Genomic DNA, 56,805 nt, shown 5'->3' with positions numbered 1-56,805 from the left:
GCGAGATGTCGCCGCCGTAGCACTTGGCGAGGACGTCCTTACGGATCGCGCGGATGTTCTCGCGGGCGATGACGCGGGCACCGATGGCGGCCTGGATGGGCACCTCGAACTGCTGCCGCGGGATGAGCTCCTTGAGCTTGCCGGCCATCATCACGCCGTAGTTGTAGGCGGCGTCGCGGTGGACGATCGCGGAGAAGGCGTCGACGGGCTCGCCCTGGAGGAGGATGTCGACCTTGACCAGGTCGGCGGCCTGGTCGCCGGAGAACTCGTAGTTGAGCGAGGCGTACCCCTTGGTCTTCGACTTGAGTTGGTCGAAGAAGTCGAAGGCGATCTCGCCCATCGGCAGGACGTAGCGCATCTCGACGCGGTCCTCGGAGAGGTAGTCCATCCCCTGCAGGGTGCCGCGCTTGTTCTGGCACAGCTCCATGATGGTGCCGATGTAGTCCGACGGCGCCAGGATCGTGGCGTTGACGACGGGCTCGCGGACCTCGTTGATCTTGCCCTCGGGGAACTCCGAGGGGTTGGTCACGATGTGCTCTGTGCCGTCCTCCATGACCACGTCGTAGACCACGTTGGGCGCGGTCGAGATCAGGTCGAGGTTGAACTCGCGCTCGAGCCGGTCGCGGGTGATCTCCATGTGGAGCAGGCCGAGGAAGCCGCAGCGGAAGCCGAACCCGAGGGCGCCGGAGGTCTCCGGCTCGTACGTCAGCGCAGCGTCGTTGAGCTGGAGCTTGTCGAGCGCCTCGCGCAGGTCGGGGTACTGGTCGCCGTCGATCGGGTAGAGCCCGGCGAAGACCATCGGGTTGGGGTGGGAGTAGCCACCGAGCATCTCCTCGGCAGGTTTGGCGTTGGTGGTCACGGTGTCACCCACCCGCGACTGGCGCACGTCCTTCACACCCGTGATCAGGTAGCCGGTCTCGCCCACGCCGATGTGGTCGGCCTTCACCGGCTCCGGCGAGATCACGCCGAGCTCGAGCATCTCGTGGACGGCGCCGGTCGACATCATCTTGATCTTGTCGCGGTGCTTCAGCGAGCCGTCGAAGACCCGGACGTACGTCACGACGCCGCGGTAGGTGTCGTAGACCGAGTCGAAGATCAGTGCCCGCGCGGGCGCGTCCGGGTCGCCCACCGGGGGCGGGGTCTCGGAGACGATGTGGTTGAGCAGGTCCTCGACGCCGAGGCCCGTCTTGGCCGAGACCTTCAGCACGTCCTCCGGCTCGCAGCCGACGAGGTTGGCGAGCTCCAAGGAGTACTTCTCGACGTTCGCCGAGGGCAGGTCGATCTTGTTGAGCACCGGGATGATGTGCAGGTCGGCACCCATCGCGAGGTAGAGGTTGGCCAGGGTCTGCGCCTCGATGCCCTGGGCCGCGTCGACGAGCAGGATCGCCGCCTCGCATGCCTGCAGGGACCGGGAGACCTCGTAGGTGAAGTCGACGTGGCCGGGGGTGTCGATCATGTTCAGCACGAAGGTCTGACCCTCGTCTTCCCCGGACGTGACCGTCCACGGCATCCGCACGGCCTGGGACTTGATCGTGATCCCGCGCTCGCGCTCGATGTCCATGCGGTCGAGGTACTGCGCCCGCGCGGCACGCTCGTCGACCACTCCGGTCAGCTGCAGCATCCGGTCGGCCAACGTCGACTTGCCGTGGTCGATGTGGGCGATGATGCAGAAGTTGCGGATGATCGCCGGGGGCGTGGAGCCGGGCTTCGGGGCAGCACTCATGATGAGAGCCATCCTCCCACGCTCAGTACTGATGGAACCAAAGCGGCAGCTGCACCGACTCGCCCGGGCAGGTCACGTTGCGGTCGCGGCCGTTCTCGAGCCACTGCACGATCACCGCGGCGCCACCCTGGAACATCCACTCACCACCGCAGCGCTCCAGCGCCGCGGCCCGCGACGTCTCCCCCGCCGGGCGCCACTCGGGCAGCTGCAGCTGCAGGTCGCCGACGATCGGCGTCCACAGCCCCTCGATCGAGTAGACCCCGACCCGCTTCCCGGCATCCTGATAGCCGGCCAGCGCACCCTTGACGACCGCCTGGTTGGCCGCGATGTCATCGGACCACTCCCAGTCGGGGACCGGCTCGACGTCCATCCAGACCGAGGGCGACTCGAGCCCGGCGCGGGCCATCGTCTCGAGGTTCCACTTCGCCTGCTGGTAGCCGACGTTGGTCAGCCGGCCGATCTCGGTCTCCGGGTCCCCCGGCCCCTCGCCGCCGCGCTCACGGAGCGTGGCGGCGTCGGGGTAGGAGACGACCGCGTACGCCGAGGTCATCAGCTTGTTCTTCGTGGCCCACTCGACCTGCGAGGCCAGGCACGGGTTGGGGGTGAAGGCCGGACCGTTGGTGAGCCCGATGACGACGTACTCCGCCGTGCCGAGCGGCATCGGCAGCCCCAGCGTCCGGCGCTCCTTGATGCCCATCCCCTCGGGGCACTGCGGCCAGCTCAGGTCGCTGCCCTCGACGATCCCGCGGTCCTTGACGGGTGGGACGGATGGGATCTCGAGCGACTCCGGCGCGCGTGGCGCCGGGCTGGCGCTCTTTGCGGGCTCCGGCTTTGCGGTCTCCGGCTCCGCAGACGTCGATGGGGATGCCGACTCCGCCTCGGCCCTGGGCTGGGCGGCGCAGCCGAACAACGCCGGCGCCGCCAGGAGCAGCAGCACAGCGGCGTACGTCTTCTTCCTTGCCCACATCACCCGCAGATACTGCCATCCGCGACCCAGCGGGTCACGCCGCTGACGTGTTCACCGAGACGACCCGCGGAACTCACCGGTAGTTCCGCCGGAATCGGCAGGTTTGGCTCATGACCCCACTCAACCGCCGCTCCGTCCTCGGCCTCGGTGCCGCCGCCGGTGCCGGACTCGTCATCCCCACGACCGCAGCAGCCGCCCACGCCGCGCCCGCCTTTGTCCGCGGCAACCGACCGACCCTCACCCACGGCGTCCAGTCCGGCGACGTCGGCGCCCGCGGCGGCGTCCTGTGGAGCCGCGCGGACAAGACCTCCCGATTGGTCGCGGAGATCTCGGCCGACGAGTCGTTCCGCCGGGCGCGGCCGGTCAACGGGCCGGTGGTGACCGCGCGCAGCGACTTCACCGGGGAGCTGAAGGTCGACGGTCTCGAGGCGGGGCGCGACTACTTCTACCGGGTCCGTGCCGTCGACCCCGACGACCCGCGACGCGGCAGCGCCTGGGAGCAGGGCCGGCTCCGCACCGCCCCGGCACGCCACCAGGACGTCCGGTTCCTGTGGTCCGGCGACATCGCCGGCCAGGGCTGGGGCGCCAACCCCGACTTCGGCGGCTTCCGGATCGCACCCGCGATGGCGGCGCGCGAGGCCGACTTCTTCCTGAGCTCCGGCGACAACGTCTACGCCGACGGCCCGCTCACCGCGACCGTGACCCTCCCCGACGGACGGGTCTGGAAGAACATCGTCACCGAGGAGAAGCACAAGGTCGCCGAGACGCTGACCGAGTTCCGCGGCCAGTTCGCCTACAACCTGCTCGCCGACAACTGGCGCGCCTTCCTCGCCCAGACGCCGATCGTGGCGCAGTGGGACGACCACGAGGTCACCAACAACTGGTACCCGGGCGAGATCCTCCCCGACGACGGTCGCTACACCGAGCGCCGCGTGGACGTCCTCGCGGCTCGCGCGAAGCAGGCCTTCCACGAGTACATCCCGGTCGGAGACGCCTCTCCCGACCCCGACGGCCGGATCTACCGCAAGCTCTCCTACGGCCCGCTGATGGACCTCTTCGTCCTCGACATGCGCACCCACAAGGACGCCAACACGGCCAACACGGAGACGACGGCCGACGGTGGCGTACTCGGTGAGCGTCAGACGGCCTGGCTGCTGCGCGAGCTGGCCGCCTCCCGCGCCACTTGGAAGGTCATCGCCGCCGACCTGCCAATCGGCCTGGTCGTCCCCGACGGCCCCCTGCAGGAGGGCCTCGCCCAGGGCGACGGCGGTGCCCCGCTCGGCCGCGAGCTCGACATCGCGAAGGTGCTCACCGGGCTCAAGCGCCTCGGCATCCGCAACCACGTCTGGCTGACCGCCGACGTCCACTACACGGCGGCGCACTCCTACTCGCCGGACCGAGCGTCCTACCAGGACTTCGACCCGTTCTGGGAGTTCGTCTCCGGCCCGCTCAACGCCGGCGCCTTCGGCCCCAACAAGCTGGACGCCACCTTCGGCCCGGCCGCCGAGTTCGTGGCCGCGCCCCCGGCCGCCAACACCTCACCCGCCGACGGCTTCCAGTTCTTCGGCGAGGTCGAGATCGACGGACGTACGCAGCAGCTCACCGTCACGCTGCGCGACATCGACGGCGGGGCGCTTTTTACGAAGACGCTGGACCCGAGTTTCCGTTAGGGTCTCCGGGCTGGGGCGTGTCGCTGTGAAGACACGCCTCAGCCGTCTCCCGTTCGGGCCCAGGAGGACCAGCAGACCATGACCGAAATTCATGTCGTCCCCAAGGACATGAAGACATCCATCGGCATCGCCACGGACGCCGAGAGCGCCGTACGCAAAGCCGACTCCGCCGGCTATCTGAGCAAGGCGGGCGCTGCGGTCCCAGGGGCGGAGTCGGTCACCTACATGTCCGATCTCGGCACCCGCTGGACCGATGAGACGAAGGCCGCCGCCGACAGCTCCCAGAAGCTCGCCGCGGAGATGCAGAAGGCGCTCGACGAGTTCGAGGCCGCCGACAAGGCCGCCGGCGAGAAGGGCGGAAAGGTCATGGGCCCGAACTGATGGCGATCACGTTCGGCCAGGTCAAGACCTGGAAAGCAGCACCCCTGAGCGATGCCGGCGACGGGCTCAAGGCCGACCTCCGCCTGCTGGAGACCAGCCGCGACGAGCTCGAGGCCAACGGCGTGGCCAAGTCCTGGACCGGGGTGGCCGCCGACGCCGCCCGAGGGCATCGCGACAGCCTCGTCAAGAACCTGAGCAGCCACATCACCGGCAAGCAGCAGATGCAGAAGGCCCTCTACGCCGCCGAGCCCGAGGTCGAGGCCATCGAGCGCCTCGTCGCCGGCATCCTCGACCGGGCCAAGACCCAGGAGTTCACCGTCGGCGACGACGGCTCGGTCACCAGCACCGCCACGCCGCCCACCTTCCACAACCGCTACGAGGCCGAGGAATGGGGCAACAGCCGCCAGACCATCGCCCAGGAGCTCGCCGACGACATCACCGACGCCCTCGCCAAGGCGGCCGGCGTGGACCAGCTCCTCACCGACGGCATCCCGACCGGCACCGACGCGGATCTCGATCACACCCGCGACGAGCGCGGCATGGCCTCCCCCGAGGTGGCCGAGCGATGGGCCCAGCTCACCGATGCCGAGCGCAAGGCGATCATCGACCAGAAGATCGAGGAGCTCGCCGAGGAGTACGGCGTCGAGGTCGAGGACATCGTCTGGGACGCGCAGGGCAGCACCAACGGCTACTGGAGCGAGGACGACCACACCGTGCACCTCAATCCGGGCAACGTCGGCAATCCCGACATCCTGCACACCGTGGCTCATGAGATGCGCCATGCCCGGCAGTACGAGGCGATCGAGGACAACAACGACTTCCAGTTCTGGTGGGAGGACGACCCCTTCGCCATGCACGAGGAGGACGGCATCACCGAGGAGCAGGCCGAGGAGTGGGAGGAGAACTTCGATGACTACAAGAGCACCGAGAACGGCGACAGCTACGACGACTACTACAACCAGCCCGTCGAGGCCGATGCCCGCAAGTCCGGCCGCGGATATCTCGACAACCTGACCACCGAAGAGCTCGACCGTCTCCTGAAGGAGTCGAAATGACGACGTACGCCGACCTGGTCACCGCCTACCTCGACGACCCCGGCCCCGAGACGCTCGCGCCGTTGCGCCGGGCGGTCCGCAACTCCGCCAACTTCACCGTCGACCTCGACCTGGCCGCGATCGACAAGCTGCTCGCCGACGGCGCGTACGCCGACGCCGCGACCGCACTGCGGGCGCTCATGCCCGGAGCGATCTTCAGCCCGTCGACCCACCTGCGCCTGGCAACAGCCCTGGAGCGATCCGGCGAGGGACGCGCCGCGGCCCGCGAGCGCCAGGTGGCCAGCGCAGCGCTGCGGAGCATCCGGGCGACCGGCGACGGCACCGCGGAGCACCCCTGGACGGTGCTGCGGATCAACGACGAGTACGACCTGCTCCGCGCGCTCAACAAGGTGCCCGGCCGCCAGGATCTCCTCGAGGCCGGCGGGCGGCGGATCGACCGCCACACCTGCACAGACGGGACCCTCGCTCACTTCGACGCGACCGCGCTCGTCTGATGGCGATCACCTTCGGCCAGGTCAAGACCTGGAAGGCGGCGCCGCTCGGCGATGCCGGCGACGGGCTCAAGGCCGACCTCCGCCTGCTGGAGACCAGCCGCGACGAGCTCGAGGCCAACGGCGTGGCCAAGTCCTGGACCGGGGTGGCCGCCGACGCCGCCCGAGGGCATCGCGACAGCCTCGTCAAGAACCTGAGCAGCCACATCACCGGCAAGCAGCAGATGCAGAAGGCCCTCTACGCCGCCGAGCCCGAGGTCGAGGCCATCGAGCGCCTCGTCGCCGGCATCCTCGACCGGGCCAAGACCCAGGAGTTCACCGTCGGCGACGACGGCTCGGTGACCAGCACCGCGACGCCGCCCACCTTCCACAACCGCTACGAGGCCGAGGAATGGGGCAACAGCCGCCAGACCATCGCCCAGGAGCTCGCCGACGACATCGAGAAGGCCCTGGCCAAGGCCGTCGGCGTCGACGCCATCCTCACCCGCGGCCTGCCGACCGGCATCAACGAGCAGGGCGACGAGTACGGCAACATCGACCCGGCCATCGCCGAGGAGTGGGAGACGCTCACCGTCGAGCAGCGCAAGGCGGTGCTCGAGGAGATGGTCAAGAAGATCGCCGCCGACAGCGGCGTCGACATGCCCACCATCGACTGGACCGCCCTGGAGAACGACACCTGGGACGACAACAGCATCACCTACGGCTACTGGAACGACGAAGAGCCCACGATGGCGCTCAACCCCAACGTCCTCGACGACCCCGGCCAGCTGATCAACACCGTCGCCCACGAGGTCCGGCACGGTCGCCAGCACGAGGCCATCGACGACATGAACGACTGGCAGTTCTGGTGGGAGGACGACCCCTTCGACGAGCACAAGGCGGACGGGATCACCGAGCAGCAGGCCGAGGAGTGGGAGGACAACTTCGACAACTACAAGAGCACCGACGACGGCGCCACCTTCGACGAGTACTACAACCAGCCCGTCGAGGTCGACGCCCGCAACTCCGGCCGTGACTACCTGAACAACCTCACCAAGGAGGAGTTCGACCGGATCCTGGCGGAGTCGCGATGACGACGTACGCCGACCTGGTCAGCGCCTACCTCGACAGTCCCGGTCCCGAGACCCTCGGGCCGCTGCGCCGCGCCGTCCGCGGCTCGGCCAACTTCACCCCCGATCTCGACCTCGACGAGGCCGACCGGCTGCTCGCTGCCGGCGCCTACGCCGAGGCCGCGGCCGAGCTGCAGCGGGTCATGCCGGGGGCCGTCTTCAGTCCCTCGGCGCACCTGCGCATGGCCACGGCGCTGGCGGGATCCGGCGACGAGCGGGCCGCTGCCCGCGAGCAGCAGGTCGCCCGGGCCGCACTGCGCAGCATCCGCTCCACCGGCGACGGCAGCGAGCAACATCCGTGGTCGGTGCTGCGTATCACCGACGAGTACGACATGCTCCGCGCCCTCGACAAGGTCCGCGACCGCCAGGACCTCGTCGAGACCGGAGGCCGTCGTCTCGACCGCCTCACCTGCTCCGACGGCACCGTCGCCCACTTCGACGTGACCCCGTTCGCCTGACTGATGCTCGCCCCAGATATCGCGAAGGACCGATGAAACCCCGAACGTACGCCCTCAGTGTCCCGATCGTCGGCGTGCTCGCCGCCGCGCTCCTGGCCGGGTGCGCCAGCGACCCCGACCGGGATGGCTGCGACATCTCCGCGACGGGGACGGCCTCGTTCAGCCTGGCCGCCGCGGTGGCGCCCTCGCGGCTGGTCGCCGGCTCGCTGACCGCCGGCTCCGACGGGAAGTACGTCGTGGCCAGCTGCACCGACGGCACCTGTCGGTGGAACGCCGGGGGTGGTGCGTACGAGACGATCTCCGAGGCCGGCTATCTCGCCATCAGCCCCGACCTCACCCTCGTGGCGCGGAAGGTCGGCTGCTCGGACGTCGCGCTGGTCGAGGTCGACGGCGACAAGGAGGTCCAGCGGCTCGAGGGCCTGCCGAACCCGAAGGTCACCGACGCGAGCCCGGTCGGCGAGATCGCGTTCAGCCCCGACGGTCGGTTCGTGGCCGGCGCCGGGCTCGAGGGCGACCTGATCATCTGGTCGGTCGAGGACGGCGAGGAGGTCGCGAACGACGACCTCGGCAACGGTGTCGGATCGATCTCGTTCAGCCCGGACGGTTCCCTGGTGGCGGTGGCCTCCGGCGACAGTGTCTCGGTCCTCGAGGCCGAGTCGGGCGACGAGGTCGGCACCGTCGCCGCAGCTCGCGGCGTCGACCCGGTGTGGAGCCCGGACGGCCGCTGGCTCGCCGGTGTCACCACCGAGGGCCACCCCACGATCTGGGATGCCACGACGTTCGAGTCCGTCGAGTCGCTTCCGGGTCAGTCGGCCACCGCGGTCGCGTTCTCGCCAGACTCCCGGTCGTTGGCCGTGACAGCCGACCCCAGCAGCATCCGGCTGATGCTGTGGGCACCCGCCGAGTTGGGCGGCTCGGGCGAGGCCCGTGACCTCACCCAAGCTCCTGCGCTGACGTCGAACGTGATCTTCAGCCCCGACGGCAAGACGCTCTACACCGCGTCTGCCAGGGAGGGCCTCGCCGCCTGGGACGTCGCCACCGGGAAGCCCGCGGGGAGCTTCGACCAGCCGCCGATGCCCGAGTAGCTCTCCGCTGGCGCATCCTGGGCGGCGTACACAAGGATGTTCGTCGTGACCGCGATCCCGACGAACATCCCGCACGGGCAGACCGCTCGCCGCCTGGAGTGGCCCCACCTTCCGCCGTTCCTGCGAGCCTCGATCGAGAAGCGGCTCGGCGGCGGACCGGTGGTCTCGGCGCAGTCGCACGGGGCCGGTTTCACGCCGGGCTTCGCCTCGGCACTGACCTGCCAGGACGGCTCCCGGCACTTCGTGAAGGCGGCCTCCGCCAAGGCGCAGCGCGACTCCGCGGCGCTCTTCCGGGAGGAGGCGGCGAAGCTGAAGAAGCTCGCCGGCTGGGTCCCCAGCCCGAAGCTGAAGTGGTTCGACGACGGCGAGTGGGTGGTCCTGGCTTTCGAGCACGTCGAGTCGCGGCTGCCGGCGCGGCCGTGGACCGTCGCCGATCTCGAGGTCGTCTCGCAGGCGCTGGTCGAGACCGCCGCAGCACTCACCCCCGCGCCGGGCATCGGCTGGCCGACCTTCGCCGAGGAGCACGCCTCGTACCCGGAGCTGTGGGATCGGGTCGCCGGTTACCCGCACGCCGACCAAGCGGCCTCGCTCGCCGCCGGGTTCGCGGAGCACACCGCCGGCGAGACGCTGGTCCACCTGGACGTACGCGACGACACCGTCCTCATCCGCCCCGACGGTGGTGTGCTGCTGGTCGAGTGGACCTGGCCGGTCCTGGGTGCCGACTGGATCGACTCGCTCCTGCTGCTGGTGGGGCCGCGTGGCGACGGCCTCGACGCCGAGTCGTTCCTGGCCACTCACCCGCTGCTGTCGAAGGCCGCGCCGGAGGCCATCGACTCGGTCCTGGCCCTCTTCGCCGGCTACTTCCTGGCCGCCGCCGACCAGCCGGTGAAAACGACCTCGCCCCACCTCCGCAGGATGCAGCGGTGGCAGGGCGAGGTGTGTCTGGACTGGCTGGCGGAGCGCCGGGGGTGGGGTCAGGAGCCGGCGTAGAAGGCGTCGATGCGCGCCTGCTCCCGCTCCTCGACGACGTTGCGCTTCACCTTCAGCGACGGGGTCAGCTCACCGCGCTCGACGGTCAGGTCGTGCTCGAGGATCTCCCACTTCTTGATGGTCTCCCAGCGGTTGAGGCCCGCGTTGAGCTCGTCGACATAGCCGCCGATCAGCTCGCGCACCTGCGGCGAGGTGACGATCTCCTCGTAGGACTTCCCCTCCAGCCCGTGCGAGGCACCCCAGGCGGTGATCGACTCGGGGTCGAGGGTGATCAGGGCGGTGACGAAGTTGCGGTTGGCGCCGAAGACCAGGAACTGGCTGGCGTAGGGGCACAGCGCGGCGAACTTCGACTCGATCGCCGGCGGCGCGACGTACTTTCCGCCGGAGGTCTTGAACAGCTCCTTGATCCGGCCGGTGATGGTGATGTAGCCCTCGTCGCCGATCGAGGCCTTGTCGCCGGTGTGGTACCAGCCCTCGGCGTCGAGCGCCTTCGCGGTCTCCTCGGGCAGGTTGTGGTAGCCCGGCATCACGTGCGGGCCGCGGATGAGCAGCTCGTCGTTGTCGCCGATCTTCACCTCGCTGCCCGGGAACGCCTTGCCGACGGTGCCGAGCTTGTTCTCCTGCAGGGTGTTGACGGCCGCGCCGGCGGCGTTCTCGGTGGAGCCGTAGCCCTCCATGATCATGATCCCCGCGGCCCAGAACCACTCGGCGATGTCGCGGTTGAGCGGCGCGGAGCCGGAGATGAAGAAACGTACGCGGCCACCGAACCGGTCCCGGACCTTGCTGAGCACCAGCTTGTCGAGCACGGCGTGCTTGAGCGCCATCGTGGTCGGCACCGGCTTGCCCTCGCGCAGCAGCCGGTCGCGGGCGATGCCGTTGGCGAAGGCGGCGTCGAAGAGCTTCTTCTTGATGCCGCCGTCGGCCTCGGTCATCATCACGATCTTGGAGTGGACCTTCTCGAAGATGCGCGGCGCCGCCCCCATGAAGGTCGGCTTCACGATGCCGAGGTTGTCGACGATCTTGTCCATCCGGCCGTCGATCGCGGTCGGGAAACCGCAGGCGATCTGGACCGAGAGCAGCACCTTGCCGAAGACGTGCGACATCGGCAGCCACAGGAACTGCACGTCGTCGGGGCCCAGGAGACCGGGCTGGACCCGGATGGCCTCGCCCTCGTAGACCCAGGCCCGGTGGAGCAGGCGCACGCCCTTGGGCCGGCCGGTGGTGCCCGAGGTGTAGACCAGGGTGGCCAGGTGGTCAGGGGTGATCTTGGCGACCGTGTTCTCGATCACGTCCGGGTGGTCGGCGAGGTACTTGTCGCCGATTGCCGCCAGGTCGTCGAGGCCGATGACCCGCTCGCCGTCGGTCTCGCCGTCGAAGGTGATGACCTTGACGATCTCCGGCAGGTCGGCGGCCTTCTCGGCGATCTTGGCGAGCTGGACGTCGTCCTCTGCGAAGACGAAGCGGCAATCGGCGTCACCCAGGATGTAGGCGGTGTCCTCGACGTTGGTCGTCGGGTAGACCGTCGTGGTGGCGCCGCCGGCGAGCATCACCGCCAGATCGGCGAGGATCCACTCGTAACGCGTGGTCGAGGCGATGCCCACCCGCTGCTCCAGCTCGAGGCCGAGCGAGACCAGGCCCGCGGCGAGCCGGCTGGCCTGGGCGCCGGCCTCCTTCCAGGTCAGCGACTTCCACTCCTCCCCACCGTCCGGGGCCGTCGAGCCGACCACCGGATAGCGGAACGCCTCGGCATCCGGGGTCGCCTTGACCCGGTTGAGGAAGTGAAGGGCGAAGTTCGCCGGCATCTCGTCGAGGAATGCGAGATCGATCGCGGACTGGGTCGGCATGATTCTCCTGGCCTGCAGTATGTGCGTGGGGGTGAACGGTGGGCGGTGAGCACGAGAGAGACCGCGCGGGGGACCCTAGACGCTCGAGCTGCGCCACAACAGGGGGTTCCGCCGGAAATCTCGTGACCGAGATCACCAAAGCCTACCCCGGAGTAGCTACTCGGGGTACGGCGATTTGAGGCCGAACGACGCGAGTCTGTAATCTTGACCGCAAGCGTGTTCGCGTAGGCCTCTCCCCTCTCACTTTCCCCGAGGGGCCGGATTGAGAGCTCGCACCACCACACGTCGAAGCACTGGAGATCATTCACCCATGGCGAACATCAAGTCGCAGATCAAGCGCAACAAGCAGAACGAGAAGGCGCACGAGCGCAACAAGGCCGTCAAGAGCGAGCTCAAGACCGTCATCCGCAAGTTCCAGGCCGCCGCCGCGGCCGGCGAGAAGGACGCTGCGGTCGAGACCGCCAAGGTCGCCGCCAAGAAGCTCGACAAGGCCGTCTCCAAGGGCGTCATCCACAAGAACCAGGCCGCCAACCGCAAGTCGGCGATCGCCAAGAAGGCCGCCTCCCTCTGAGGTTTCCTTCTCTGACAAGCCCCGTCCTCTTGGACGGGGCTTTCGTCATTCCTGCCGAGCCGTCCCCCGCGTCGGCCGAGTGGGCAGTTCTGGCGGCCGAGATTGCAGTTGTGGCGGACGAAAGTGGAGTTTCGTCCGCCACAACTGCAGATTCGCGCGCCAGAACTACAGAGTCGGCTTGCTTGTGTCAGCGCTGGCGAAGGGCGGCGATGGTGAGGACGAGGCGCTCGAGCGTGTACGCAGGGTCGCTGGCGGCGCCCTTGAGGTCGGCGTCGGCCCGGGCGACCGAGCGGAGGGCCTCGCCGATGGCTTCACGGGACCAGCCGCGGGCGAGACCGGCGATGGACTTCTGCTTCCAGGGCGGGGTGCCGCTGTCTCGGATGCCGGCGACGTGGTTGGCGACGGTGCGCAACTGGCCGGCCACGGCGGAGAGGACGTAGACCGGGGAGGAGCCGGTGTCGAGGGCCCAGCGGATCTCCTCGAGGGCCTTGACCCGGTCGCCGGAGATGATCGCATCGGCGATCACGTAGTTCTTCACCTCGGCGCGGCCTCCGAAGTATTGCTTCACGTGCTCCAGGCCGAGTCGCTTGGCGTCGTTGTCGCCAGCGAGCTGGCTCGCCGCGGCTGCCAGGGCACGGAGGTCCTGGCCGACCGCCTGGATCAGGAAGTCGGCGCCCTCCTCGTCGATGGTCGCCCCGTGCAGCCGCAGCTCGGCCTTGACGAAGCTGCCGAACTCGCGCGCCTTCAGCTCGACCGACTTGTGCTCGGTCACCTTCGGCAGCTTGCGGAGCTTGGCCAGCGTACCGCTGCCCTTCTGCCCTCCGCCGTGGACGAGGACGAGCGCGACCTCCTCCGACGGCATCCCGGCGTAGTCCAGCAGACCTGCCACCGACTCGTCCGGCAGGTTCTCCAGGTTGCGTACCACGACGCAGCGGATGCTCGAGAAGAGCGAGGGCGCACTCAGCTCGCCGAGCGTGGCCAGCGTCAGGTCGGCGGCGGTCGCCTCGGAGACCTCCGCCTCGGCGTCGTAGGCCTTCACCGCGGCCTTCGCTGCCGCGACCGTACGCTCCCCCAGGAACTCCTCCTTGCCGGTCACCAGCGTCACCCGACCCAGGACGTCGGAGGCCGAGAGGTTGCCGGTGGGGCTCGGTGCGGAGGCGGTGCGTGCCATGTTCAAACCCTCCCACACGGCACCGACATTCGAACCTGCGGCGCCGCGAGGAACGAGCGGCGGCGCAACGCGAGAAGGTCGAGCGAGCGCAGCGGCTGAGCTTGCGAAGCCGCGAAGCGGGTCGAGACCTATCGCGTCACCACGGCCACCTCGCCTCCCGACTCGACGACAGCAACCGACCCGTCGCGGTCGGTCCGATAAACCTTGGTGCCGCTCTCCTCGAGCCCCTGGATCGTGGCCGCAGCCGGATGGCCGTAGTCGTTGCGGGCTCCGACCGAGGTGAGCGCGACCTGCGCCCGCAGCGCACGCAGCCAGTCGAGGTCCTGGTAGCGCGAGCCGTGATGAGGCACCTTGAGCACGTCGATGTCGAGCCCGGCCAGGTCATCGGCAAGCTGGTCCTGCCCTTCCGGCTCGATGTCGCCGGTCAGCAGCAGGCGCAGGCCGTGGGACTCCACGAGGAGGACGACGCTCGCCTCGTTGGCAGTGGAGCCGTCACCGGGTCCCCGGGTATCGGAGTCGGCCGTGGGCCAGAGCACCTGGATCCGCACCTCGCCGATGGTGATGGTGGCTCCATAGGGAGCCGGGACCGGCACCACCCCGGCCGCACCAGCGGTCTCGCCGAGGACCCGGACGCCCTCGGGCGGGTCCTGGAGGCGTGAGGTCCACACCTCACCGACCCGTCGCCCCGCGAAGAGGCCTTCGACGCCGTTGACATGGTCGGCGTGGAAATGGGTGATCACCGCGAGCGGCACGTCCTCGACATCGAGCCGATCGAGACAGTCGTCGACAAGATCCGGGTCGGGGCCGGCATCCACGACGACGCCACTCCCCGCCCCCGTACGCACCACCAGCGCGTCTCCTTGCCCCACGTCGCACATCACCAGCACCCACTCCGCCGGGGGCCAGCCCGGGCTCGGCAGTCGCACCAGCGCGACCGCGAGCAGCACGAGGCATCCGGCGACTCCGGCGACCGGATGCCGCAGGACCCGTGGCGCCAGGAACGCGATCGCGGCGCAGAAGACCACCAACACCGCCAGCGCGAGCGGCCCGGTCGCCCAGCCGACCTCAGCGGTCGGCAGACCTGCACCGAAGCGGGCCACCGCGATGATCCAGGCGACGCACCAGGTCGCGATCGTGCCGGCGACCATCCCGAGTGGATCCCACACCAGGCCGAGCAGTCCGCCCAGGAGACCGAGCACCGTCGCCGGTGCGACGGCCGGCTCGACCAACAGGTTGGCGAGCACCGCGACCAAGCTGACCTGGCCCGAGATCGCGGCCACCACCGGAGTGCACGCCAGCTGGGCCGCGGCCGGGACCGCGATCGCCTCCGCGCACCACTGCGGCATCCAGCGCCGCAACGCGTCACGCCATGACGGCCCGAAGAGCAGGATCCCGGCCGTGGCCAGCACCGAGAGGGTGAACCCGATCGAGGTCGCCAGCCCCGGGTCGATCAGCAGGAGGCCGATCACCGCCGCGCCGAGCCCACGCAGCGCTCGTTGGCGTCCGTTCTGCGTCATCGCCAGGAGCCCGACCGCACCCATGGCCGCGGCCCGCACCACGCTCGGCTCGGTGCGGGCGAGCACGACGAACCCGACGATGCCGAGCACGCCGACGGCGTACAGCCCCCTCCCCCGCACCCCGGCCCAGCGCGCGACGATGAGCAGGAACCCCACCACGAGTGTCAGGTTGGTGCCAGAGACGGCGAGCAGGTGGGTGAGCCCGGTGGTGCGGAAGTCGTCGGCGAGGTCGTCGGAGAGCCCGGTGTCGTCACCGTCGACGAGAGCGGGCACGAGCGCGGCCTGATCCGGCGGTCGGTGAGCCACCGCGTCCCGGATCGAGCCACGCAGCGAATCGGAGGCTCGCCACCAGATCCCGGGGTCGGCGAGGATCCGTGGCTCACCAGCGATGAGCACCGCGGACTCCTCGTACGAGTCGCTCGTCGCCAGCCGGCCTGAGGTCGACACGGTTGCCCCCAGCGGCACGTCTGCCCACGCATCGTCACCGAGCACGACCACCGGCGTACGCAGCCGATAGACGACCCCACGGCCCCTGATCTCCCGCACACCGGCACGCCGGAGCTGGTAGGTCGTGTGCTGACCCCGCACCTCTTTCGGATCGGTCGTGACCGTGGCGATCACTCGCACCTGCGCCTCTCGCGCGGCCAGGTCCGCGACCGGGTTGTCACTGACCCGAGCGGCGTGCAGACCCGCGATGACCGCCGCTCCGGCGATCATCAGCACCAACGCCAGCGCCGTCGAGCGGCGCTTCCGGATCGCCCAGCCGCCACCGATGCCCACGATGACGGCGAGCAGCACGAGCAGAACCACGCCGAGCCGTCCGCCTGCCACGACAACGGGCCCGGCCAAGGCTCCCGCCCACGCACCGGCCCCGAGAAGCGGCAGCCGCAGGTCGTTCACAACGTGACCAGCGGCTCGAGGGAGTCGAAGGTCTTCGGCCCGATCCCGTCGACCTCGAGGAGCTCGTCGACGGAGGTGAAGGCGCCGTTGGTGGTTCGCCAGTCGATGATCGCCTGCGCCGTCACCGGCCCGACCCCCGGCAGCGTCTCCAGCTCCTCGAGAGAGGCGGCGTTGAGGCTCACCCCGGCCCCGGGCGCCCCCGCGGCCGGACCGCCGGAGCCGGGCGCCGCGGCGGCCCCTCCCCCATTGGGCGCGCCGACCACGATCTGCTGCCCGTCACTGAGGAGGGCGGCGAGGTTGAGCCCAGCGAGGTGCTTGTGCGACGCCCCGCCGGCGGCCTCGACGGCGTCCACCACCCGCGATCCCACCGGCAGCACGACGATGCCCGGCTTGGGCACCTTGCCCTCCACGTCGACCGTCACCGTCCCGGCCGACGCCCCCTCCGACGGCACCGCAGCGACGCCACCGGACGCCGCCGAGCCGGTCGGCAGAGACACCAGCGGGGAAGCCGACGGCGAGGCCCGGGCGGCGGGCGCCACCTCCGGGTCGGCCCGGATCATCCACCAGCACGCCGCCGCCAGCCCGGCGACCAGCACCAGCGAGACCACCACGAGATGCCACGGACCAAGGCGCACCCGTCCACGCAGCGGCTCGGGTAGCACCGCGTCGGGCGAGATCACGACCTGCCGCCGAGACGCGTGCCGCCCCGGGACCGGCACCACCGGATCCAGCTCCGCAGTGTCGGACGCACCGGGCCCGTCCCACCACGGTGGCTGCCAGTCCTCCTCGTCCTCGTCCTCCTCCCTCGGCGGCTCGAGCTCGGCGCGCAGCTGCTCCAGCCGCCGGCCTACGGCGTCGGCATGATCGGGGCTCGGTCGGGTCCGCATGACGCCGAAGCTATGCGCCTGCGCCGACAGTTCCGAGCGTGATTCCAGCGCCTGTGGAGAACCCGATCCTCAACCGCCCCTGTGGACGGCAACCGGCCCGAAATCAGGCCCAGAATCAGACCCAGGAGTCAGACCCGAGGCCCCACGACGACCGCCACGCACCCCGGCCCGACGTGCGCACCGAGCACCGCACCCAGCTCCCCGACGCGTACGTCACCGTCGATCTTGCCGTCCAGCGCCGAGGAGAGTCCCTCGGCCATCGCGGTCGCCCGGTCCGGGCTGCCCAGGTGCGCGACGACGACCTCGACGGCGTCGGCGTCCTCGCAGGCCTCGACCCCGAGGGCCTGCAGCCGGGCGATCGCCCGCTCAGCCGTACGCACCCGCTCGTGCGGCACGACCCGCCCCTCCTCGATGGTGAGCAGCGGCTTGACCGCCAACGCCGTCCCGAGGAGCGCGGCGGCAGCGCCGATCCGACCACCTCGGCGCAGATACTCGAGGGTGTCGACGTAGAAGTAGGAACGCGTCGCGGCGACCTGCGACAACGCGGCCTCTCGCGCCTCGGCAGCACTCCCGCCCCGCGCGGCCACCGCAGCGGCGGCCATCACCGCGAACCCGACCCCCGGCCCGACCAGCCGCGTGTCCACGGTGACCACCGGGATCGGAGCCTCCCGCGCCGCGAGCATCGAGGACTCGCAGGTCGCGCTCAGCTCCGCGGACAGGTGGATGGAGACGACCTCGTCGAAGCCCTCGGCCGCGAGCTTCGCGTAGACCTCCCCCAGAAGCGCCGGCGAGGGCCGTGAGGTCGTCACCGGCTTGTGCGCGGCCAGCGCCGTCAGCAGCGCTTCCGGCGACGTCTCCTCCACCCCGTCGTCGTACGACGTCCCATCCACGATCACCTGCAACGGCACCGATGTGATCAGCTCCGCGGCATCCCCGAGATCGGATGGAAGCATCGCGGTCGAGTCGGTCACGATCGCTACCCGGGCCATGCCTGTAGCCTATCGGGCCGCCCTACCTGACCAGAACCGCACGTTCAGCGTCATGAACCCGGTCCCCTCCCGTTCCACCGGACGTACCAGGTTGCCGCTGCAACGAAGTCGCGGCCAGGTCCCAGCAACGCAAGGAGTCCGACCATGACCGCCGAAAGCATCGAGAGCCAGCGTCGCACGGCTCCGGAAACCGGCTCCTGAGGTGAACCGGACCGACCGCCTGTACGCCCTGGCCGAGGAGCTCCGCGCCGCAGGGGCCGCGGGCCGCACCTCTCAGCGGCTCGCCGAGATCTTCGAGGTCAGCACCCGCACGATCGAGCGCGACATCTCGGCGCTGCAGCAGGCCGGCGTACCGATCCTCAGCCAGCAGGGCCGGCGAGGCGGCTACCGGCTGGACCGGAACACCTCGCTGCCGCCGCTGAACTTCACCCCCGCCGAGACAGCCGCCCTCGCGGTGGCCCTCTCAGCCGCCAAGGACACCCCGTTCGCCCGCGACCTGCGCAGCGCGCTGCGCAAGATCGTCGCAGGGTTGCCCGAGCACACCACCAGCCGGGCGCGCGACATGATCGACAGCGTACGCACCCTCGACGCTGCCGAGACCACCCACGACCAGGCCATCGCCGACACGGTCTGGCGGGGCGTACAACGTCATGAGCAACTGCACCTGACCTATCTCGACGTCGACGGCGCCCACAGCGAGCGCAACGTCGATCCGGGCCACCTGGTCGTCGGCCCCAAGGGCTGGTATCTCCTCGGCTGGTGCCACCTGCGGCAAGCGCAGCGGGTCTTCCGGCTCGACCGGGTCACGGCCGCCGATCTCACCGGGCTGCCCGCGCGTACGTCCGTGACCGAGCCCGACGACGTCGTCCTCTCCGCCATCTCAGGTTGGTGAGGAAACCCCGACATAGGGCTGTCGCCGAGGGTGACGACCCTGGTCGCAGGGACCGCGCTCGCCGTCCCGTTTCCCGACTCAGGAGAGACCATGTCTGCAACTCTTGGCTGGTTCCAGATCGCGACCAGCGACCCCGACCGCACCCAGCGTTTCTACGCCGACCTCTTCGGCTGGAACTTCGCACCGCACCCCGGCTCCGTCGCGGCCGGCAACGACTATCGGGTCATCCAGACCCCTGACGACACCGCCCCGATGGGCGGCCTCGCCGCCATCGCCGGCGACCAGCCACCGCACATGGTGGCCAGCTTCCTCGTCGAGGACGTCGACGCGGTGTGCACGAAGATCACCGACCTGGGCGGAAAGGTGGAGGCACAGCAGAAGAGCGTCCCCGGGGTGCCTGCCTTCGCCAACCTGCTCGACCTCGACGGCAACCGCTTCCAGGTCTTCACCCCACCGGCCTGATCCGGGAAACACGGCACCGCGGTACGGGGCGCGACGTCGAAGAACCCTAGGAGCGCCAGTCACGCATAGCGTGCCTGGCGCTCCTAGGGTCGGGAGCAGATCGGTCGTCAGACGACGATGTTGACCAGCTTCGGCGCGCGGACGATGACCTTGCGTACGGTCTGACCCTCGATCGCCGCGGCGATCGTCGGGTCGGCCAGCGCGGCGGCCTCCAGGTCGGCCTCGGAGATCGAGGGCGAGACCTCCAGGCGCGCACGCACCTTGCCCTTGATCTGCACGACGGCGGTCACGGAGTCCTCCACGAGCAGCTCGGGCAGAGGCGTCGGCCACGCGACGCGCGCGACCGTCGGCTCGTGCCCCAGACGCTCCCACATCTCCTCGGCGGTGTACGGAGCGACCAGCGAGAGCAGGATCGCGACCGTCTCCGCGGCCTCACGTACGGCGGGATCGGCAGCCCCACAACCCGAGTCGATCGCCTTCCGAGTGGCGTTGACCAGCTCCATCACCCGAGCCACGACCACGTTGAACCGGTAGGAGTCGATCAGCTGCTCGGCCTCGGCGACGGTCTTGTGAGTCGTACGCCGCAGCGCGACGTCCCCACCGGAGAAGTCGACACCCGGGGACGACGTCACGTCCCCGGCCAGGCGCCAGGCGCGCTGCAGGAACTTCACCGAACCCGCCGGCGAGACGTCGGCCCAGTCGATGTTGTCCTCCGGCGGGGAGGCGAAGACCAGCGTCAGCCGGGTCGCGTCGACGCCGAACTCTTCCAGCACATCCGACAGGTTCACACCGTTGCCCAGCGACTTCGACATCTTCTTGCCGCCGTTGATGACCTTGCCCTGCGACAGGTAGGCCGAGAACGGCTCGTCCCAGTCGATCAGGCCGATGTCACGCAGCGCCTTGGTGAAGAAGCGGGCGTACAGCAGGTGCAGCACCGCATGTTCGTCGCCACCCAGGTAGAAGTCGACCGGACCCCACTCGCGGGCCAGCTCGGAGGAGAACGCCTGGGTCTCGTCGGTCGGCGACAGGTAGCGCAGGAAGTACCACGACGAGTCGACGAAGGTGTCCATCGTGTCCGAGTCACGCGTGGCCGGACCGCCACACGTCGGGCAGGAGACGTTGACCCACTCCGTGGCCGCGGCCAGCGGCGAGACGCCCTTCGGCTTCAGGTCGGCGCCCTTCAGCTCGGGCAGCTGCACCGGCAGCTCGGCCTCGGGCACCGGCACCTCGCCGTCGACCGGGCAGTGGATGATCGGGATCGGCGCGCCCCAGTAGCGCTGCCGCGACAGCAGCCAGTCGCGCAGCCGGTAGTTGATCGTGCCCTTGCCGTGGCCCTCGGCCTCCAGCTTCTCGATGATCTTGTGGATGCCGCTCGCCTTGTCGGCGACGCCCTCCAGCTCCGGCGAGTTCACGTACGCACCGTCACCGGCGGTCGCGACGTACGTCTCCTCGGGGTTGTCCGCGCCCGGCACGTCCACGACGCGGCGCACCGGCAGCGAGAACGCCTTGGCGAAGTCCAGGTCGCGCTGGTCGTGGGCCGGGACGGCCATGACCGCGCCGGTGCCGTAGTCGGCCAGGACGTAGTCGGCGGCCCACACCGGGATCTGCTCGCCGTTGACCGGGTTGGTCGCGGTGACCCCCAGGTCGACACCGGTCTTGGGACGGTCGGTCGCCAGCCGGTCGATGTCGGAGGCCTTGCGTACGTCCTCCAGGTAGGCCTCCAGCGCAGCCGCCCGCTCCGGCGCCACGATCTCGGCAGCCAGTTCCGCATCGGCGGCCACGACCATGAAGGTCGCGCCGTACAGCGTGTCGGGGCGGGTGGTGAACACGGTCACCTTGCGCGTCTCACCCGAGGTCAGCGAGATCTCGAAGTCGACGTGCGCACCCTCGGACCGGCCGATCCAGTTGCGCTGCATGTTGACGACCTTGCCGATCCAGGTGTCCTGCAGCTTGTCCAGGCCGTTGTACAGCTCCTCGGCATAGGCAGTCGTGCGGAAGTACCACTGCGTCAGGTCACGCTTGGTGACCGTCGCGCCGCAGCGCTCGCACTCGCCGTTGACGACCTGCTCGTTGGCCAGCACGGTCTGGTCGTTGGGGCACCAGTTGACCGGGGACTTCTTGCGGTAGGCCAGGCCCGCCTCGTACAGCTTCAGGAAGATCCACTGCGTCCACTTGTAGTACTCCGGGTCGGAGGTGTGCAGCCGCCGCGACCAGTCGAAGGAGATGCCGTAGCGCTTGAACGACTCCGCCTGGGTCTCGATGTTGGCGTAGGTCCAGCCGGCGGGGTTCTCGTTGCGCTTGATCGCGGCGTTCTCGGCGGGCAGGCCGAAGGAGTCCCAGCCGATCGGGTTCAGGACGTCATAGCCCTTCAGCCACCAGTAACGAGCCAGCACGTCGTGCAGCGCGGTGACCTCGGCGTGGCCCATGTGCAGGTCGCCCGAGGGGTAGGGGAACATCGTGAGCGCGTAGCGCTTCTCGGCGCCCTCGCGCTGGCCCGCCTTGAACGGCTCCAGCTTCTCCCAGATGGGGCGCCACTTGTCCTGCAGCTCCACGACGTCGTACGTCGCCTGCTCGGTCTGCTCCTGCGTCATTGGTCTTTCGTCCTTGTCGATGTTCGTGCGTCAAGACTGCTTCTGGAACAAAGCTCTACAAATGAGAACGGCCCCTCACATGGAGGGGTAGCCGCGTGACCGGGGTGTGTCCCTCAGGGTCAGCGCGGCTGCCTAAGAAGCAGGACAGACATCTGCATGTGTCCAGGGTAGCCGACCACCGCCGCCATCGTCATTCGCAGCCCCGCTCATACTCCCGCGCCAGGCCCCGGTGACAGGGTCGAAGGCCTCTAGAAAGGCACTTTCGATACTCCATGAGTTCTGCCCTGCGGATCGACCGACAGAAAATATGGCCAGAGGGGCCTTCACCTATTGCGACGGCAAGTTCGAGCGTGCCAAACTGGCGACGCTCCGCTGCTCGTGATGTCGGTCGTGAATGAGGACCCCCCCATCTCATCCAAGGAACGCTCCGAGCAGCGGAGTCCAAATCTTTGAGGCCCGGCGACGAAGTCGCCGGGCCTCAAACCGATTTGGAGATCGAGCGAGCGCAGCGGCTGAGCGGCGAAGCCGCGAGGGCGCGAAGCGGGTCGAGATCCAGTCGCGTACACGGAGCCAGCACCACACCTACGGCACCCTGGTGACCCATTCCCGCGTGCCGTGCTTGCTCCCGACCAGCGCTGCCGCCTCGTCGATCGTGGCCTGATCGAGGCCGGCGTACGCCGCTCCGAAGCTCTGCTCGAACTCGGCCAGCAGCGCGGCGATGACCTTGTCGCGGCCCAGCCCGGTCTGCGAACGGATCGGGTCGACGCGCTTGGCAGCACTGCTGGTGCCCTTGTCGGACATCTTCTCCCGGCCGATCCGGAGCACCTCGAGCATCTTGTCGGCGTCGATGTCGTAGGCCATCGTGACGTGGTGCAGGACGCCGCCCGGGATCCGCTTCTGGGCGGCCCCGGCGATCTTGCCGACCGGCGAGGCGATGTCGTTCAGGCCGGCGTAGGCGGCCTCGATGCCGACGCTGCGCAGGCCGCGCAGCACCCACTCGTCGAGGAAGGCATAGGACTCCTGGAAGGACATCCCGGCCACGAGCGTGTCGGGCACGGCGAGGCTGTAGGTGATCGTGTTGCCCGGCTCGATGAACATCGCGCCGCCACCGGAGATGCGGCGTACGACCTCGATGCCGTGACGCTCGGCGGCGACCGCGTCGACCTCGTTGGAAAGCGACTGGTAGCTGCCGATCACGACCGCGCTGCTGGCCCAGTCCCAGAACCTCAGGTTCGGGGCACGGCGGCCCTCGGCGACCTGACGGACGATGACCTCGTCGAGGGCCATCTGCATCGTCGGCGACAGCGGCCCGGTCTCGACGATCTCGAGGTCGAGGTCGTCCCACGTCGTGGCCCGGCCGAGCGCCCGCAGCACCGTCAGGGCGATGTCGCGGGTGCCGAAGCCGACCAGCTCGGCGTCACGGGCGGCGGCGTCGAGGGACGCGGTCAGCTCGTCGAGGGACGCGTCGGCCGGCTGTCCCTCCAGCGCCGCGGTCAGCCACCCCAGCGCCTCGTCGGGTTCCAGGAAGAAGTCGCCCGAGAGGACGACATCGATGATCGTGTCGGCGGAGACCGTCGCGTCGACGACGACCAGCTTGCCGCCGCGTACCTTCCGCTCGCCATGCACTCGTTCACTCACAGTCTCTCAACACCGCGAACGCGGCGATTCATCCCGCCGAGGCGTCACCCGCGTCGGCCGAGACGTCTCTCCCGTCGGCCGACACGTCACTCCGGTCGGCCGACACGTCAACCTCTGCCAAGTCGGCCGACCTAGCTGACGTCTCGGCCGACCTAGCTGACGCCTCGGCAGGGTTTCTTCAGACGGCGGCGCAGGAGCCGGCGGTGTCGGCCAGGCGGGTGAGACCGGCCGGCCCGACCAGGGGCCGGGGGTCCTCGGCGAGCGTCCAGGCACCGTCGACGAGGACGTAGTCGCCCCGGACGTCACCCGCGAGAAGAGCCCGTACGCCGGCCACCAGCCGGTCCACGTCGGCGACCGAGGTCCCGATGCCGATGCTCGCGCGGACCGCGCCGCCGGACAGCCCGAGACGCTTGAGGAGCGGCTGGGCGCAGAAGCGGCCGTCGCGTACGCCCAGGCCGTGCTCGGCCGAGAGGTAGGCCGCGACCCGGCCGGGGTCGATGCCGTCGACGGTGAAGGTGACCACGCCGACGGGCTCGTCGGAGTCGGGCCACAACCGGATGACCTCGACCCCGTCGAGCGTGGACAGGCCGGCCACGAGGCGCCCCCTCAGCGACGCCTCGTGGCGGTCCAGCTCGGCGGCCGGAAGGCCGCCGAGAGTCGTGCACGCCGCGGCCAGGGCGGCGGCGCCGATGACGTTGGGCGAGCCGCCCTCGTGACGTGCGGGGGCGGGCTGCCAAGTCGCCTCGCCCACCTCGACGTCATCGACCGCCCCTCCCCCGGCGAGATAGGGGGTGCCGACGTCGAGCCAGTCGCGTCGCCCGACTAGGGCGCCGGCGCCGTAGGGCGCGTAGAGCTTGTGGCCGGAGAAGGCGACGTAGTCGGCGCCGGTCGCGGCCAGCGAGAAGTGCCGGTGGGCGAGCAGCTGGGCGCCGTCGACGAGGACCCGGGCGCCGTGGGCGTGGGCCAGGGTGACGATCTCGCCGATCGGCAGCGCCTCGCCGGTGACGTTGGAGGCTCCGGTGACGGCCACCAGCGCAAACCCGCCGCGGGCCAGCTCGGCGGCGAGGGCCTCGATGGTGCCGGCCAGGGTGTCGCGGCCGGCGATCGCGGTGACGCCCGCCTCGACGCGGTGCCACGGGAGCAGGTTGGCGTGGTGCTCGATGTCGAGGACGAGCACGCGCCCGGGTACGCAGCCGGCCAGCAGGTTCACCGCGTCGGTGGTGTTGCGGGTGATGACGGTGACGTCGTCCTCGCGCGCCCCCACATACGCACCGATCGTCGCCCGCGACTCCTCGTAGAGGGCGGTCGAGACCCGGGACAGGTAGCCGGCGCCGCGGTGCACCGAGGCGTACCAGGGCAGGACCTCGGCCACCCGGTCGGCCACGCTCTGCAGCGCCGGCGCCGACGCGGCGACATCGAGGTTGGCGTACGTCGTGGTCGTGCCGTCCAGCAGCGGGACCTGGGTGTTCGAGCCGACGAGCGGAAGCAGGGACATGGGGGCATCCTTCACAGGATCATGGCTCCCCAGGGCCGCACCACGGCTGCCCGGCGAAGCACGCGCTTGCCCGCGCCACCTCGGCGAGGGCCTGGTCGTCACCCGGAGCACCCCACCGCGTGGGAGGGTTGCCCGCCAGCAAGCCGGGGCTTCGCGCTGGCAGTCGTGACCTTCGCCGAACGATGCTGCCCGAGGCCGTCCGCGCTCACCAACTCGTCGTCTCAATAGGTGGGCGACGATCTCAGATCACGGACGCCCTTCCCAGGGATTGCCGCCACCGTTGCCCTTGTCGTCACAGGCACCGAAAAACTCCGCGATGGGGTCGCACTTCTCGCCCTTGTCCTCCGGCGGTGCGGGCGGCGCGATCAGCTGCTTCTCGTGACCGGGCTCCGGGTCCTGGCCGTCGACGTAGACCGGCTCCGGGAAGTTCTCGACCTCCTTGCCCTCCATGGCCTTGGCCATGATGGCCGCCCAGGTCTCGGTGGGATAGTCGGCGCCGAAGTAGGACGGCATCCAGCCGCCGTCGAGCCTCCCCTCGCCGTTGCCGCGCGAGTAGCGGACCGCGGTGGCGATCTGCGGGGTGAACCCGACGAACCAGGACGAGCAGACGTACTGCTCGTTGGTGCACGTGCCGGTGCCGGTCTTGCCGGCCACCGGCCGGCCGATGCTCTGGGCCTTCTGGCCCGAGCCGCTCTGCACCACACCCTGCATCGCGTACGTCACGTCGGCGGCGATGTCCTCGGAGATCGCGTGCCGGGCGTGCTTGCGGCCGTTCCAGCTGTAGAGGACGTTGCCGGCACGGTCGCGGACCTTCTTCACCACGTGCACGTCGTGGCGGTAGCCGCCGTCGGCAATCGTGGCGTAGGCGTTGGCCATGTTGATCGGGCTGACGTTGGCGCCACCCAGGGCGATCCGGTCGTCCTGGTCGGTGAGGTAGCCGGACGTGCTCGGAATGCCCGGATACTTCGGGGTGGCCTTGTCCGGCGTCAAGCCCGCCTCGAGCGCGGTCTCGTAGATCGCCTTGCGGCCCTCCTCGGGGCCGCCCATCGACTCGGTCATGTCGATGTAGGCCGTGTTCACGGACTGCTCCAGTGCCTTGAGCATGGTGATGTGCTCGCCGTAGTCGGTCCCGTCGGCGACGCCGGCCTGCTCCCCCTCGTTGACGACCTGGGACCCGGTGTAGGTCGTGAACGGCGAGTCGCCCGCCCACGTCGACTCGAGCGAGTAGCCCTTCGCGATCGCCGCCGCAGTGGCGAAGACCTTCATCGTCGACCCGGCGTGGCCACCGGTCGCGGCCCAGTTGTGCTGGCTGTCGAGATAGTCCTGGCCGCCGTAGAAACCGAGCAGGGCGCCGGACGCGACGTCGACCGAGGCGGTCGCGACGTGCAGGGCGTTCTTCTGGTCGGGGTCGTCCTTGACGTACGCCTTCCGGTTCTTCGGCTTCACCGTCTTGGCGGCCGTGGCCGACGCCGTCATCACCTTCGGCGAGAGCGTCGCGGTGATCCGGAGGCCACCGCTGTCGATCTTCTCCTCGGTGAACAGCGGCTTGCCGTCGGCGCCCTTCAGGCCGAGCAGCTCGGCCTTGATCATGGTGAGCGCGTGGCCGCGCTGACCGCCGAGCCGGCTCGGCACCGTCTTCGCGGGGAACTTCGGCAGCGCGTCCTTCACCTTGTCGGCGTCGGCCTGCTTCAGGTAGCCGAGGTCGACCATGCCGGAGAGGACGTACTGGTAGCGGCCGAGCAGCTCCTTCTCACCCCGGAAGGTCGAGCTGGCCGGGTCGAAGCCGCTCGGGTTGTTGAGGATCGCGGCGAGCGCCGCGGCCTGCTGGAGCGAGAGATCCTTGGCGGGCTTGGCGAAGTAGGCCTTCGCGGCCGCCTCGATGCCATAGGCACCGCGATGGAAGTAGATCGTGTTGAGGTAGTCGGTGAGGATCTGGTCCTTGCTCTTCTGCCGGGTCAGCTTCAGGGCGATGACCGCTTCCTTCAGCTTGCGCGAGTAGGACCGCTCGGAGTTGAGGTAGTAGTTCTTGACGTACTGCTGGGTGATCGTGGATGCGCCCCCGGCGGTGCCCTCGGTGGTGTTGGAGAACGCGGCCCGCACGATGCCCTTGAGGTCGACGCCGCTGTTCTCGTAGAAGGTGCGGTCCTCGGCTGCGACCACGGCGTGCTTGACCAGCTCCGGGATCTCGTCGGCGTCCAGCTTGATCCGGTTCTGGTCGCCCTCCTGGTAGCGGCCGAGCTCGGTCTTGCCGTTGCCGTAGTAGACGAACGAGGTCTCGACCTCGAACTCGGCGTTGGGGTCCGGGACGTTGATCCGGTGGTAGGTCACGATCGCCGCGACCGACCCGATCAGGGCGATCGCCAGGAACCCGACCAGCGTCACCTTCGCGGTGAGCCTCCCCCAGCGTCGCCAGCTCGGCGGGCCCGAGGTGCCGGAGCCCGTCCCCTTGGATGCCCTGGCCGCCGTCCACCTCTCGGCGGCCCAGACCTTGGCCGGCTCGACCTTGGCCAGCAGGTCCCGCGCCACCGACGGCTTGGGTGCCGCGCGCCGCGCACCCGGCCGGCTGGGAGTGGCTCGGGGCGGCTCGGCCGCGATCCGAGGGACCCGGGGTGGAGGCGGCGGGGGTGGGCGCCACGACGGCGGCGGACCGGTAGGACCCTTCGGAGGCTCGGCGCTCCGGTGTTCCATTGCTCCACCTGACCTAGGCGACTGATTGCGGCGGCCGATGATCCTACCCCGGCGGGTATGGAAACGGAGGCCGACCCCGTCAGGGGCCGGCCTCCGTCGTCAGGCGGTACGCCGCGGCGTACCGCCTCAGCAGATCACTTCTTCAGGTCGAAGCGGTCGTTCTCCATGACCTTGACCCATGCCTTGACGAAGTCGTTGACGAACTTCTCCTTGGCGTCGTCGGCACCGTAGACCTCCGCGAGGGCGCGGAGCTCGGAGTTGGCACCGAAGACCAGGTCGACGCGGGAACCGGTCCAGCCGTTGGAGCTGGTGTAGGTCGCCTCGTCGGCGGACGGGGTCCACTGCTGGTCGTAGTCGAGCAGGTTGACGAAGAAGTCGTTCGTCAGCACGCCCGGGGTCTTGGTGAAGACACCGAGGTCGGAGCCGTCCCAGTTGTTGCCGAGCACACGCAGACCGCCGACCAGAACGGTCGCCTCGGGGGCCGAGAGGCCGAGGAGGCTCGCGCGGTCGAGGAACAGGAACTCGGTCGGCAGGTTGAGGAATCCGGAGTCGTAGTTGCGGAAGCCGTCGGCGACCGGCTCGAGCCAGGCGAAGTTCTCGACGTCGGTCTGCTCCTGGGTCGCGTCGACACGGCCGGCGGAGAACGGGACCGTCACGTCCTGCCCCGCGGCCTTGGCGGCGAGCTCGATGCCCACGCCACCGGCGAGGACGAGCACGTCGGCGAAGGAGACACCGGTCGCGGCCGCGATCTCCTCGTACTTGGCGAGGACCGGCTCGAGCTCCTCGGGCTGGTTGACCTTCCACGAGATCTGCGGCTCGAGGCGGATGCGACCGCCGTTGGCGCCACCGCGGTGGTCGGACGTACGGTGCGTGGCCGCCGCCTTCCACGCGGTGGAGACCAGCTGCTGCACGCTCAGACCGGACGCGGCGATCGCGGCCTTGGCCGCGGAGATCGCGGCGTCGTCGGTCGCGCCGCCCTCGGCGGGGAGCGGGTCCTGCCAGAGCAGGTCCTCGGCCGGGACCTCGGAGCCGACGTAGCGGCTCTTCGGACCCATGTCGCGGTGGGTCAGCTTGAACCAGGCACGGGCGTACGCGTCGGAGAAGGCCTCCTGGTCGTCCCTGAACCGGCGGGAGATCTCGTCGAACTCCGGGTCCACGCGCAGCGCCAGGTCGGAGGTGAGCATGCGCGGCTCGCGCTTGCCCTCACCGTGCGCCTCGGGGACCATGTCGGAGCCCGCACCGTTCTTCGGGCGCCACTGCTTGGCGCCGGCCGGCGACTCGAACAGCTCCCACTCGTAGGCGTAGAGGATGTGGAAGAACTCGTTGTCCCAGCGGGTCGGGTGGTAGGTCCAGGTGACCTCGAGGCCCGAGGTGAGCGCGTCCGCGCCGGCACCGGTGCCGTGGCCGTTCTTCCAGCCCAGACCCTGCTGCTCGAGCGGGGCGCCCTCGGGGTCGGCACCGAGCATGTCGTCCGGGTGCGCTCCGTGGGTCTTGCCGAAGGTGTGACCACCGGCGATCAGGGCGACGGTCTCCTCGGAGTTCATCCCCATCCGGCGGAAGGTCTCCTTGATGTCGACCGCGGAGGACATCGGGTCGCTGTTGCCGTTCGGGCCCTCGGGGTTGACGTAGATCAGGCCCATCTGGACCGCGGCGAGCGGGGCCTGGAGGTCACGGTCACCGGTGTAGCGCTCGTCGTCGAGCCAGACCTTCTCCGGACCCCAGTAGATGTCGTCGTCGGACTCCCAGACGTCCGCACGACCGCCGGAGAAGCCGAAGGTCTTGAAGCCGCCCTCCTCCATCGCCACGTTGCCCGCCAGGACCATCAGGTCGGCCCAGGAGAGGTTCTTGCCGTACTTCTTCTTGACCGGCCACAGCAGACGGCGGGCCTTGTCGAGGGAGACGTTGTCCGGCCAGGAGTTGAGCGGCGCGAAGCGCTGCTGGCCACGGCCGGCGCCACCGCGACCGTCGTGGCTGCGGTAGGTGCCCGCGGCGTGCCAGGCCATCCGGATGAAGAGCCCGGCGTAGCTACCGAAGTCAGCCGGCCACCAGTCCTTGGAGTCGGTCATGACCGCCGCGATGTCCGCCTTGACGGCAGGCAGGTCCAGGGACTCGAAAGCCTTCGCGTAGTCGAAGTCCTCGCCCATCGGGTCGCTCACAGGGGCGTCCTTGGCGAGAATCTTCAGGTTGAGCTTGTTCGGCCACCACTCCTGGTTGGCACTGCCGGCGGTGGGGTGAACGCGGCCTGCGTTCATCACCGGGCACTTGCTCACGGCCTCTTCAGACATGAGATTCCTATCCGTTTCTGATCGGACTGGCTGCTGCCAGACGCTGTGATTCACATGTGTTGCACCGGCCGATGACGAGCTCGGCCGGCTCGGGCTCTACCCCTGGGACAGGCTGCAGTCCGCGCAGGTGCCCCAGTAGATGACCTCGGCCTCGTCGACCGTGAAGCCGTTGTCATCAGATGCCGTCAGGCAAGGCGCATGGCCGACGGCGCAGTCGACGTCGGCGATCGCCCCGCAGGAGCGGCAGACCACGTGGTGGTGGTTGTCCCCGACCCGGGTCTCATAACGAGCCACCGAGCCGGACGGCTGGATGCGACGTACGATCCCGGCGGCCGAGAGGGCGGCGAGAGAGTCGTAGACGGCTTGATGGGAGACGTCGGGAAGCCGCTCGCGCACCGCTCCGAGGATGGTCTCGGTGTCGGCGTGCGCGTTCTCGGTGACGGCCCCCAGAACGGCCACTCGCGGGCGAGTGACGCGCAGGGAGGCACCTCTCAGCAGCTGTTCGTAGTCCGCGTTCCCCACACCGCAGACACTACGCCAAATCTTGAATGAGTCAAGAAACGGAGGGGGAATCTTTGCTTTCTTTCGTCGCCGCCGGACGGGTCGCGAAGCGACGTGCCATCAGCGGGATCAGGACGGAGATCGCCAGCGGGATGACGAACATCGAGCGCTCGCCGAAGAGCTCGGCGACGGCGGCGATCAGGGATGCGGCGGCGAGGTAGCCGGCGTAGTTGGCGAGGTTGACCCGGGCGATCGCGTCCTCGGCGTTGTCCGGGGAGATGTGGGCGGCGGCGACGAAGGACTGCGGCGGCACCATCGCCAGGCTGCCGCCGAGGATCGCGAAGCCGGCGGTCGCCACGCTCCAGTGCGGGGCGGCGACGATCAGCACCAGGGCACCGACGCCGACGATGCCGCCGGTCCGGATCACCCGCTCGGGACCGAAGCGGGCGACGAGGCGGTCGCCGGGGAGACGTACGACCAGGAGGACCAACTGGTAGGCGGCGTAGATCGCCGGACCTACCGCCGCCACGGCCCCCAGGCCGTCGACGACGTAGATGCCGCCCCAGGCCGAGGCCGCCGAGTCGATGAACCACATCGCGAACGTCGGCACCGCGACCAGGAGGAGGGGCAGCCACGGCAGCGGGGGCTTCGTTCGCTGCGTACTGCTGGCTCGGTGCTCGGCCGCGTCGACCGCCTCCGGCGGCAGCAGGAGCCGGAACGTGGCGGCGTTGGCGGCCAGGCCGATGAGCGCGATGGGGATCATGTCCAGCCCCAGAGGTACGCCGAGGGCGATCGTCACGGTCGCGTAGACGGCGCCGAGGACGGCCGCCGCGCTCCACATCGCGTGGAAGCCGTTCATCAACGGCCGGGCGTACGCGTCCTGGGTCGCCGTGCCCTGCATGTTCATCGAGGCGTCGACGCCACCGAGGAAGAAGCCGTAGACGCCGTTGAGGACCAGCAGGGTCGCCATCGTGGGGGCGAAGGCGGGCGCGACCGCGGCCAGCGAGGCGCCGCCGAGCATCAGCGAGAGGGTCGCCGCACTGCCGATCCTGGTGGCGAGATGACCCGCGACCACACTGCCGACCGCCCCGACCGCGGTGGTGATGCCGAGCACGACGAAGACGTCGCCGGCGCTGAGGTCGAGCTTGGTCGCGATCGACTCGAGTCTGGTGATCAGCGAGGCGAAGGTCAGTCCCTGGATCGCGAAGGCGACGAAGACCGCCGTCCGGGCCAGCTGGAGTCGGGTCATCGGCGCGTCCTTCGCGTTCGGGTTGCGCGAAGTCTGCACCTTCAGGGGGCGTGGCGCATCCGTTTCCGGAGGTCGGGCTTACTCGCCCTGCTTGAGCAGGTTGTCGAGGATCCGCTCGCCGTCCTTGCCGTCGCCCTTGCCCAGGCTGTCGAACTCCTCGCGGAGCTCTCGCATCTCGCGCTTGGCGCTCTCGCCCTTCTCGACGAGGTCGCGGATCTGATCGATCTGGTCCTCCCACTCCTGGGACTGATCCTCGTCGATGACGTTCCAGCTCTCCAGGTTCTCGCGCCAGCGGTCGAGCCTGTCGAGGCGATTGAGGGTCTTGTTGTCCGACGCCTCGGTGTTCTCGTCGGTGGTGTCGTCGGCCGTGTTGTCGGTGTTGCTGTCGGTGCTGTTGGGGCCGTCGGCGCTCTGGGACGGCTGGTCGGCCTCGGCGGGCGCGGGCTCGTAGGCGGCGAGCCAGGAGGCGGCGAAGATGCAGGCGATCACGATCGCCACCGCGCCGAGGAGCCTGCCGGTGGGGAACTTTCGCAGCGACCCCGGGCGCGGCCCGCGGACGGGAGGCGGGGTGTCGGGGCGGCGCAGGACGCCGGTGCGGGAGCCGGGCAGCGCCATCGGCTCGTCGAGCGGCCGCTGCGGCATCGCCTGGGTCAGACGCGGTGCCTGCCCGGCGGAGAGCCGGTCGGTGGCGTCGGGGTCGGCGCCGCTGAGCACGTAGCCGAGCTCGTGCCCGACCTGGTCCATCGACGGCCGCGCGGCCGGGTTCTTGTCGAGCATCCGGGTGACCAGCCGCGCCAGCGGCGGCGGCACCGACCGGAAGTCGGTGATCCGCGGCACCGGTTCACTGAGGTGCATGTGCAGGATCTTGACCGGGTGCGGGGCGGAGTAGGGCACCTTCCCGGTGAGCATCTCGAAGAGCACGCAGCCCAGCGAGTAGACGTCGGCAGGCGGTCCGACGGGGTCGCCGGCAGCCTGCTCGGGCGAGAGGTAGGACGGGCTGCCGATCACGTGCCCGGTCTGGGTCAGCCCGGCGTCGACCCCCGTCATGGCGTACGCGATGCCGAAGTCGAGCACGGTCAGCCGGCCGTCACCGTCGAACATGAGGTTGGCCGGCTTGATGTCGCGGTGCACCACGCCGGCCCGGTGAGCGGCGCCGAGCGCGGCCGAGACCTGGCGGGCGTACTCGACCGCCATCTCGACCGGCATCGCGCCGCGCTGCTGGAGCGGCTCGGCCAGGGTCGGTCCGGGCAGCAGCTCCATGACCAGGAAGACGTCGTTGTCGTCGCTGCCCGCGTCGAAGATCTTGACCACGTCGTCGTGGACAACGCGGGCGGTCGAGAGCGACTCCCGACGGAACCGCTCGGCCATCGTCGAGTCGTCGACGTCGCGCAGCAGCTTCACCGCGACATCACGATCGAGGACGGTGTCACGCGCCCGCCAGACCTCCCCCATGCCACCGGCTCCGAGCAGGTCGAGGAGCTGGTAGCGGCCAGCGATCGGGGGATGCGCGTCCATGGGCGGAAATTATGCCGGGGTCACCCAGGAGTCGAAGAGCGGGATACCCTCCCAGGCTCCCCCGCGCGCGACCGCCACCACCGCGTGCGGCCGGTCGAACCTCAGGTCGATCTGCCGGACCTTCGTCTCGCGCGGCGCGGCGGCTGCGCGGACCATCATCCCGGTCACCGCGGCCGCCTCGAATCCCTCGCGGTCGTAGGACGCGACCGCCTTCTGTACGCAGGCGGCCTCCGACTCCTCCTCGACGGCAGCCATCACGCCGCGGGCGATCTCGGCGACCCCCGGCGCGGCCGAGAGATCGTGGCGATCCTCCGCGGCCCACTCCGGAAGATGGCTGCGCCAGCGGTCGGACGGAGCGCCGCCGAAGACCGACACCTCCTCGACCGTCCAGGCATGGCCGCGCTTCTGGCCGCCGGGATCGAACGTGTGGTTGCGCACCTCGCCCGCGTCGATCCTCCGGACCACCTCCTCGGCGGCGCGCCACACGTCCTCGGCGGCAACCCCGTCCGCGGCGATCACGGAGTAGACCGAGATGCCGTCCTCGCTGGCCGGGCAGGCGACCGCGACCGGGCCGGCCGCCTCGGTCTCCACCACCGCCTGGAACCCGCCCTCGAGCAGCAGCAACCCCTTGCCGTCGTCGTCGAGCGGCTCGCTCCAGCGTGGCGTCACCACCAGCGCCGAGGCGAGCACGATCAGCGTCTGGGCGTCGATCTCGAGCGGGAACTCCTTGATCAGACCGCGGGTGTTCTCCTCGGCCCAGGCATCGAGCCCGGCCTGGCCCGGGAGCGGGTCGAGCACGACCGGCAGCCCCTTCTTGAGCTCGACGCCCGGGCGGAGCCAGCCGGCGACCGCGGCCCCGATCGTGGGGTGCGGCGCCTCCAGCAGCCTGAGCGCGGCGGCCCGTGCGTCGGCGCGGTTGAGCCCGAGGATCTCGTCCGTCTCGGTCGCCGCCACGGGCGCCAGCGAGGCGAGGAGCAGCCACAGGCCGGCGTACGAGATCACCGGGGACTCGGCGGTGCCCAGGGCGGAGCGGGTGGTGGCGGCGTACGTTCGGACCGCCTGGGCGGCAGCGAGGGTCAGTGGCGTCTGCGTTCCCGACTTCTCCATGCCGAAGACATTACGGGGAGAGCCACGACAGGTGACGCAGATCACGATACAGTTGTGTATCGAGCGAGGAGGCACCATGGCCAAGCAGTCCCGCACGGCAGGGCTGGACCCGGAGACCGACTTTCAGGAGATCTCGAGACTTCTGGGGCTCTACGAGTTCCCGTGGGACACGACTCAGTCGCTCAGCTTCGCGCTGTTCCGGACCTATGCGGTGCCCTCGATCGGCCGGCTGCTGGCCGACACGCACCAGTTCACCGAGGACACCCAGAAGCGCTACGACGACACCGCGCTGCTGCTGGAGGACGCGGCGATCGAGGACCTGGACAGCCCCCGCGGCCGGGCCGCGGTGCGACGGATCAACCAGATGCACCGGATGTACGACATCTCAAACGACGACATGCGCTACGTCCTCTCGACGTTCGTGGTGATCCCGCGGCGCTGGAACCAGGACTTCGGCTGGCGGCAGTCGACCCCCGACGAGCAGCTCGCCGCGCTGCGCTACTACCAGGCGCTCGGGAAGCGGATGGGGATCAAGGACATCCCGGCGACCTACGACGAGTTCGAGCAGCTCCTCGACACCTATGAGGCCGAGAACTTCGGCTACGACGAGGGCGGCCGTGCCGTCGCCGACTCGACCCTCGAGCTGCTGACGACCTTCTACCCGCGGCCCTTGGCTCCGGTGATCCGCATCTTCTCGCTGTCGCTGATGGAGCCGCACCTGCTCGAGGCGTTCGGCTACCCCGAGCCCGGGCGGCTCGCCCGGACGCTGTCGCGTGGGGCGCTGAAGGCCCGGGCACGCGTGGTCGCGCTGCTGCCGGCTCGACGGAAGCCGGCGTACGTCCGAGACATGCCGCGCATCAAGAGCTATCCCCACGGGTTCAACACCGAGGAGCTCGGCACCTTCGCGCCGGGTTGCCCGGTGCACCGTACGGCCGAGACCGCTTAGCCCGGTTCTCCCCCGCCCGTCACCACGGCTTTACCGGGCACCGCTTCGCTGTTGTCGATAACCCCCATATCGACAGGAGCACGTCGTCCATGCCTGCCCCCAGCAACACTCCTGATCTCCGTGGCGCCCTTCGAGGCCTCGACCGTCGCCGTTTCCTGACCGTCTCGGCCGCCGCGACCGCGCTGGCCTTCACGACCGGGCTGCCACGTACCGGCGCCTTCGCCGCGCCGGCCGGCTCCCCCGCCGCCATCACCTCGGACCCCTTCACCCTCGCCGTCGCCTCCGGCGACCCGCTGCCCGACTCGGTGCTGCTGTGGACCCGGCTCGCGCCGCTTCCGCTCGAGCCCACCGGCGGGATGCCGGCGGCCCGTTTCGACGTCGGCTGGGAGGTCGCGCGCGACGACGCCTTCACCCGGGTCGTACGCCGCGGAACCGCCGCCGCGCACTCCGAGTTCAACCACTCCGTGCACGCCGAGGTCCGCGGCCTGGACGCGGCGACCGAGTACTTCTACCGGTTCCGGGTCGGCCGGTGGATCAGCCCGGTCGGCCGGACCCGCACCGCCCCCGCGGTGGGCGCCGCGGTATCGTCGCTGACCTTCGCCCTCGCCTCGTGCCAGCGCTACGACCAGGGCTACTACACGGCGTACCAGCATCTTGCCGGTGAGGACGTGGACGCGGTCTTCCACCTGGGCGACTACCTCTACGAGTACGCCGTGAACGCCTCTGCCGGGGCACGCGCCTACACCCAGCCGCTGCCGGCGCACCTCAACCACGAGACCGTCACGCTGGACGACTACCGGGCGCGCTACGGGCTCTACAAGTCCGACCCGGACCAGATCGCCGCGCACCTGGCACACCCGTTCATCGTCACCTGGGACGACCACGAGACCGAGAACAACTACGCCGGCGACACCCCGGAGAACTCGGTGCCGCCCGAGGAGTTCCTGGTGCGCCGTGCCGCCGCCTACCGCGCCTACTGGGAGAACCAGCCGCTGCGTCTTCCGCAGCAGCCGACCGGTCCCGACCTGCGTCTGTACCGGCGGCTGCAGTGGGGCCGGCTGGCCCAGTTCGACATCCTCGACACCCGCCAGTACCGCACCAACCAGGCCAACGGCGACGGCTGGAAGGTCCCGTCGGCCGAGTCCGAGGCGGAGTCGATGACGCTGCCGGGGAACGAGCAGGAGCAGTGGCTGATCGACGGCTGGCGCCGCTCCTCGGCCCTGTGGAACATCGTCCCGCAGCAGGTCACCTTCTCGCGCCGCGACAATCCCTCGGGCGACGGCACCCGCTCGATGGACTCCTGGGACGGCTACCCCGCCTCCCGGCGCCGGATCCTCGAGGGCTGGAAGGCATCCGAACAGTCGAACCTGATGGTGCTGACCGGTGACGTGCACGTCCACTACGGCTTCAACATCCACGACGACTTCGACGACCCGTCCTCACGGGTGCTGGGCACGGAGGTCGTGACGAGCTCCATCACCTCGGGAGGCAACGGCGCCGAGCACCCGGCCAACTGGGCCGCGTACCTCGAGCGCAACCCGCACATGAAGTTCTACAACGGCCTCCGCGGCTACGCGACCGTCTCGCTCGACCGTTCGGGCGCGGAGATCACCTACAAGAACGTCTCCCACGTCACCACTCCCGGCGCTCCGCTCACCGTCGGCGGGCGCTTCTTCACCGAGTCCGGCAGGCCCGGGCTCGTCGAGGCGTAAGGCTTCGGTACGACGGGGAGTTCGGCACCGGTTGCTGGGCAGCTAGCGGTGCCTGACTCCCCGTCGTACCTGCTCGATCGGCACGTAGGTCGACGACGACACCGTCAGCGCGGGTCTGTCGTCTTGGACTCGTGCGGTGAGGGCAGCTTCGAGATCGCGACGCTCAGCAGCACGACCGGGGCGATCATGACCAGCGTGAGCGCGAGCCAGACCCAGCCGCTGCTGAGCGGCCCGTCCTCGTCCGCCTTGAACGCCGTCACCGTGATGCCTATCCCCAACAAGACCCCGACGGCGAGGCCGATGACCACCAACGTGATCGCCCATATCTGAGCCTGCAGACCACGGAGGATGCAGAAGATCCCGAACGCGGCGACCGCGACGCCCATGCAAGCGACGACCAGCCCCGACTGCTCGCCGCTGCTCAGCCGTGTGCCTTCGTCCTCGAAGACCATGCCGATGATCCACACAGAGATGACCAGAGCACCAACGGCATAGAACAGTGCCATCACGGAGCCGATGATCAGGGTCAGTGGCCGCTGCGAAGTTTCCCGAGACACCATCGCTACGCCCCGAGCCCGACGTACTCGATGAACATCCTGATTCCGCCGTTGAACTCGGCGGCGTTCGTCACTGCGTTGATGAGGCGTACGCCCCAGAAGACGACCAACGTGTAGCCGACCCCGAGCGCGATCCCCGAGACGGCGGCGCTGGTCCCAGCCGCCTTCGCACGACTCACGCCGGCGTGACCGAGGACGACCGCGACGGCGATCGGGACGATCGATGCGATCATCAGCAGCCCGAGGACGACCCAGATGACCGGGCGGTCCTCGAACCGGTAGAGCGAGTTGTAATAGCCCTGGCTGACCTTCGGGATGCCGACGATCACCCGCACCAGGGCGACGATCCCCAGCGTTGCCGCTCCGAGCCCCAGCCCCGCCAGCGCTACCCGTCCGCCGCTTTGCGGGCTGCCGGCTGCCGCCTCGTTCGGTTGTGACATCGCGCCCTTCTTCTCTGTCGAGTTGGATCGACTTCGCCCCGAGATGACGGGCGCCGTCGTACGTCGCGACACGCTATCCCAGGTGACGGGTGTCGCCGATGAGATCCACGCGGACATACGAGGGCGAGGCGCCGGATCGCGCGCTTACAAGATTTCTCGGCTATTTGTGTTTGAAACCCGGGATTTGGGGTAGGAGATAGTTACCAATCGCTCCGGACGTCTTGGGGGATCCTTTCGTGAACGTCGAAATCGTGGTGCCGCAGGTGAAGACCGCGGCCAACTCCATCGGGACCGCGGCCGACGCCGTCGCCGGTCTCGATCTCGAAGGCCCCATGGGCAAGGTCGCCTCCGCGCTGCCGGGAAGCACGTCCGCAGGCGCCGCGAACGGCCTCAAGACCGAGTGGAAGAGCGACAAGGACAAGTGGGTCAAGGATGCCCGCGACCACAAGACGACGACAGTCGCCGATGCCGACGCGATCGTGGAGGCCGACACCATCACGGCGCAGCAGGCGCGCTACCGCGAAGCAATGATCGGAAGAGACTGATGGCCGTCACCTACGAGACGCTGCAGACCTGGAAGCCGGAAGACCTCGACGCCGCCGCGGACCAGCTCAACACCGCCCGCAAGAGCTTCCAGGACCAGCAGGACGAGATGGACGCCGGCAAGGTCCCCAGCACCTGGATCGGTGAGGCGGCCACGCGTGCGGAGAACCGTCACCGTCGCCTGATCGCCGACCTCAACGACATGGCCGCACCGCTGTCACAGGTCATCAACGCCCTCGACGAGGCCGCCGCCTCCATCAAGAAGGCCAAGGACAGCGCCAAGCACGCCTACGACGACGCGACCGGGCGCGGCTGGAAGGTCAGCTTCTCCGGCGGCGTGCAGATCACCGACCCGACTCCGGACGAGAAGGATCCGGACAAGGACAAGGGCACCATGCAGCAGCTCGCCCAGACCATCCAGGACGCGCTGACCGACGCGGAATCTGCCGACGCCGATCTGACGGCCGTGCTCAGTCACGCGACCAAGGGCGACTACGACGGTGGCGACGGCACGATCGAGCAGGCCAGCCTCCCGCCCGAGCTGCGCAACCTGCCCGAGTCCGAGCTCATCAACAAGATGCTCAGCGACCCGGGCAAGTACGACGGCTATGTCGACGCGCTGCCTGACGACGTCCAGGCGCGCCTCGGCAAGGAGATCAGCGACCGCCTCGACAGCACGCTGAACGACGACGACTACAAGCTCAGCAAGGAAGAGGCCGACCGCCTCAACGCCATGCTGAGCGCCTACACCGACGACTCGACCGTCGCCAGCGGGCTCTACAAGGACCTCGGGGCCGACGGCACCGTTGCCAGCATGGCGCGGATCGAAGAGTACCTGCGTATGCAGTCGCCAGATTCCGGCTCTCTCAACACACTCGCATCCAACCTCCGAAGCGGCCTCGCATCGGCCTCGAACGACCCCGGTTTCCCGGCCGAGAAGTTCGGTCACGACATCGTGAAGTACGCCGGCCCCTCAGGGGTCTACCTCTCCGATGACGAGCAGGACGCCCTTCGGGATCGCTACCCGAACTGGGGCGGCACCGGCGGCGCCTCGGTTCTCACCTACCTGATGCAGGACCACGGCCTCAACGGCAACCTCGTGCTCGGGGCTGCCGAGGAGCTGGACCGCTTCGAGCAGGCGGACGGCCCGATGAACGCTCAATACTGGTACGGGCACACCGGCCACAGCCCCCTCGACACCGGCAACGACGGTGGCTGGGGCGACGACCCGATGGCGGCCATCATGGGCAACCTCGGCGACCATCCGCAGCAGGGCCTCGAATTCTTCACTGGTGAGCACGGGGCTGAGCGCCAGGACTTCTACTTCGACAAACGCACCTGGCAGGCCGACGGCTACGGCGGCATCTCGGAGCTGGCCGAGGGTATCGGCACCAACCAGGAGCTTCTCAAGGAACACCCGAGGGAGACGACCGACCTCGTGTCGAAGTTCTTCCACGATGTCACCAACAACGAGGGCTTCAACGCAGAAGACGCTAAGGCCGCCTCGCCCCATGTCGCGGAACTGATGAAGTTCTACACGCCGGGTATCGATGCCGCGCTTCACAACAAGGACGAAACGGGTGACCCCGGTTCGGAGCCCTTCTCCCTCGACCACTACGGCAAGATGGACCCGTACCCGAAGTTCTACGCGGGCGACCTGGAGAACATGATGAAGGTCTCCATGAGCACGCAGGACGGGATGACCAGCATCGCTGAGGGTGTCGGCACGTTCCAGCAGACGCAGATCAACAACATCGCCGCCGAGTTGGCACAGAACCCGGACGATCCCGGTCTGCGCACCGAACTGCGCGACGTTCTCGAGCGTGGCGGCCACCTCCAGGGCTTTGCTGAGCACGCCGTTGGCGAGGTCGAGATCGACGGGGCGAAGGACAAGGACGCCCAGCGACAGGCCTTCATCGACCTGACTAGCGAGGTCGCCGGGATGATCCCGCTTCCGGGTGCGGAGCAGGTCGGCGAGCTCGGCAGCAAGGTGATCGACTACGGAGTCGGCCAGGCGATCGACCTCGGCACGGACGCAGCCGGGGAGAAGTTTGCGAACGAGGCTGCCGCGGCGACCTCGAACGCCGAGACCCGCGCTTCCGAGGGGGTCAACCGCGTCGAACTCAACGCGCTCTTCGCACTGGAGCGAGCTGGAGTGATCGACATTCCGCAATCCGACGAGACCTTCATGAAGGACGGGAAGGTCATCAACATGTCCGACGTCCCCGCAGACGACACGGATCGCTACGCTCACGAGGCGATGAACTACCTGAACGAGTACGTGACCAGCGGTGACTTCGAGGGGAGCTACAAGAATGCCTTCTTGTCCTACTACCCGCAGGGCTAAAGGCCGCTTCGCACTCACCCTGTGCTCAGCCCTGCTGTTGATGACAGCGTGCGGCGCTGAGGCGACGCTGCTGGATTCTGACGAACTTCCCGACGTCGAGAAGACAATCAACGACGCCAAGGCAGCACCTGGAGGTGGCTGGTGCGATGAGCTCGCTTATCTGGAGACCAGCATGTTCGATAACGCTGCAGACGGCAAACATGGCGAGCAGTACCAGCTGAAGAATGGCGACCTCGTAGGCGCGGCGGTCTTCGGGCCCGGTGGCCGGTTTGCCGACGCGGCGTCGATGCTCGCGGGAATCGAGGCGGCCGTCACGGAATGCACGGCCGATGCCGCCAAAGGCGACTATGGCGAAGCGACGTCAGAGCCTTTGACCGGCCTACCTGACGGAGCAGTGGGCTTCACTTTCACGAGCTCGTCTTCGAATCCACGAGAGACGGGCAAGACGGCCTACGCGGAGACGACCGACGGGAATCTCCTCTCCGTCGGGGTGACGCACTACGGCGAGGGCGAACCGTCGGTGGACGTCAACGAACTGCTATCCACGGCGCTCAAGCAAGTTGCCGAGATCGACGGGGAAGGCTAACTACACCCCAGAATAGCCAGCGGCGCTGGTACGACGGTTGATCCCGTCGTACCAGCGCCGCTGGCATTTCCGCTGGCGATAAGGACTTGACCTTCGATCACTACTCAGCGCTACTATGTACTGGTAGTCAGCAACACTGAGTAGTGGGAGGAGGCGGCCGATGGGCAAGCAGATGACCGAGATGCTCAAGGGGACGCTGGAGGGGATCGTGCTGGCGTTCCTGACCGGCAACCCGGCATACGGATACGAGATCACGACCTGGCTGCGGAGCCAGGGGTTCACCGAGATCGCCGAGGGCACGGTCTACGCGCTGCTGGTCCGGATCGAGAAGAACGGGCTGGTGGACGTGGAGAAGCGGCCGAGTGAGAAGGGGCCGCCGCGGAAGGTCTACTCGCTCAACACAAACGGCGAGAAGTACCTCGAAGAGTTCTGGACCACCTGGGGGTTCCTGGCCGAACGGCTGGAGAGCCTGCGTACGGAAGGGAAGTAAGGCATGTCTATCCGATCAATGTTCGAGACCGTCGTCGGCGAGCTCGAGCTCAAGAAGCGCTGGCGGCAGCTCAAGGCCCGCAAGCAGCAGCTTCCCGAGAGCCACCGCAAAGCACACGACGCGGTCGAGCGCTACCTGATGTACTCCCCCGGCATCGCCGACGGCACGATCCTGACGGCGATGGCCGAGGACCTCCTCGACCTCTTCGAACAGGGTGCCGCCGACGGCACCCCGGTCAGCGCGATCGTCGGCGACAACCCCGTCGAGTTCGCCGAGGAGTTCGCCCGGAACTACTCCGAGGGCGCCTGGATCAAGAAGGAGCGCGCTCGGCTCACCGACGCCATCGAGGCCATCAACAAGGAGGACGAGTCATGAGCGCGACAGCCGCGATCTCCGTACGAGGACTGGAGAAGTCCTACAAGGACAACCAGGTGTTGCGGGGTGTCGACTTCGAGGTGGCGCGGGGCTCGATCTTCGCGCTGCTCGGGTCCAACGGGGCCGGCAAGACCACAGCCGTACGCATCCTCTCGACGCTCCTGAAACCTGATGCCGGTGCGGCTCTGGTCGAGGGTGCCTCGGTGGTCGAGGAGGCACAGCGGGTGCGGGAGGCGATCTCGTTGACCGGGCAGTTCGCGGCGGTCGACGAGATCCTCACCGGGCGGGAGAACCTGATCCTGGTCGCGAAGCTGCGCCACCTCCCCTCCCCCGGCGACGTGGCCGACGGGCTGCTGAAGCGCTTCGACCTGGTCGAGGCGGGCGCCCGGAAGGTCGCGACGTACTCCGGCGGTATGCGCAGGCGGCTGGACATCGCGATGTCGCTGATCGGCTCGCCGTCGGTGATCTTCCTCGACGAGCCGACGACCGGGCTGGACCCGGAGGCGCGGCTCGAGGTCTGGAGGGTCGTCAAGGAGCTGACCGCGCAGGGCACGACCGTCCTGCTCACCACGCAGTATCTCGAGGAGGCCGAGCAGCTCGCCGACCGGATCGCCATCCTGCACGGCGGCACGATCATCGCCAACGGAACCCTCGCCGAGCTCAAGGCGATGCTGCCGCCGGCGAAGGTCGAGTACGTCGAGAAGCAGCCGTCGTTGGAAGAAATTTTTCTTTCGCTCACTGGCTCCACCCAAGGAGGAAAGGCATGAACAAGCACGCACTCGCCGACGCCGGCACCCTGCTGAGGCGCTCGCTGCGGCACATCACCCGCAGCCCGGACACGATCATCACCACCGCGCTCACCCCGATCGCGATGATGCTGCTCTTCGTCTACGTGCTGGGCGGCGCGATCCGCACCGGCACCGACAACTACGTCAACTACGTGCTCCCCGGGATCATGATCATGGCGATCGCCTCGGGCATCGCGTACACCGCACTTCGGCTCTTCACCGACATGAAGAGCGGGATCTTCGAGCGGTTCCAGTCGATGCCGATCGCCCGCTCGGCGGTGCTGTGGGCGCATGTCGGGACGTCGATGGTGGCCAACATGCTCACCCTGGTGATCATCGTGGGCGTCGCGTTCGTGATGGGCTTCCGCACCTCGGCGGGGCTGGGCGCCTGGCTCGCGGTCGCCGGGATCCTGGCGCTGCTCACCCTGGCGCTGACCTGGCTCGCGGTGATCCCCGGGCTGGCGGCGCAGACCATGGAGGGGGCGACCGGGTTCTCCTACCCGCTGATCTTCCTGCCGTTCATCAGCTCGGCGTTCGCGCCGACGGAGACGATGCCCGGTCCGGTGCGTGCCTTCGCCGAGAACCAGCCGGTGACCTCGATCGTCGACACCATCCAGGCGCTCTTCGCCGAGCAGCCGGTCGGTGACGACATCTGGGTGGCGCTGGCCTGGTGCGTGGGCATCCTAGTGGTCTCGTACGCCTTCGCCATGGCTGCCTACCGGCGCAAGATCAGTTGACCTCTCTCGAGCGCGGCGACGAGCCGATCTACCCCTTGCGGTGGTAGGTCGGCTGTTCGCCGTCCTCGAGCCCTTCCCTCAGGTTGCCCCGGTAGAAGCCCGTCCGCAGCTCGTAGGTGTATTCCTCCAGCTCCGGCATGCCGACCTCGGCGGCGTAGGCGATCTCGGCCTCGGCGTCGTAGGGGACCCGGACCCACTGGATGCCGAACGGCGCCTCCTGCTCGCTGTCCATGACGCCCTCGAGGATGACGTAGACCGGGGTCGGGTCGCTCATGCAGTTGCCGACGCTGCCGGTGTTGAAGACGGTGCGACGGTTGCGGTCGGTCTCGTAGTAGGGGTCGTGGGTGTCCGCGTAGCCGACGATGTCGGGTTCGGGCAGGTCGAAGCCGGTCGCCTCGGTGTTCTGGAACAGGCCGAGGAACTCCTTCTCGTCGTGGTCGAACCTGACCCGTCGGTGGACGGTCTCCTCGGAGGCATGGAAGAGCCGAACCCTCCGGCCACTGATCCAGAAGTCGTGGCTGAACGGGAGCGTCCGCAGCCACTCGGCCTGCTCCCACGCCTGCAGCCGCCACCACATCAGCCCGACCGACTCACGGCCGAAGTCGGGCTCGGGGGCGAGCAGGAAGTCCTCCCAGTTGCCGAGGATGTTGACCTCGCACCGCTCCCGGCAGACCTCGGCGACCTCGCGTCCTCGCGGGCCCTTGCCGACGTAGTCGCCGAGGTTGAAGATCCTGGTGATTCCGCGGGCCTCGATGTCGTCGAGGACTGCTTCGAGGGCGGTGAGATTGCCGTGTACGTCCGAGATCAGCGCGATGCGCTCTGGGGTCATGGGTCGCAGGCTATGCGATGGCTGGGAGACTGGCCGGGTGAGGATTCTGGTGACGGGTGGGGTGCGGTCGGGGAAGTCGCGGCATGCCGAGTCGCTGCTCGCTGCCGCGCCGTCGGTGGCGTACGTCGCGCCGGGGCCGACGCTCGAGGAGGAGCCGGATCCTGACTGGGCCGACCGGCTGGCTTCTCACCGGGCCAGGCGACCGGAGCGGTGGCGCACCGTCGAGTCGCGGGATCTCGCGGGGGCGCTGGCCGAGGGGCTCACCAACGGCGACGCGGTGATGGTCGACTGCCTGGGCACCTGGCTCACCGCGGTGCTGGATTCCGGCGGCCTGTGGGAGGCATCCTCGGAGGAGGCCTCTGCCGCCGTCTCGGCGCTGGTCGACGACGCCGTCGCCGTCCTCGGCCGCCGGAGCGGCGACGTGGTGCTGGTGACCAACGAGGTCGGCCTCGGGGTCGTGCCGGCCCACCGCTCGGGCCGGCTCTTCCGCGACCTGCTCGGCTTGGTCAACCAGCGGCTGGCGGCGGCCTGCGATGAGGTGCACCTCGTCATCGCCGGGCGGGTCCTGAAGCTCTAGCCTGCGCTCAGGGTGACCAGGATGGTCGCCAGCGCGGCTTCGACGGCCGCACCGAAGACGTCGCCGGTCACTCCCCCGAACCGCCGGACCGCCCGCAGGACGATCACGCCGACGACGGCTGCGGCGAGGGCGACCGCGAGGGCTCCTCGCCACCAGGGCAGACCGGCCCAGGCGCCGGTGCCGGCGAGCGCGGCCGCGACGACGGTCCAGACCAGGACGGTGACGAGCGGTGGCAGAGTCTGGGTGAACGTACGCCCCAGACCGTCCGCGCGCGCCGGCCTGATCCCGCGGGTGCAGCACAGGGCCAGGGCCGCGCGCGAGGCACAGACGGCGACGGCGGCGAGCACCGAGGAGCGTACGGGCTCCCCCTCCAGCAGCGAGGCGAGAGCCGCCACCTGGAGGCCGAGCACGAGGACGATCGCGGTGACGCCCGCCGGGCCGGAGGTGCCGGTCTTCATGACGGCCAGCGAGCGCTCGCGGTCGTAGGAGGCGGCCATGCCGTCGACCGTGTCGGCGAGGCCGTCGAGGTGGAGCGCCCGGTTGCCGGCGACCACGGCGCCGATCGCGAGCAGGGCGGTGACCAGGTGCGGTAGCCCGGCGAGGTGTCCCAGGAGTGCGATAGCGCCGGCGGCCAGTGCGAGCGGCAGGGCGGCCAGCGGCGCCACCGTCATCGCCACCGCGGCGCGTCGGCGGTCGACGACCTCGGGAGGAGGCACGGGCATCGCGGTCAGCGTGCCGACCGCGAGACGCCAGGCGTCCCGCGCGAGCATCAGGCAGGGTCTCCCGGGGCGAGCTCGGAGAGCAGGGCGACGTCACGCAGGAGGGCGACGGCGCTGCGGACGACCGGCACCGCGGCGACGGCTCCGGAGCCCTCACCGAGCCGCAAGTCGAGGTCGAGCAGCGGCACCAGGGCGAGCTTCTCCAGGGCCATCGACTGGGCCGGCTCGGTGGAGCGGTGGCCGGCGGCGAACCATGCCGCCGCCCCCGGCTCGATCCGGTCGGCGGTCAGCGCGCAGGCCACGCTCATCAGGCCGTCGAGAAGGACCGGCGTGCCCTGGCGGGCGGCCTCGAGGAGGTAGCCGGTGGTCGCGGCGAGGTCGGCGCTGCCGAGCGCGGCGAGGGTCTGGACCGGGTCCGCGGTGCGCTCACCGGCACGGGCCAGCGCCGTGGTGATGACGTCGGTCTTGATGCGGAGCGCGTCGTCGCCGATGCCGGTGCCACGACCGGTGACCTCGCTCGCGGGCAGGCCGAGCCCGGCAGCCACCAGCGCCGCCGCGGGCGTGGTGTTGCCGATGCCCATGTCGCCGCTGATCAGCAGCTGCGCGCCGGCCGCGATCTCCTGGCGGGCGACGGCGGCGCCCGCCTCGAGCGCCCGCGCGGTCTCCTCGGCGGTCAGCGCGTCCTCGAGGTGGATCGCGCCGCTCCCCCGCCGGATCTTGTGCTGGGTCAGTGCCTCGCGCGTCGTCGCGTCGAGATCCTCGAACTCCTCGTCGACACCGAGGTCGAGCACCCGGACCTGGACGCCGTGCGCCTTCGCGAGCGCGCTGACCCCGGCCCGGCCGCCCAGGAACGTACGCACCATCGCGCCCGTGATCGCCGGCGGGAACGCCGAGACCCCGTGCTGGGCGACGCCGTGGTCGCCGGCGAAGATCACCAGGCGTACGTTCTCGACCGGTCGCGGCGGCACCTCGCCCTGGCAGGCCGCCACCCAGACCGCCAGCTCTCCCAGGCGGCCCAGGGCACCCGGCGGTGTGGCCAGTGCGCCCAGCCGCTCGGCTGCCTGGCTGCGTACGTTGTCGTCTGGAGTCCGGATCGTCACGTCGGCAAGGTACCCCACGGCTTCGGCAGAGGCCCCGTGCCGGTCCGGGCTATGGGAGGGCGCGGGAGACGCCCTGGGCGGCGACGCGGAGGGCGGAGACGAGGCGGAGGCGGTTGCGGCGGAGGTCGGAGACGACGATGCCGAGGGAGCCCACGACTCCGGACGAGGTGGTGATCGGGACCGCGACGGAGCAGGCACCGAGGGTCATCTCCTCGGCGGTGGTGGCGTAGCCCTCGGTGATCACCCGGTCGAGCTGACGGCGCAGCAGGCCGGGGGTGGTGATGGTGTGGCGGGTGAACGGCCGGAGCGGGCCGGACAGCACCCGGGTGCGTACGTCCTCGGGCGCATGGGCCAGCAGCACCTTGCCGACGCCGGTGGAGTACATCGGCAGGCGGGAGCCGACCGAGGAGACGATGGGTACGTTGCGGGTGCCGCGCAGCGTCTCGAGGTAGAGCACGTGGTCGTCCTCGCGGACCGCCAGATGGACGGTCTCCAGCGTGGCGCCGTAGAGGTCGTGGAGGAACGGGGCCGCGACCGAGCGCAGGTCGGTGGCGACGGGGGCGAGCAGGCCGGCGTCCCACAGCCGCCTGCCGACGGCGTAGGTGCCGTCCTCGTCGCGCACCAGGGCGCCCCACTCGACCAGCTCGGCGACCAGGCGGTGGGCGGTCGGGAGGGAGACGTCCGCACGGGAGGCGAGCTCACTCAGCGTGAGCCGCCGATGAGCGGCGTCGAAGGCACCGATGAGACCGAGGACGCGCGAGGCGACGGAGCGGCCTCCGCTGCCACCTGCCATTCGACGCCACCCCTTTTGCTCAGCGGAAGTCCGCGCTTTCATCGTACGCCTCCCGCACCTAGCGTTCGGAACGTGACAGCGCCCACCAAGAAACCACCCGTCGAGACCCAGGCGGACCTCTCGGCCGAGATCGCCCAGATCGAGGCGGACTCCGAGGGCCGCGCCCAAGAAGGCAAACCCAGCCGTCAGCCGCTGCTGGACTACCCGCCCTACCGGTCCAGCATCCTGCGCCACCCCACCAAGGACCCGCGCCACGCCGACCCCGAGACCATCGAGCTGTGGGCCCCGTGCTTCGGGAACTCCGACGTCGACCCGCTCGAGGCCGACCTGACCATCGCCGGCAGCAACGAGCCGATCGGCGAGCGGATCACGGTCAGCGGCCGGGTCCTCGACGGCGAGGGGCGCCCGGTGCGCGACCAGCTCGTGGAGATCTGGCAGGCCAACTCCGCCGGCCGCTACATCCACAAGCACGAGCAGCACCCAGCACCGCTCGACCCCAACTTCACCGGCGTCGGCCGCTGCATCACCGACTCCGAGGGGCGCTACCGGTTCCAGACGATCAAGCCCGGCCCCTACCCGTGGGGCAACCACATCAACGCCTGGCGTCCCGCCCACATCCACTTCTCGCTCTTCGGGCGCGCGTTCACGCAGCGGCTGATCACGCAGATGTACTTCCCCAGCGACCCGCTCTTCGCGCTCGACCCGATCTACCAGTCGATCACGTCGCAGAAGGACCGGGACGCGCTGGTGGCGAGGTACGACCACGACCTCTCCACCCCCGAATACTCGATGGGCTACAACTGGGACATCGTCCTGACCGGCCCGAGCCGCACCTGGACCGAGCCCGAGGAGGGCGACCTGTGAGCACCCCCGACCGCCCGACTCCGGGCCAGACGATCGGCCCGTTCTTCGGCTACGCCCTCCCCTACGAGGGCGACGCCGACCTGGTCCCGCCGGGCACCCCGGGCTCGATCCGGCTCCACGGCTGGGTCTACGACGGGGCCGGCAACCCGATCCCCGACGCGCTCGTCGAGATCTGGCAGACCGACGCCGACGGCAACGTGCCGCAGGCCGAGGGGTCGCTGCACCGCGACGGCTGGACCTTCACCGGCTGGGGCCGCGCCGACACCGACCTGAACGGCCACTACACCTTCTCGACGGTGCTTCCGGGTGCCTCCGACGAGGGTGCGGCACCCTTCTTCGCCCTCACCGTCTTCGCCCGTGGCCTGCTCGACAAGCTGCAGACCCGGATCTATCTGCCCGAGCACCCCGCCAACGCCGGTGACCCCCTGCTGGTGTCGCTTCCCGAGGACGAGCGTGCGACGCTGGTGGCCACTGCGGACGCAACCGGGTTGCGATTCGACATCCATCTCCAGGGCGACCGCGAGACCACCTTTCTCACCTACGGCTGAGGAGTCGAATGTCACTGCTGTGGCCCGGCGAGGAGCGCGCCGGGGATCTCTTCTCCGAGGCGGCCTACCTCGCCGCGATGGTTCGGGTCGAGGAGGCCTGGCTGGCCGCTCTCGTCTCCTCTGGGATCGCCCCCGAGGAAGCAGGTACGCCGCTGGCCGGCCTGGTCTCCGCGGATGACGTGCCGAGTCTCGCCGAAGGTGCGGAGGCCGGCGGCAACCCCGTCATCGGCCTCGTCAAGCTCCTGCGCGGTCGCCTCGACGGCGAGGCCGCGCGCTGGCTCCACAAGGGCCTGACCAGCCAGGACGTGGTCGACACCGCGCTCGTGCTCTGCCTGCGTGATGTGCTCGACCGGGTCGAGGACGAGCTGGCGGCGCAGGCCGCCTCGCTGGTGGATCTCGCCGAGGAGCACCGTGCCACGGTGATGTCCGGTCGCACCCTGACCCAGCACGCGGTGCCGATCACCTTCGGTCTCAAGGCGGCGACCTGGCTCTCCGGGCTCGCTGATGCCGCCGAGGCACTCCGCCGGACACGTACGTCGCTGCCCGCCCAGATCGGCGGCGCGGCCGGCACCCTGGCCGCGGTCGGCGGGCTGGCCCGGCTCCGTGGCCTCGCCGACCCGGTCGGCGCCGCGCGCGCGGCGGCCGAGACCACAGCGACCACACTGGGCCTCGTCTCGCGGGCCCCCTGGCACACCAACCGTGCCCCGCTGACCGCTGCCGGCGACGCGCTCGTCACCGCGGCCGACACCTGGGGCCGGATCGCCGCCGACATCACCCTGCTGACCCGCCCGGAGATCGGCGAGCTCCGCGAGCCCGTCGGCGAGGGACGCGGCGGCTCCTCGACCATGCCGCACAAGTCCAACCCGGTGCTCTCGGTCCTCGTCCGCCGGCACGCGCTCGCCGCTCCCCCGCTGGCCTCGACCCTCCACACCGCCGCGGCGACCTACCTCGACGAGCGTCCCGACGGCGCCTGGCACGTCGAGTGGGAGACCCTGGCGACCCTTGCCCGCCGCAGTGTCGCCGCCGCCTCGCAGACCACCGAGCTCCTCGCCGGGCTCCGCGTCGACGCCGCCCGGATGCGGGCCACCGCCGAGGCCGCGGGCGCGGACCTGCTGGCCGAGCAGCGGTCGCTGACCGAGTTCGTGGGTGGCGAGATCCTGGCCGGGACCGAGGCCGCTGCGGGGCTCGACGACTATCTGGGCGCCACCGACGCCCTCATCGACTCCGCGGTCGCCCGCGCCCACGAGATCTGGAAGGACCTTTCATGACGCCGAGGATCACCCCTGTCGAGCTGGCCGGAGACCCGAGCAAGCCGATCCTGGTCGTCGGCCCGTCCCTCGGCACCTCGGTGACCGCGCTCTGGGCGGCCACCGCCGAGCTGCTGGCGGACAGCTTCCACGTCATCGGCTGGGAGCTCCCGGGCCACGGCCACGGCACCCCGACGACGGAACCGTTCTCGATGGCCGACCTCGCTGCCGGCGTGCTCGCCTGCGTCGACCGGGTGCTCACCGACCGCGGCGAGCGTCACGGCACCTTCGCCTACGCCGGCGACTCGGTCGGCGGGGCCGTGGGCCTCCAGCTCCTGCTCGACGCGCCCGCCCGGGTGAGCGCCGCCGTGCTCACCAACACCGGTGCGAAGATCGGCGAGCCCGCGGGCTGGAACGACCGGGCAGCGACGGTCCGCAAGGCCGGCACCGCCTCCCAGATCGCCGGCTCCACCCAGCGCTGGTTCGCCCCCGGCTTCCTCGAGCGCGAGCCCGCCCGGGGCGGTGCCCTGCTCCACTCGCTGCGCGACGCCGACGCGGAGAGCTACGCGCTGACGTGTGAGGCGCTGGCGGCGTACGACGTCCGGGACCGGCTCGCCGAGGTCGTCGCTCCGGTCCTAGCGATCGCGGGGGTCGACGACGCCCCGACGCCGCCGGCTTCGCTCGAGGAGATCGCCGTCGGGGTGCGCAACGGACGGCTCGTCACCCTCGACGCCGTCGGCCACCTCGCCCCCGCCGAGGCTCCGCACGCCGTCTCCAGCCTGATCACCTCGCACGTGACCGCGGCCGACCCGGCCTATGCGGCCGGGATGAACGTACGCCGCCAGGTGCTCGGCGACCCTCACGTCGACCGGGCCACCGCCGCGATCACCGACGTCAACCGCGACTACCAGGACCTGATCACCCGCTATGCCTGGGGCACGATCTGGACCCGCCCGGGCCTCGCCCGCCGGGACCGCTCGATCGGCGTGCTCACCGCCCTCGTCGCGGGACGCCACTTCGAGGAGCTCGAGTTCCATCTGCGCGCCGCGCTCACCAACGGGCTGACCCGCGAGGAGATCATCGAGGTGCTCCTGCAGACCTCGATCTACGTCGGCGTACCGGCTGCCAACACCGCGTTCGCCGTCGCCAACCGCGTCTTGAACGACTGAGCCTGAACGAGTAACCAGGTGCCATCGGCGTACGTCCTGACTAACGTCTCGCCCATGCCGCAAGCCCGTCTGCGCACCGAGCGCCTCGACCTGGTCCCGTTGAGCGAGGAGCACCTGCCGTTCCTGGTCGACCTCAACTCCGACCCGGTCGTCCTCCGCTATCTGTTCACCCGCGCGCTGACCGCGGAGGAGACCGAGGAGCGGATGCACACGTGGATCCGGGCGGCGAAGGAGACGGAGGGGCAGGGCAAGTGGATCGGGTACGCGGCGGGTGAGGCCGTGGGTCTCTACATGCTCGAGCCGCCCGACGCCCCGCCCCGCACCGATGCCGCCGAGCTGGGCTACCGGCTGCCGCAGCGACACTGGCGCAAAGGGTTCGCGAAGGAGGGGTCGCGCGAGCTGCTCCGGCACGCCTTCGAGGACCTCGGCCTCGACCGGGTGATCGCGCAGACGATGGCCGTCAACGAGCCGTCCCGGGCGACCATGGTCTCGGTCGGGATGAGCTTCGTGCGCAGCTTCCACGAGGACTTCGAGGAGCCGCTCGCCGGGCACGCCGACGGCGAGGTCGAGTACGAGATCACCCGCGAGACCTGGCTCGCGGGCCGCGCGGGGTAGGCTGCGAGCACGCTCGTGGCGCAGGAACCCGGTGAGAGTCCGGGGCGGTTCCGCCACTGTGTTGTCCGTGCCGAGCACGGGCACAGCCAGACACTGGTCACGGGCGATCCGACCGATCGACGGGGCGAGAACCCCTGAGGAGGAACTGGCCGTGGCCGATCCTGCACGCGTACGCATCGCCCTTCTGTCCACCTCGGACACCGACCTGCTCTCGGCCCGTGCCAGCGGCGCCGACTACGCCTGGGCGAACCCGTCGCGGTCGACCGACCTCGAGGCCGTCGTCGCCGACGCCGACCTGGTGGTCTTCCGGCTCCTCGGCTCGCCCACCGACCTGTGGGACGGGCTGAGCGCGGTCAAGGAGCGCGGCACCCCGGTGGTGGTCCTCGGCGGCGAGCAGCAGCCGAGCGCCGAGCTGATGGAGCACTCCACCGTCCCGATGGGCGTCGCCGCGGAGGCACACCGCTATCTCGCCGAGGGCGGGCCCGCCAACCTCGCCCAGCTGCACGCGTTCCTCTCCGACACGGTCCTGCTGACCGGGTTCGGGTTCGAGCCGCCGGCCACCGTGCCGGCCTGGGGTTTTGCGGAGCGTTCTTCGACGACCGGGCATCTCGACAAGCTCGATGACCGGTCGCGGATCGGGGTGCTCTACTACCGCGCCCACGAGACCAGCGGGAACACCGCGTTCGCGCACGCGCTGGCCGATGCGATCGACGCGACCGGCGCCGCCACCGGCGTACCCGTCTTCGCGGGCTCGCTGCGCTCCGCGCCCGACGACCTCTACGAGGCGCTCGGCACCCTCGACGCGCTCATCGTGACCGTGCTCGCGGCCGGCGGGTCCGTGCCCGCGTCCGCCTCCGCCGGCGGTGAGGACGAGGCCTGGGACGTGGAGCGGATGGCGGCGCTGGACATCCCGGTGCTCCAGGGCCTCTGTCTGACCAGCTCGCGCGCGGAGTGGGAGGCCTCCGACGACGGCGTGACGCCGCTCGACTCGGCGTCGCAGATCGCGATCCCCGAGTTCGACGGCCGGATCATCACCGCGCCGTTCTCGTTCAAGGAGCTCGACGAGCAGGGTCTCCCCCACTACGTCGCCGACCCCGAGCGCACCGCGCGGGTCGCCCGGATCGCGGTCAACCACGCCCGGCTGCGCCGCACGCCCAACCCCGAGAAGCGCCTCGCGCTCGTGCTCTCCGCCTACCCCACCAAGCACGCCCGCATCGGCAACGCGGTCGGCCTGGACACCCCGGTCTCCGCGATCCGGATGCTGCGCCGGCTCCGCGAGGAGGGCTACGACCTGGGCCAGGACAACGAGGTCGTACGCATCCTCGACTCCGTCGCCGCCGAGGAGGGCGACACCGCTGCCGGTGACGCGCTGATCCATGCGCTGATCGCCGCCGGCGGCCAGGACGAGGAGTGGCTGACCAACGCCCAGCTGACCGACGCCCACGTCCGCATCTCGAAGGCCGACTACGACGCCTGGACCGCGGATCTCCCTGCCGACCTGCGCGAACAGATGGTCGAGACCTGGGGTCCGACGCCGGGCAATCTCTTCGTCAACGACTCCGGCGAGCTGGTGCTGGCCACGCTGCAGGCCGGCAACATCGTCATCCTCATCCAGCCGCCGCGCGGGTTCGGCGAGAACCCGGTCGCGATCTACCACGACCCCGACCTGCCACCGTCGCACCACTACCTCGGTGCCTACCGCTGGCTCGAGCACGGCTTCCGTGCCGACGCGGTCGTGCACCTCGGCAAGCACGGGTCGATGGAGTGGCTGCCGGGCAAGAACGCCGCCCTCTCGGCGAGCTGCGGCCCGGATGCCGCGATCGGCAACATGCCGCTGATCTACCCGTTCCTGATCAACGACCCCGGCGAGGGCGCCCAGGCCAAGCGCCGTGCCCACGCCACGATCGTCGACCACCTGGTGCCGCCGATGGCCCGCGCGGAGTCCTACGGCGACATCGCGCGGCTGGAGTCGCTGATGGAGGAGTACGACCGGATCTCCTCCATGGACCCGGCCAAGCTGCCCGCCATCCGCGGCGAGATCTGGCAGCTGATGAAGGCCGCCGAGCTCCACCGCGACCTCGGGATGGAGGAGCGTCCCGAGGACGACGACTTCGACGACTTCATGCTCCACATCGACGGCTGGCTCTGCGAGATCAAGGACGCCCAGATCCGCGACGGGCTGCACGTGCTCGGCGCCGCCCCCGAGGGCGAGGCGCGGATCAACCTGGTGCTCTCCATCCTGCGCGCCGCGCAGGTCTGGGGCGGCGTCGGCGGTGCCGTGCCCGGTCTGCGGGCGGCGCTCGGTCTCAAGGAGGGCGCCGACACCCGGGCCGTCGACGAGATCGAGGCCCAGGCCCGCGACCTGGTGGCGCGGATGGACGCGGCCGGCTGGGACCCGGCCGTCGCCGAGACCCTCCACGACGACCCGGCCGTCCAGCAGGTGCTGGTCTTCGCCGCCGAGCAGGTCGTGCCGCGGCTGGCGAGAACGACCGACGAGCTGGGATCGGTCCTGCACGCGCTGGACGGTGGCTTCGTCCCCGCGGGGCCCTCGGGCTCGCCGCTGCGGGGGCTCGTCAACGTACTTCCCACGGGGCGCAACTTCTACACCGTCGACCCGCGCGCGGTCCCGAGCCGGCTGGCCTGGCAGACCGGGCAGGCGATGGCCGACTCGCTGCTGCAGCGCTACCTGGACGAGACCGGCGACTACCCGACGTCGGTCGGGCTCTCCGTCTGGGGCACGAGTGCGATGCGTACGTCCGGCGACGACGTCGCCGAGGTGCTCGCGCTCCTCGGCGTACGCCCCGAATGGGACGAGGCCTCCCGCCGCATCACCCACCTCGACGTGATCCCGCTCGCCGAGCTCGGCCGGCCCCGGATCGACGTGACCGTACGCATCTCCGGGTTCTTCCGCGACGCGTTCCCGCACGTCGTCTCGATGCTCGACGACGCGGTCCGGATGGTGGCCGACCTCGACGAGCCCGCCGAGGACAACTTCGTCCGCGCGCACACGCTCGAGGACCTGGAAGCACACGGCGACCAGCGCCGCGCCACCGCCCGGATCTTCGGCTCCAAGCCCGGGTCGTACGGTGCCGGGATCCTGCAGGTGATCGAGGCCGGCAACTGGCGCTCCGACCAGGACCTGGCCGACGTGTACGCAGCCTGGGGCGGCTTCGCCTACGGCCGCGACCTCGACGGCGCCCCGGCGGCCGACGACATGCGCGCCAACTACCGCCGGATCAAGGTCGCGGCCAAGAACGTCGACTCAGCCGAGCACGACATCGCCGACTCCGACGACTACTTCCAGTACCACGGCGGCATGGTCGCGACCGTCCGCGCGCTGACCGGCAGCGACCCCAAGGCGTATGTCGGCGACTCCACCTCCCCCGACGCCGTCAAGACCCGCACGCTGCAGGAGGAGACCAACCGCGTCTTCCGGGCCCGGGTGGTCAACCCGCGCTGGATCTCGGCGATGCAGCGCCACGGCTACAAGGGCGCCTTCGAGCTGGCCGCGACCGTCGACTACCTCTTCGGCTTCGACGCGACCGCCGGTGTGGTGCAGGACTGGATGTACGAGAAGCTCGCCCGCGAGTACGTCCTGGACGAGACCAACCAGGAGTTCATGCGGGCCTCGAACCCGTGGGCGCTGCGTGGGATCGTGGAACGGCTGCACGAGGCGGCCGAGCGGGGGCTGTGGGCCGAGCCCGACCCCGAGGTCGTCGCGGCGATGCAGGAGATCTATCTCGATATCGAAGGCGACCTGGAGGAAGACCAATGAGTTTTTCTGGCCGGCGACGGATCAAGATCATCGGCGTCGGCCCCGGCGACCCCGACCAGGTCACCCTCGAGGCCGTCGCCGCGATGCGGTCGGTCGACTACTTCCTGGTCACCGACAAGTCGGGGACCGTGAAGAAGGGCATGCCGGATCCGCTGGTGCGGGCCCGCGAGGAGCTGCTCGACCGCCATCTGGACCGGCCGGCCCGGGTGGTCAAGGTCGCCGACGCTCCCCGCGAGCGGCGCGAGGAGTTCACCGGGACCGACGCGGAGTACCGGAAGGCGGTCGCCGACTGGCACCGTGCCCGGGTCGAGCGCTACCTCGCGGTCCTCGCCGAGCATCCCGGTGATGTCGGCTTCCTGGTCTGGGGCGACCCGGCCTTCTACGACTCCACGATCCGGGTCGTCGACCAGATCGCCGAGAAGCTGGACGTCGAGGTCGACGTCATCCCCGGGATCTCCTCGGTGCAGCTGCTCGCCGCGCGGCACCGCCTGGTGCTCCACGACGTCGGGCGCCCGCTCTACGTCACCACCGGCCGCGCCGTGCTCGAGGCCGTCGAGGCCGGGCACGACAACCTCGTGGTGATGCTCAACCGCGTCGTCGAGCTCCCCGGGCTCGAGGACTGGCGGATCTGGTGGGGCGGCAACCTCGGCACGCGTGAGGAGGAGCTGGTCGCAGGCACGGTCGGCGATGTCCTTTCGGCGATCGAGGAGGCGCGCGCCCGGCTGCGCGAGACGTCCGGCTGGGTGATGGACATCTATCTCCTGCGGGCACCCCGGGCATGAGCGGGCTGCTGGTCGCCGGCACCACCTCGGATGCG

At 69.8% G+C, this 56,805-nt stretch carries 51 protein-coding genes and 2 riboswitches (2 of these 53 running past the window's edge); of the genes, 29 read left to right on the top strand and 22 right to left on the bottom strand.

Going from position 1 to position 56,805, the window contains the following annotated elements; all coding sequences use genetic code 11:
- Positions 1 to 1,723, bottom strand: the 5' portion of a protein-coding gene (lepA, locus tag ACIA03_RS27735; RefSeq protein WP_396988649.1) for a translation elongation factor 4. It extends 131 nt beyond the left edge of the window; 1,723 of the gene's 1,854 nt are visible here — the first part of the coding sequence; it begins with the start codon at positions 1,721 to 1,723; its stop codon lies off the left edge, out of view.
- A 22-nt stretch (positions 1,724 to 1,745) separates the two neighbouring features.
- Positions 1,746 to 2,690, bottom strand: coding sequence for a hypothetical protein (locus tag ACIA03_RS27730; protein ID WP_396988679.1), 945 nt, complete (start codon positions 2,688 to 2,690; stop codon positions 1,746 to 1,748).
- Between the two features lie 110 nt (positions 2,691 to 2,800).
- On the opposite strand from ACIA03_RS27730, the gene ACIA03_RS27725 reads away from it, so the two are divergent.
- The 8 genes from ACIA03_RS27725 (at position 2,801) to ACIA03_RS27690 (ending at position 9,929) form a co-directional block, all read left to right on the top strand.
- Positions 2,801 to 4,360 carry an alkaline phosphatase D family protein gene (locus ACIA03_RS27725; protein WP_396988647.1) on the top strand — a complete coding sequence of 520 codons (1,560 nt, stop codon included), beginning with the start codon at positions 2,801 to 2,803 and terminating at the stop codon, positions 4,358 to 4,360.
- A gap of 78 nt (positions 4,361 to 4,438) precedes the next feature.
- Positions 4,439 to 4,741 (top strand): hypothetical protein, encoded by a 303-nt coding sequence (locus tag ACIA03_RS27720; RefSeq protein ID WP_396988645.1) that lies wholly within the window; start codon positions 4,439 to 4,441, stop codon positions 4,739 to 4,741.
- Complete coding sequence (locus ACIA03_RS27715; RefSeq protein ID WP_396988643.1) at positions 4,741 to 5,796, top strand: hypothetical protein; 1,056 nt, start codon at positions 4,741 to 4,743, stop codon at positions 5,794 to 5,796. The genes ACIA03_RS27720 and ACIA03_RS27715 overlap by 1 nt, the downstream gene beginning before the upstream one ends.
- A complete protein-coding gene (locus tag ACIA03_RS27710; protein ID WP_396988641.1) occupies positions 5,793 to 6,290 on the top strand; it encodes a DUF4919 domain-containing protein in 498 nt (165 codons plus the stop codon). The genes ACIA03_RS27715 and ACIA03_RS27710 overlap by 4 nt, the downstream gene beginning before the upstream one ends.
- Positions 6,290 to 7,360, top strand: a complete 1,071-nt coding sequence (locus ACIA03_RS27705) for a hypothetical protein (RefSeq protein WP_396988639.1) — start codon at positions 6,290 to 6,292, stop codon at positions 7,358 to 7,360. The genes ACIA03_RS27710 and ACIA03_RS27705 overlap by 1 nt, the downstream gene beginning before the upstream one ends.
- The gene (locus tag ACIA03_RS27700) at positions 7,357 to 7,854 is read left to right on the top strand and encodes a DUF4919 domain-containing protein (RefSeq protein ID WP_396988637.1); all 498 of its coding nucleotides are present in this window, start codon (positions 7,357 to 7,359) and stop codon (positions 7,852 to 7,854) included. The genes ACIA03_RS27705 and ACIA03_RS27700 overlap by 4 nt, the downstream gene beginning before the upstream one ends.
- A 32-nt stretch (positions 7,855 to 7,886) precedes the next feature.
- Positions 7,887 to 8,939, top strand: a complete 1,053-nt coding sequence (locus ACIA03_RS27695) for a WD40 repeat domain-containing protein (RefSeq protein ID WP_396988635.1) — start codon at positions 7,887 to 7,889, stop codon at positions 8,937 to 8,939.
- A 45-nt stretch (positions 8,940 to 8,984) separates the two neighbouring features.
- Positions 8,985 to 9,929, top strand: coding sequence for a hypothetical protein (locus ACIA03_RS27690; RefSeq protein WP_396988633.1), 945 nt, complete (start codon positions 8,985 to 8,987; stop codon positions 9,927 to 9,929).
- Here the strand turns inward: ACIA03_RS27690 and ACIA03_RS27685 are convergent.
- Positions 9,914 to 11,773 carry an AMP-dependent synthetase/ligase gene (locus ACIA03_RS27685; protein ID WP_396988631.1) on the bottom strand — a complete coding sequence of 620 codons (1,860 nt, stop codon included), beginning with the start codon at positions 11,771 to 11,773 and terminating at the stop codon, positions 9,914 to 9,916. The genes ACIA03_RS27690 and ACIA03_RS27685 overlap by 16 nt on opposite strands.
- Before the next feature lie 310 nt (positions 11,774 to 12,083).
- On the opposite strand from ACIA03_RS27685, the gene rpsT reads away from it, so the two are divergent.
- On the top strand, positions 12,084 to 12,344 hold the full coding sequence (gene rpsT / locus ACIA03_RS27680; RefSeq protein WP_396988629.1) for a 30S ribosomal protein S20: 261 nt from the start codon (positions 12,084 to 12,086) through the stop codon (positions 12,342 to 12,344).
- Positions 12,345 to 12,531: 187 nt separating this feature from the next.
- Here rpsT and holA read toward each other — a convergent pair whose 3' ends face one another.
- The 4 genes from holA to ACIA03_RS27660 all read right to left on the bottom strand — a co-directional run bounded on the left by holA (position 12,532) and on the right by ACIA03_RS27660 (position 17,808).
- On the bottom strand, positions 12,532 to 13,515 hold the full coding sequence (holA, locus tag ACIA03_RS27675) for a DNA polymerase III subunit delta (protein ID WP_396988627.1): 984 nt from the start codon (positions 13,513 to 13,515) through the stop codon (positions 12,532 to 12,534).
- Between the two features lie 128 nt (positions 13,516 to 13,643).
- Complete coding sequence (locus ACIA03_RS27670; RefSeq protein WP_396988625.1) at positions 13,644 to 15,842, bottom strand: ComEC/Rec2 family competence protein; 2,199 nt, start codon at positions 15,840 to 15,842, stop codon at positions 13,644 to 13,646.
- A gap of 86 nt (positions 15,843 to 15,928) precedes the next feature.
- Entirely contained in the window at positions 15,929 to 16,819 is an 891-nt protein-coding gene (locus ACIA03_RS27665) for a helix-hairpin-helix domain-containing protein (RefSeq protein WP_396988623.1), read from the bottom strand.
- A gap of 128 nt (positions 16,820 to 16,947) precedes the next feature.
- Entirely contained in the window at positions 16,948 to 17,808 is an 861-nt protein-coding gene (locus ACIA03_RS27660; RefSeq protein ID WP_396988621.1) for a DegV family protein, read from the bottom strand.
- A 202-nt stretch (positions 17,809 to 18,010) separates the two neighbouring features.
- Here ACIA03_RS27660 and ACIA03_RS27655 point away from each other — a divergent pair, with 202 nt between their 5' ends.
- Both ACIA03_RS27655 and ACIA03_RS27650 read left to right on the top strand, forming a co-directional pair.
- Positions 18,011 to 18,700 (top strand): helix-turn-helix transcriptional regulator, encoded by a 690-nt coding sequence (locus ACIA03_RS27655; RefSeq protein WP_396988619.1) that lies wholly within the window; start codon positions 18,011 to 18,013, stop codon positions 18,698 to 18,700.
- 90 nt (positions 18,701 to 18,790) lie between these two features.
- A complete protein-coding gene (locus tag ACIA03_RS27650) occupies positions 18,791 to 19,162 on the top strand; it encodes a VOC family protein (RefSeq protein ID WP_396988617.1) in 372 nt (123 codons plus the stop codon).
- Between the two features lie 107 nt (positions 19,163 to 19,269).
- On the opposite strand, the gene leuS is transcribed toward ACIA03_RS27650, so the two are convergent.
- The 9 genes from leuS to ACIA03_RS27605 all read right to left on the bottom strand — a co-directional run bounded on the left by leuS (position 19,270) and on the right by ACIA03_RS27605 (position 34,231).
- On the bottom strand, positions 19,270 to 21,753 hold the full coding sequence (leuS, locus tag ACIA03_RS27645; protein WP_396988615.1) for a leucine--tRNA ligase: 2,484 nt from the start codon (positions 21,751 to 21,753) through the stop codon (positions 19,270 to 19,272).
- Between the two features lie 582 nt (positions 21,754 to 22,335).
- Positions 22,336 to 23,391 (bottom strand): biotin/lipoate A/B protein ligase family protein, encoded by a 1,056-nt coding sequence (locus tag ACIA03_RS27640; protein ID WP_396988613.1) that lies wholly within the window; start codon positions 23,389 to 23,391, stop codon positions 22,336 to 22,338.
- A 178-nt stretch (positions 23,392 to 23,569) separates the two neighbouring features.
- The gene (locus ACIA03_RS27635) at positions 23,570 to 24,886 is read right to left on the bottom strand and encodes an aminotransferase class V-fold PLP-dependent enzyme (RefSeq protein WP_396988611.1); all 1,317 of its coding nucleotides are present in this window, start codon (positions 24,884 to 24,886) and stop codon (positions 23,570 to 23,572) included.
- 57 nt (positions 24,887 to 24,943) lie between these two features.
- A riboswitch (SAM riboswitch) is annotated at positions 24,944 to 25,057 on the bottom strand.
- A 75-nt stretch (positions 25,058 to 25,132) separates the two neighbouring features.
- Positions 25,133 to 27,412 (bottom strand): transglycosylase domain-containing protein, encoded by a 2,280-nt coding sequence (locus tag ACIA03_RS27630; protein WP_396988609.1) that lies wholly within the window; start codon positions 27,410 to 27,412, stop codon positions 25,133 to 25,135.
- Between the two features lie 296 nt (positions 27,413 to 27,708).
- Positions 27,709 to 29,859, bottom strand: coding sequence for a catalase/peroxidase HPI (gene katG, locus ACIA03_RS27625; RefSeq protein ID WP_396988607.1), 2,151 nt, complete (start codon positions 29,857 to 29,859; stop codon positions 27,709 to 27,711).
- Between the two features lie 96 nt (positions 29,860 to 29,955).
- Positions 29,956 to 30,381 carry a Fur family transcriptional regulator gene (locus tag ACIA03_RS27620; RefSeq protein WP_160028146.1) on the bottom strand — a complete coding sequence of 142 codons (426 nt, stop codon included), beginning with the start codon at positions 30,379 to 30,381 and terminating at the stop codon, positions 29,956 to 29,958.
- Between the two features lie 31 nt (positions 30,382 to 30,412).
- The gene (locus ACIA03_RS27615; protein WP_396988604.1) at positions 30,413 to 31,609 is read right to left on the bottom strand and encodes an MFS transporter; all 1,197 of its coding nucleotides are present in this window, start codon (positions 31,607 to 31,609) and stop codon (positions 30,413 to 30,415) included.
- A 78-nt stretch (positions 31,610 to 31,687) separates the two neighbouring features.
- The gene (locus ACIA03_RS27610) at positions 31,688 to 33,124 is read right to left on the bottom strand and encodes a protein kinase (RefSeq protein ID WP_396988602.1); all 1,437 of its coding nucleotides are present in this window, start codon (positions 33,122 to 33,124) and stop codon (positions 31,688 to 31,690) included.
- 9 nt (positions 33,125 to 33,133) lie between these two features.
- Positions 33,134 to 34,231 (bottom strand): hypothetical protein, encoded by a 1,098-nt coding sequence (locus ACIA03_RS27605; protein ID WP_396988600.1) that lies wholly within the window; start codon positions 34,229 to 34,231, stop codon positions 33,134 to 33,136.
- A gap of 76 nt (positions 34,232 to 34,307) precedes the next feature.
- On the opposite strand from ACIA03_RS27605, the gene ACIA03_RS27600 reads away from it, so the two are divergent.
- Together ACIA03_RS27600 and ACIA03_RS27595 are read left to right on the top strand one after the other, a co-directional pair.
- Positions 34,308 to 35,177, top strand: coding sequence for an oxygenase MpaB family protein (locus ACIA03_RS27600; RefSeq protein ID WP_396988598.1), 870 nt, complete (start codon positions 34,308 to 34,310; stop codon positions 35,175 to 35,177).
- Positions 35,178 to 35,266: 89 nt separating this feature from the next.
- Positions 35,267 to 36,889 (top strand): alkaline phosphatase D family protein, encoded by a 1,623-nt coding sequence (locus ACIA03_RS27595; protein ID WP_396988596.1) that lies wholly within the window; start codon positions 35,267 to 35,269, stop codon positions 36,887 to 36,889.
- A gap of 104 nt (positions 36,890 to 36,993) precedes the next feature.
- Here the strand turns inward: ACIA03_RS27595 and ACIA03_RS27590 are convergent, their stop codons facing one another.
- Together ACIA03_RS27590 and ACIA03_RS27585 are read right to left on the bottom strand one after the other, a co-directional pair.
- Positions 36,994 to 37,395 carry a hypothetical protein gene (locus ACIA03_RS27590; RefSeq protein WP_396988595.1) on the bottom strand — a complete coding sequence of 134 codons (402 nt, stop codon included), beginning with the start codon at positions 37,393 to 37,395 and terminating at the stop codon, positions 36,994 to 36,996.
- Positions 37,396 to 37,451: 56 nt separating this feature from the next.
- Entirely contained in the window at positions 37,452 to 37,886 is a 435-nt protein-coding gene (locus tag ACIA03_RS27585; protein WP_396988593.1) for a hypothetical protein, read from the bottom strand.
- A 236-nt stretch (positions 37,887 to 38,122) separates the two neighbouring features.
- Here ACIA03_RS27585 and ACIA03_RS27580 point away from each other — a divergent pair, with 236 nt between their 5' ends.
- The 7 genes from ACIA03_RS27580 to ACIA03_RS27550 all read left to right on the top strand — a co-directional run bounded on the left by ACIA03_RS27580 (position 38,123) and on the right by ACIA03_RS27550 (position 43,752).
- Positions 38,123 to 38,431, top strand: a complete 309-nt coding sequence (locus ACIA03_RS27580; RefSeq protein ID WP_396988591.1) for a hypothetical protein — start codon at positions 38,123 to 38,125, stop codon at positions 38,429 to 38,431.
- Positions 38,431 to 40,776 carry a hypothetical protein gene (locus ACIA03_RS27575; protein WP_396988589.1) on the top strand — a complete coding sequence of 782 codons (2,346 nt, stop codon included), beginning with the start codon at positions 38,431 to 38,433 and terminating at the stop codon, positions 40,774 to 40,776. Before ACIA03_RS27580 ends, ACIA03_RS27575 begins: the two co-directional genes overlap by 1 nt.
- Positions 40,745 to 41,362, top strand: coding sequence for a hypothetical protein (locus tag ACIA03_RS27570; RefSeq protein ID WP_396988587.1), 618 nt, complete (start codon positions 40,745 to 40,747; stop codon positions 41,360 to 41,362). Before ACIA03_RS27575 ends, ACIA03_RS27570 begins: the two co-directional genes overlap by 32 nt.
- A 160-nt stretch (positions 41,363 to 41,522) precedes the next feature.
- Positions 41,523 to 41,852 (top strand): PadR family transcriptional regulator, encoded by a 330-nt coding sequence (locus ACIA03_RS27565; protein ID WP_396988585.1) that lies wholly within the window; start codon positions 41,523 to 41,525, stop codon positions 41,850 to 41,852.
- 3 nt (positions 41,853 to 41,855) lie between these two features.
- Positions 41,856 to 42,227, top strand: coding sequence for a DUF1048 domain-containing protein (locus ACIA03_RS27560; RefSeq protein ID WP_396988583.1), 372 nt, complete (start codon positions 41,856 to 41,858; stop codon positions 42,225 to 42,227).
- Complete coding sequence (locus ACIA03_RS27555) at positions 42,224 to 42,994, top strand: ABC transporter ATP-binding protein (RefSeq protein ID WP_396988581.1); 771 nt, start codon at positions 42,224 to 42,226, stop codon at positions 42,992 to 42,994. The genes ACIA03_RS27560 and ACIA03_RS27555 overlap by 4 nt, the downstream gene beginning before the upstream one ends.
- The gene (locus ACIA03_RS27550) at positions 42,991 to 43,752 is read left to right on the top strand and encodes an ABC transporter permease (protein WP_396988579.1); all 762 of its coding nucleotides are present in this window, start codon (positions 42,991 to 42,993) and stop codon (positions 43,750 to 43,752) included. Before ACIA03_RS27555 ends, ACIA03_RS27550 begins: the two co-directional genes overlap by 4 nt.
- Before the next feature lie 28 nt (positions 43,753 to 43,780).
- Here the strand turns inward: ACIA03_RS27550 and ACIA03_RS27545 are convergent, their stop codons facing one another.
- Positions 43,781 to 44,581, bottom strand: coding sequence for a metallophosphoesterase family protein (locus ACIA03_RS27545; protein ID WP_396988577.1), 801 nt, complete (start codon positions 44,579 to 44,581; stop codon positions 43,781 to 43,783).
- A 37-nt stretch (positions 44,582 to 44,618) separates the two neighbouring features.
- On the opposite strand from ACIA03_RS27545, the gene cobU reads away from it, so the two are divergent.
- A complete protein-coding gene (gene cobU, locus ACIA03_RS27540) occupies positions 44,619 to 45,158 on the top strand; it encodes a bifunctional adenosylcobinamide kinase/adenosylcobinamide-phosphate guanylyltransferase (protein ID WP_396988575.1) in 540 nt (179 codons plus the stop codon).
- Here cobU and cobS read toward each other — a convergent pair.
- From cobS to ACIA03_RS27525, 3 genes are read right to left on the bottom strand one after another with little or no spacing between them, the layout of a single operon-like run.
- Positions 45,155 to 45,928: an adenosylcobinamide-GDP ribazoletransferase gene (gene cobS, locus ACIA03_RS27535; RefSeq protein WP_396988573.1), complete on the bottom strand. Its 774-nt coding sequence runs from the start codon at positions 45,926 to 45,928 to the stop codon at positions 45,155 to 45,157. The genes cobU and cobS overlap by 4 nt on opposite strands.
- Positions 45,928 to 46,977: a nicotinate-nucleotide--dimethylbenzimidazole phosphoribosyltransferase gene (gene cobT, locus ACIA03_RS27530; RefSeq protein ID WP_396988571.1), complete on the bottom strand. Its 1,050-nt coding sequence runs from the start codon at positions 46,975 to 46,977 to the stop codon at positions 45,928 to 45,930. Before cobT ends, cobS begins: the two co-directional genes overlap by 1 nt.
- A 49-nt stretch (positions 46,978 to 47,026) precedes the next feature.
- Entirely contained in the window at positions 47,027 to 47,770 is a 744-nt protein-coding gene (locus tag ACIA03_RS27525; RefSeq protein WP_396988569.1) for an IclR family transcriptional regulator, read from the bottom strand.
- A 72-nt stretch (positions 47,771 to 47,842) separates the two neighbouring features.
- Here ACIA03_RS27525 and pcaH point away from each other — a divergent pair, with 72 nt between their 5' ends.
- The 8 genes from pcaH to ACIA03_RS27485 all read left to right on the top strand — a co-directional run.
- Positions 47,843 to 48,634: a protocatechuate 3,4-dioxygenase subunit beta gene (gene pcaH, locus ACIA03_RS27520; RefSeq protein ID WP_396988567.1), complete on the top strand. Its 792-nt coding sequence runs from the start codon at positions 47,843 to 47,845 to the stop codon at positions 48,632 to 48,634.
- Complete coding sequence (gene pcaG / locus ACIA03_RS27515) at positions 48,631 to 49,182, top strand: protocatechuate 3,4-dioxygenase subunit alpha (protein ID WP_396988565.1); 552 nt, start codon at positions 48,631 to 48,633, stop codon at positions 49,180 to 49,182. Before pcaH ends, pcaG begins: the two co-directional genes overlap by 4 nt.
- An 8-nt stretch (positions 49,183 to 49,190) precedes the next feature.
- Complete coding sequence (locus ACIA03_RS27510) at positions 49,191 to 50,450, top strand: lyase family protein (protein WP_396988563.1); 1,260 nt, start codon at positions 49,191 to 49,193, stop codon at positions 50,448 to 50,450.
- Positions 50,447 to 51,598 (top strand): alpha/beta fold hydrolase, encoded by a 1,152-nt coding sequence (locus ACIA03_RS27505; RefSeq protein WP_396988561.1) that lies wholly within the window; start codon positions 50,447 to 50,449, stop codon positions 51,596 to 51,598. The genes ACIA03_RS27510 and ACIA03_RS27505 overlap by 4 nt, the downstream gene beginning before the upstream one ends.
- A gap of 54 nt (positions 51,599 to 51,652) precedes the next feature.
- The gene (locus ACIA03_RS27500) at positions 51,653 to 52,213 is read left to right on the top strand and encodes a GNAT family N-acetyltransferase (protein WP_396988559.1); all 561 of its coding nucleotides are present in this window, start codon (positions 51,653 to 51,655) and stop codon (positions 52,211 to 52,213) included.
- Positions 52,213 to 52,330, top strand: a riboswitch (cobalamin riboswitch). Its footprint overlaps the gene before it by 1 nt.
- A 34-nt stretch (positions 52,331 to 52,364) precedes the next feature.
- Positions 52,365 to 55,988, top strand: coding sequence for a cobaltochelatase subunit CobN (gene cobN / locus ACIA03_RS27495; protein WP_396988557.1), 3,624 nt, complete (start codon positions 52,365 to 52,367; stop codon positions 55,986 to 55,988).
- Positions 55,985 to 56,770, top strand: a complete 786-nt coding sequence (gene cobF / locus ACIA03_RS27490; RefSeq protein ID WP_396988555.1) for a precorrin-6A synthase (deacetylating) — start codon at positions 55,985 to 55,987, stop codon at positions 56,768 to 56,770. The genes cobN and cobF overlap by 4 nt, the downstream gene beginning before the upstream one ends.
- On the top strand, positions 56,767 to 56,805 hold the 5' portion of the coding sequence (locus tag ACIA03_RS27485; protein WP_396988553.1) for a cobyric acid synthase. 1,449 nt of this gene lie beyond the right edge of the window; the window shows 39 of its 1,488 coding nt (coding positions 1-39); it begins with the start codon at positions 56,767 to 56,769; the stop codon falls past the right edge of the window. The genes cobF and ACIA03_RS27485 overlap by 4 nt, the downstream gene beginning before the upstream one ends.

The sequence above is a fragment of the Nocardioides sp. NPDC051685 genome (genome assembly GCF_044453405.1).
Taxonomy (GTDB): domain Bacteria; phylum Actinomycetota; class Actinomycetes; order Propionibacteriales; family Nocardioidaceae; genus Nocardioides.
This window is presented reverse-complemented; position numbering and strand designations above follow the sequence as displayed.

Bases quoted from the DNA above. Each gene is read 5' to 3' on its own strand.
- ACIA03_RS27565 (WP_396988585.1), top strand. From the start codon at position 41,523: ATGGGCAAGCAGATGACCGAGATGCTCAAGGGGACGCTGGAGGGGATC.
- ACIA03_RS27545 (WP_396988577.1), bottom strand. From the start codon at position 44,581: ATGACCCCAGAGCGCATCGCGCTGATCTCGGACGTACACGGCAATCTC.
- ACIA03_RS27635 (WP_396988611.1), bottom strand. From the start codon at position 24,886: ATGTCCCTGCTTCCGCTCGTCGGCTCGAACACCCAGGTCCCGCTGCTG.
- ACIA03_RS27505 (WP_396988561.1), top strand. From the start codon at position 50,447: ATGACGCCGAGGATCACCCCTGTCGAGCTGGCCGGAGACCCGAGCAAG.
- ACIA03_RS27525 (WP_396988569.1), bottom strand. From the start codon at position 47,770: ATGGCAGGTGGCAGCGGAGGCCGCTCCGTCGCCTCGCGCGTCCTCGGT.
- ACIA03_RS27595 (WP_396988596.1), top strand. From the start codon at position 35,267: ATGCCTGCCCCCAGCAACACTCCTGATCTCCGTGGCGCCCTTCGAGGC.
- ACIA03_RS27695 (WP_396988635.1), top strand. From the start codon at position 7,887: ATGAAACCCCGAACGTACGCCCTCAGTGTCCCGATCGTCGGCGTGCTC.
- ACIA03_RS27590 (WP_396988595.1), bottom strand. From the start codon at position 37,395: ATGGCACTGTTCTATGCCGTTGGTGCTCTGGTCATCTCTGTGTGGATC.
- ACIA03_RS27615 (WP_396988604.1), bottom strand. From the start codon at position 31,609: ATGACCCGACTCCAGCTGGCCCGGACGGCGGTCTTCGTCGCCTTCGCG.
- ACIA03_RS27720 (WP_396988645.1), top strand. From the start codon at position 4,439: ATGACCGAAATTCATGTCGTCCCCAAGGACATGAAGACATCCATCGGC.
- ACIA03_RS27685 (WP_396988631.1), bottom strand. From the start codon at position 11,773: ATGCCGACCCAGTCCGCGATCGATCTCGCATTCCTCGACGAGATGCCG.
- ACIA03_RS27665 (WP_396988623.1), bottom strand. From the start codon at position 16,819: ATGCGGACCCGACCGAGCCCCGATCATGCCGACGCCGTAGGCCGGCGG.
- cobS (WP_396988573.1), bottom strand. From the start codon at position 45,928: ATGCTCGCGCGGGACGCCTGGCGTCTCGCGGTCGGCACGCTGACCGCG.
- cobF (WP_396988555.1), top strand. From the start codon at position 55,985: ATGAGTTTTTCTGGCCGGCGACGGATCAAGATCATCGGCGTCGGCCCC.
- ACIA03_RS27650 (WP_396988617.1), top strand. From the start codon at position 18,791: ATGTCTGCAACTCTTGGCTGGTTCCAGATCGCGACCAGCGACCCCGAC.
- katG (WP_396988607.1), bottom strand. From the start codon at position 29,859: ATGTCTGAAGAGGCCGTGAGCAAGTGCCCGGTGATGAACGCAGGCCGC.
- ACIA03_RS27550 (WP_396988579.1), top strand. From the start codon at position 42,991: ATGAACAAGCACGCACTCGCCGACGCCGGCACCCTGCTGAGGCGCTCG.
- ACIA03_RS27560 (WP_396988583.1), top strand. From the start codon at position 41,856: ATGTCTATCCGATCAATGTTCGAGACCGTCGTCGGCGAGCTCGAGCTC.
- ACIA03_RS27705 (WP_396988639.1), top strand. From the start codon at position 6,290: ATGGCGATCACCTTCGGCCAGGTCAAGACCTGGAAGGCGGCGCCGCTC.
- leuS (WP_396988615.1), bottom strand. From the start codon at position 21,753: ATGACGCAGGAGCAGACCGAGCAGGCGACGTACGACGTCGTGGAGCTG.
- holA (WP_396988627.1), bottom strand. From the start codon at position 13,515: ATGGCACGCACCGCCTCCGCACCGAGCCCCACCGGCAACCTCTCGGCC.
- ACIA03_RS27610 (WP_396988602.1), bottom strand. From the start codon at position 33,124: ATGGACGCGCATCCCCCGATCGCTGGCCGCTACCAGCTCCTCGACCTG.
- ACIA03_RS27600 (WP_396988598.1), top strand. From the start codon at position 34,308: ATGGCCAAGCAGTCCCGCACGGCAGGGCTGGACCCGGAGACCGACTTT.
- ACIA03_RS27700 (WP_396988637.1), top strand. From the start codon at position 7,357: ATGACGACGTACGCCGACCTGGTCAGCGCCTACCTCGACAGTCCCGGT.
- ACIA03_RS27710 (WP_396988641.1), top strand. From the start codon at position 5,793: ATGACGACGTACGCCGACCTGGTCACCGCCTACCTCGACGACCCCGGC.
- ACIA03_RS27715 (WP_396988643.1), top strand. From the start codon at position 4,741: ATGGCGATCACGTTCGGCCAGGTCAAGACCTGGAAAGCAGCACCCCTG.
- ACIA03_RS27510 (WP_396988563.1), top strand. From the start codon at position 49,191: ATGTCACTGCTGTGGCCCGGCGAGGAGCGCGCCGGGGATCTCTTCTCC.
- ACIA03_RS27555 (WP_396988581.1), top strand. From the start codon at position 42,224: ATGAGCGCGACAGCCGCGATCTCCGTACGAGGACTGGAGAAGTCCTAC.
- ACIA03_RS27660 (WP_396988621.1), bottom strand. From the start codon at position 17,808: ATGGCCCGGGTAGCGATCGTGACCGACTCGACCGCGATGCTTCCATCC.
- ACIA03_RS27500 (WP_396988559.1), top strand. From the start codon at position 51,653: ATGCCGCAAGCCCGTCTGCGCACCGAGCGCCTCGACCTGGTCCCGTTG.
- ACIA03_RS27605 (WP_396988600.1), bottom strand. From the start codon at position 34,231: ATGGAGAAGTCGGGAACGCAGACGCCACTGACCCTCGCTGCCGCCCAG.
- rpsT (WP_396988629.1), top strand. From the start codon at position 12,084: ATGGCGAACATCAAGTCGCAGATCAAGCGCAACAAGCAGAACGAGAAG.
- ACIA03_RS27725 (WP_396988647.1), top strand. From the start codon at position 2,801: ATGACCCCACTCAACCGCCGCTCCGTCCTCGGCCTCGGTGCCGCCGCC.
- ACIA03_RS27575 (WP_396988589.1), top strand. From the start codon at position 38,431: ATGGCCGTCACCTACGAGACGCTGCAGACCTGGAAGCCGGAAGACCTC.
- ACIA03_RS27570 (WP_396988587.1), top strand. From the start codon at position 40,745: ATGCCTTCTTGTCCTACTACCCGCAGGGCTAAAGGCCGCTTCGCACTC.
- ACIA03_RS27730 (WP_396988679.1), bottom strand. From the start codon at position 2,690: ATGTGGGCAAGGAAGAAGACGTACGCCGCTGTGCTGCTGCTCCTGGCG.
- ACIA03_RS27585 (WP_396988593.1), bottom strand. From the start codon at position 37,886: ATGTCACAACCGAACGAGGCGGCAGCCGGCAGCCCGCAAAGCGGCGGA.